Origin of the sequence: Salinivibrio sp. ML290, assembly GCF_001995695.1 — a bacterium.
GTDB classification, from domain to species: Bacteria; Pseudomonadota; Gammaproteobacteria; order Enterobacterales; family Vibrionaceae; genus Salinivibrio; species Salinivibrio siamensis.
This window is the reverse complement of record NZ_MUEY01000009.1, coordinates 1-56,784: the sequence shown is the minus strand read 5'-3', so window position 1 is coordinate 56,784 and position 56,784 is coordinate 1. Positions and strand designations below refer to the sequence as shown.

Annotated in this window: 59 protein-coding genes and 2 pseudogenes; 34 read left to right on the top strand and 27 right to left on the bottom strand. The window is 51.7% G+C overall.

Annotated features, from left to right (window positions below; genetic code table 11):
- Nucleotides 1-27: 27 nt before the first annotated feature.
- A complete protein-coding gene (locus BZG23_RS09920; RefSeq protein ID WP_077606826.1) occupies nt 28-2,469 on the bottom strand; it encodes a bifunctional aspartate kinase/homoserine dehydrogenase II in 2,442 nt (813 codons plus the stop codon).
- A 61-nt stretch (nt 2,470-2,530) separates the two neighbouring features.
- The gene (metB, locus tag BZG23_RS09915; protein ID WP_077606825.1) at nt 2,531-3,697 is read right to left on the bottom strand and encodes a cystathionine gamma-synthase; all 1,167 of its coding nucleotides are present in this window, start codon (nt 3,695-3,697) and stop codon (nt 2,531-2,533) included.
- 186 nt (nt 3,698-3,883) lie between these two features.
- On the opposite strand from metB, the gene metJ reads away from it, so the two are divergent.
- Nucleotides 3,884-4,201 (top strand): met regulon transcriptional regulator MetJ, encoded by a 318-nt coding sequence (gene metJ, locus BZG23_RS09910; protein WP_046074738.1) that lies wholly within the window; start codon nt 3,884-3,886, stop codon nt 4,199-4,201.
- Nucleotides 4,202-4,296: 95 nt separating this feature from the next.
- On the opposite strand, the gene BZG23_RS09905 is transcribed toward metJ, so the two are convergent.
- Nucleotides 4,297-5,550 (bottom strand): malic enzyme-like NAD(P)-binding protein, encoded by a 1,254-nt coding sequence (locus tag BZG23_RS09905; protein ID WP_046074737.1) that lies wholly within the window; start codon nt 5,548-5,550, stop codon nt 4,297-4,299.
- A 254-nt stretch (nt 5,551-5,804) separates the two neighbouring features.
- A complete protein-coding gene (gene rpmE / locus BZG23_RS09900; RefSeq protein ID WP_046074736.1) occupies nt 5,805-6,020 on the bottom strand; it encodes a 50S ribosomal protein L31 in 216 nt (71 codons plus the stop codon).
- A 216-nt stretch (nt 6,021-6,236) separates the two neighbouring features.
- On the opposite strand from rpmE, the gene priA reads away from it, so the two are divergent.
- The 7 genes and pseudogenes from priA (at nt 6,237) to rraA (ending at nt 13,973) form a co-directional block, all read left to right on the top strand.
- Nucleotides 6,237-8,438, top strand: coding sequence for a primosomal protein N' (gene priA, locus BZG23_RS09895; RefSeq protein WP_077606824.1), 2,202 nt, complete (start codon nt 6,237-6,239; stop codon nt 8,436-8,438).
- A 169-nt stretch (nt 8,439-8,607) separates the two neighbouring features.
- Nucleotides 8,608-9,618, top strand: a pseudogene (cytR, locus tag BZG23_RS09890) (DNA-binding transcriptional regulator CytR); the annotation flags it as partial.
- Between the two features lie 72 nt (nt 9,619-9,690).
- On the top strand, nt 9,691-10,248 hold the full coding sequence (locus BZG23_RS09885; RefSeq protein ID WP_077606823.1) for an SPOR domain-containing protein: 558 nt from the start codon (nt 9,691-9,693) through the stop codon (nt 10,246-10,248).
- Nucleotides 10,249-10,398: 150 nt separating this feature from the next.
- Nucleotides 10,399-10,935: an ATP-dependent protease subunit HslV gene (gene hslV, locus BZG23_RS09880; protein WP_069361883.1), complete on the top strand. Its 537-nt coding sequence runs from the start codon at nt 10,399-10,401 to the stop codon at nt 10,933-10,935.
- Nucleotides 10,936-10,937: 2 nt separating this feature from the next.
- Complete coding sequence (gene hslU / locus BZG23_RS09875; protein WP_077606822.1) at nt 10,938-12,269, top strand: HslU--HslV peptidase ATPase subunit; 1,332 nt, start codon at nt 10,938-10,940, stop codon at nt 12,267-12,269.
- Between the two features lie 160 nt (nt 12,270-12,429).
- Nucleotides 12,430-13,335, top strand: coding sequence for a 1,4-dihydroxy-2-naphthoate polyprenyltransferase (locus tag BZG23_RS09870; RefSeq protein ID WP_077606821.1), 906 nt, complete (start codon nt 12,430-12,432; stop codon nt 13,333-13,335).
- 119 nt (nt 13,336-13,454) lie between these two features.
- A complete protein-coding gene (rraA, locus tag BZG23_RS09865; protein ID WP_046074729.1) occupies nt 13,455-13,973 on the top strand; it encodes a ribonuclease E activity regulator RraA in 519 nt (172 codons plus the stop codon).
- 52 nt (nt 13,974-14,025) lie between these two features.
- Here rraA and zapB read toward each other — a convergent pair whose 3' ends face one another.
- Entirely contained in the window at nt 14,026-14,268 is a 243-nt protein-coding gene (gene zapB / locus BZG23_RS09860; RefSeq protein ID WP_046074728.1) for a cell division protein ZapB, read from the bottom strand.
- Between the two features lie 291 nt (nt 14,269-14,559).
- On the opposite strand from zapB, the gene glpX reads away from it, so the two are divergent.
- The 4 genes from glpX (at nt 14,560) to BZG23_RS09840 (ending at nt 17,651) form a co-directional block, all read left to right on the top strand.
- The gene (gene glpX / locus BZG23_RS09855) at nt 14,560-15,567 is read left to right on the top strand and encodes a class II fructose-bisphosphatase (protein ID WP_077606868.1); all 1,008 of its coding nucleotides are present in this window, start codon (nt 14,560-14,562) and stop codon (nt 15,565-15,567) included.
- 119 nt (nt 15,568-15,686) lie between these two features.
- Entirely contained in the window at nt 15,687-16,307 is a 621-nt protein-coding gene (locus BZG23_RS09850) for a helix-turn-helix transcriptional regulator (protein ID WP_046074727.1), read from the top strand.
- Nucleotides 16,308-16,316: 9 nt separating this feature from the next.
- Complete coding sequence (locus tag BZG23_RS09845; RefSeq protein ID WP_046074726.1) at nt 16,317-17,060, top strand: ferredoxin--NADP reductase; 744 nt, start codon at nt 16,317-16,319, stop codon at nt 17,058-17,060.
- 237 nt (nt 17,061-17,297) lie between these two features.
- The gene (locus BZG23_RS09840; RefSeq protein WP_077578243.1) at nt 17,298-17,651 is read left to right on the top strand and encodes a DUF3135 domain-containing protein; all 354 of its coding nucleotides are present in this window, start codon (nt 17,298-17,300) and stop codon (nt 17,649-17,651) included.
- Nucleotides 17,652-17,653: 2 nt separating this feature from the next.
- Here the strand turns inward: BZG23_RS09840 and BZG23_RS09835 are convergent, their stop codons facing one another.
- The gene (locus BZG23_RS09835; protein WP_077606820.1) at nt 17,654-18,016 is read right to left on the bottom strand and encodes a 5-carboxymethyl-2-hydroxymuconate Delta-isomerase; all 363 of its coding nucleotides are present in this window, start codon (nt 18,014-18,016) and stop codon (nt 17,654-17,656) included.
- Between the two features lie 264 nt (nt 18,017-18,280).
- Here BZG23_RS09835 and tpiA point away from each other — a divergent pair, with 264 nt between their 5' ends.
- Complete coding sequence (gene tpiA, locus BZG23_RS09830; RefSeq protein ID WP_077606819.1) at nt 18,281-19,048, top strand: triose-phosphate isomerase; 768 nt, start codon at nt 18,281-18,283, stop codon at nt 19,046-19,048.
- A gap of 56 nt (nt 19,049-19,104) precedes the next feature.
- Here the strand turns inward: tpiA and BZG23_RS09825 are convergent, their stop codons facing one another.
- From BZG23_RS09825 to BZG23_RS09815, 3 genes are all read right to left on the bottom strand, one after another.
- Entirely contained in the window at nt 19,105-19,569 is a 465-nt protein-coding gene (locus BZG23_RS09825; protein WP_046074722.1) for a tRNA (cytidine(34)-2'-O)-methyltransferase, read from the bottom strand.
- Between the two features lie 63 nt (nt 19,570-19,632).
- A complete protein-coding gene (gene cpxA, locus BZG23_RS09820) occupies nt 19,633-21,033 on the bottom strand; it encodes an envelope stress sensor histidine kinase CpxA (protein WP_077606818.1) in 1,401 nt (466 codons plus the stop codon).
- Complete coding sequence (locus tag BZG23_RS09815; protein ID WP_046074720.1) at nt 21,021-21,716, bottom strand: response regulator; 696 nt, start codon at nt 21,714-21,716, stop codon at nt 21,021-21,023. Before BZG23_RS09815 ends, cpxA begins: the two co-directional genes overlap by 13 nt.
- A gap of 167 nt (nt 21,717-21,883) precedes the next feature.
- Between BZG23_RS09815 and BZG23_RS09810 the strand changes: the two genes are divergently transcribed.
- The 3 genes from BZG23_RS09810 to pfkA all read left to right on the top strand — a co-directional run bounded on the left by BZG23_RS09810 (nt 21,884) and on the right by pfkA (nt 24,456).
- Nucleotides 21,884-22,339, top strand: coding sequence for a Spy/CpxP family protein refolding chaperone (locus BZG23_RS09810; RefSeq protein WP_077606817.1), 456 nt, complete (start codon nt 21,884-21,886; stop codon nt 22,337-22,339).
- Between the two features lie 77 nt (nt 22,340-22,416).
- Nucleotides 22,417-23,307 (top strand): CDF family cation-efflux transporter FieF, encoded by an 891-nt coding sequence (gene fieF, locus BZG23_RS09805; RefSeq protein ID WP_046074719.1) that lies wholly within the window; start codon nt 22,417-22,419, stop codon nt 23,305-23,307.
- A gap of 186 nt (nt 23,308-23,493) precedes the next feature.
- Complete coding sequence (gene pfkA, locus BZG23_RS09800; RefSeq protein ID WP_046074718.1) at nt 23,494-24,456, top strand: 6-phosphofructokinase; 963 nt, start codon at nt 23,494-23,496, stop codon at nt 24,454-24,456.
- Between the two features lie 114 nt (nt 24,457-24,570).
- On the opposite strand, the gene cysE is transcribed toward pfkA, so the two are convergent.
- From cysE to BZG23_RS09780, 4 genes are all read right to left on the bottom strand, one after another.
- Nucleotides 24,571-25,404 (bottom strand): serine O-acetyltransferase, encoded by an 834-nt coding sequence (gene cysE / locus BZG23_RS09795; RefSeq protein ID WP_231637427.1) that lies wholly within the window; start codon nt 25,402-25,404, stop codon nt 24,571-24,573.
- 116 nt (nt 25,405-25,520) lie between these two features.
- Entirely contained in the window at nt 25,521-26,540 is a 1,020-nt protein-coding gene (gene gpsA, locus BZG23_RS09790; protein ID WP_077606816.1) for an NAD(P)H-dependent glycerol-3-phosphate dehydrogenase, read from the bottom strand.
- A gap of 9 nt (nt 26,541-26,549) precedes the next feature.
- Nucleotides 26,550-27,029 (bottom strand): protein-export chaperone SecB, encoded by a 480-nt coding sequence (secB, locus tag BZG23_RS09785; protein WP_077459041.1) that lies wholly within the window; start codon nt 27,027-27,029, stop codon nt 26,550-26,552.
- A 97-nt stretch (nt 27,030-27,126) separates the two neighbouring features.
- A complete protein-coding gene (locus BZG23_RS09780; RefSeq protein ID WP_046074714.1) occupies nt 27,127-27,588 on the bottom strand; it encodes a rhodanese-like domain-containing protein in 462 nt (153 codons plus the stop codon).
- Nucleotides 27,589-28,066: 478 nt separating this feature from the next.
- Between BZG23_RS09780 and gpmM the strand changes: the two genes are divergently transcribed.
- Nucleotides 28,067-29,605 (top strand): 2,3-bisphosphoglycerate-independent phosphoglycerate mutase, encoded by a 1,539-nt coding sequence (gpmM, locus tag BZG23_RS09770; protein ID WP_046074712.1) that lies wholly within the window; start codon nt 28,067-28,069, stop codon nt 29,603-29,605.
- 7 nt (nt 29,606-29,612) lie between these two features.
- Nucleotides 29,613-30,746: a peptidoglycan DD-metalloendopeptidase family protein gene (locus BZG23_RS09765; RefSeq protein ID WP_046074711.1), complete on the top strand. Its 1,134-nt coding sequence runs from the start codon at nt 29,613-29,615 to the stop codon at nt 30,744-30,746.
- Between the two features lie 84 nt (nt 30,747-30,830).
- Here the strand turns inward: BZG23_RS09765 and tdh are convergent, their stop codons facing one another.
- From tdh to BZG23_RS09750, 3 genes are all read right to left on the bottom strand, one after another.
- Nucleotides 30,831-31,859 carry an L-threonine 3-dehydrogenase gene (gene tdh, locus BZG23_RS09760; RefSeq protein WP_100297960.1) on the bottom strand — a complete coding sequence of 343 codons (1,029 nt, stop codon included), beginning with the start codon at nt 31,857-31,859 and terminating at the stop codon, nt 30,831-30,833.
- 19 nt (nt 31,860-31,878) lie between these two features.
- Nucleotides 31,879-33,075 (bottom strand): glycine C-acetyltransferase, encoded by a 1,197-nt coding sequence (locus BZG23_RS09755; RefSeq protein ID WP_046074709.1) that lies wholly within the window; start codon nt 33,073-33,075, stop codon nt 31,879-31,881.
- 193 nt (nt 33,076-33,268) lie between these two features.
- Entirely contained in the window at nt 33,269-33,937 is a 669-nt protein-coding gene (locus BZG23_RS09750; RefSeq protein ID WP_046074708.1) for a TetR/AcrR family transcriptional regulator, read from the bottom strand.
- 103 nt (nt 33,938-34,040) lie between these two features.
- On the opposite strand from BZG23_RS09750, the gene rfaD reads away from it, so the two are divergent.
- From rfaD to BZG23_RS09710, 8 genes are read left to right on the top strand one after another with little or no spacing between them, the layout of a single operon-like run.
- Nucleotides 34,041-34,985: an ADP-glyceromanno-heptose 6-epimerase gene (rfaD, locus tag BZG23_RS09745; protein WP_077606814.1), complete on the top strand. Its 945-nt coding sequence runs from the start codon at nt 34,041-34,043 to the stop codon at nt 34,983-34,985.
- Nucleotides 34,986-35,030: 45 nt separating this feature from the next.
- Entirely contained in the window at nt 35,031-36,011 is a 981-nt protein-coding gene (gene lpxM, locus BZG23_RS09740; RefSeq protein WP_077606813.1) for a lauroyl-Kdo(2)-lipid IV(A) myristoyltransferase, read from the top strand.
- Nucleotides 36,008-37,033: a lipopolysaccharide heptosyltransferase II gene (gene waaF / locus BZG23_RS09735; protein WP_077606812.1), complete on the top strand. Its 1,026-nt coding sequence runs from the start codon at nt 36,008-36,010 to the stop codon at nt 37,031-37,033. The genes lpxM and waaF overlap by 4 nt, the downstream gene beginning before the upstream one ends.
- On the top strand, nt 37,030-38,340 hold the full coding sequence (locus BZG23_RS09730) for an O-antigen ligase family protein (protein ID WP_158011374.1): 1,311 nt from the start codon (nt 37,030-37,032) through the stop codon (nt 38,338-38,340). The genes waaF and BZG23_RS09730 overlap by 4 nt, the downstream gene beginning before the upstream one ends.
- Nucleotide 38,341: 1 nt before the next feature.
- Nucleotides 38,342-39,508, top strand: a complete 1,167-nt coding sequence (locus BZG23_RS09725; RefSeq protein ID WP_077606810.1) for a glycosyltransferase — start codon at nt 38,342-38,344, stop codon at nt 39,506-39,508.
- Nucleotides 39,501-40,403, top strand: a complete 903-nt coding sequence (locus tag BZG23_RS09720; RefSeq protein ID WP_158011373.1) for a glycosyltransferase family 2 protein — start codon at nt 39,501-39,503, stop codon at nt 40,401-40,403. Before BZG23_RS09725 ends, BZG23_RS09720 begins: the two co-directional genes overlap by 8 nt.
- 15 nt (nt 40,404-40,418) lie before the next feature.
- The gene (locus tag BZG23_RS09715; protein ID WP_077606808.1) at nt 40,419-41,201 is read left to right on the top strand and encodes a glycosyltransferase family 2 protein; all 783 of its coding nucleotides are present in this window, start codon (nt 40,419-40,421) and stop codon (nt 41,199-41,201) included.
- 4 nt (nt 41,202-41,205) lie between these two features.
- A complete protein-coding gene (locus tag BZG23_RS09710; protein ID WP_077606807.1) occupies nt 41,206-42,243 on the top strand; it encodes a glycosyltransferase family 4 protein in 1,038 nt (345 codons plus the stop codon).
- On the opposite strand, the gene BZG23_RS09705 is transcribed toward BZG23_RS09710, so the two are convergent.
- On the bottom strand, nt 42,233-43,147 hold the full coding sequence (locus tag BZG23_RS09705; RefSeq protein ID WP_077606806.1) for a hypothetical protein: 915 nt from the start codon (nt 43,145-43,147) through the stop codon (nt 42,233-42,235). The genes BZG23_RS09710 and BZG23_RS09705 overlap by 11 nt on opposite strands.
- A gap of 169 nt (nt 43,148-43,316) precedes the next feature.
- Between BZG23_RS09705 and waaA the strand changes: the two genes are divergently transcribed.
- The gene (waaA, locus tag BZG23_RS09700) at nt 43,317-44,576 is read left to right on the top strand and encodes a lipid IV(A) 3-deoxy-D-manno-octulosonic acid transferase (protein WP_077606805.1); all 1,260 of its coding nucleotides are present in this window, start codon (nt 43,317-43,319) and stop codon (nt 44,574-44,576) included.
- 4 nt (nt 44,577-44,580) lie between these two features.
- Here waaA and BZG23_RS09695 read toward each other — a convergent pair whose 3' ends face one another.
- Nucleotides 44,581-45,291, bottom strand: coding sequence for a 3-deoxy-D-manno-octulosonic acid kinase (locus BZG23_RS09695; RefSeq protein ID WP_235605719.1), 711 nt, complete (start codon nt 45,289-45,291; stop codon nt 44,581-44,583).
- Nucleotides 45,292-45,410: 119 nt separating this feature from the next.
- On the opposite strand from BZG23_RS09695, the gene coaD reads away from it, so the two are divergent.
- A complete protein-coding gene (coaD, locus tag BZG23_RS09690; RefSeq protein ID WP_443216285.1) occupies nt 45,411-45,956 on the top strand; it encodes a pantetheine-phosphate adenylyltransferase in 546 nt (181 codons plus the stop codon).
- On the opposite strand, the gene mutM is transcribed toward coaD, so the two are convergent.
- The 5 genes from mutM to radC all read right to left on the bottom strand — a co-directional run bounded on the left by mutM (nt 45,951) and on the right by radC (nt 48,666).
- Entirely contained in the window at nt 45,951-46,763 is an 813-nt protein-coding gene (gene mutM / locus BZG23_RS09685; RefSeq protein WP_077606802.1) for a bifunctional DNA-formamidopyrimidine glycosylase/DNA-(apurinic or apyrimidinic site) lyase, read from the bottom strand. The two genes, coaD and mutM, sit on opposite strands and share 6 nt — an antisense overlap.
- Nucleotides 46,764-46,781: 18 nt before the next feature.
- A complete protein-coding gene (locus tag BZG23_RS09680; protein ID WP_077606801.1) occupies nt 46,782-47,261 on the bottom strand; it encodes a hypothetical protein in 480 nt (159 codons plus the stop codon).
- A 115-nt stretch (nt 47,262-47,376) separates the two neighbouring features.
- Nucleotides 47,377-47,547, bottom strand: coding sequence for a 50S ribosomal protein L33 (gene rpmG, locus BZG23_RS09675; RefSeq protein ID WP_046074696.1), 171 nt, complete (start codon nt 47,545-47,547; stop codon nt 47,377-47,379).
- Nucleotides 47,548-47,560: 13 nt separating this feature from the next.
- Nucleotides 47,561-47,797 (bottom strand): 50S ribosomal protein L28, encoded by a 237-nt coding sequence (rpmB, locus tag BZG23_RS09670; RefSeq protein WP_046074695.1) that lies wholly within the window; start codon nt 47,795-47,797, stop codon nt 47,561-47,563.
- Between the two features lie 185 nt (nt 47,798-47,982).
- Nucleotides 47,983-48,666: a RadC family protein gene (radC, locus tag BZG23_RS09665; protein WP_046074694.1), complete on the bottom strand. Its 684-nt coding sequence runs from the start codon at nt 48,664-48,666 to the stop codon at nt 47,983-47,985.
- Nucleotides 48,667-48,911: 245 nt separating this feature from the next.
- Between radC and coaBC the strand changes: the two genes are divergently transcribed.
- Nucleotides 48,912-50,162 (top strand): bifunctional phosphopantothenoylcysteine decarboxylase/phosphopantothenate--cysteine ligase CoaBC, encoded by a 1,251-nt coding sequence (gene coaBC, locus BZG23_RS09660; protein ID WP_077606800.1) that lies wholly within the window; start codon nt 48,912-48,914, stop codon nt 50,160-50,162.
- Nucleotides 50,163-50,357: 195 nt separating this feature from the next.
- Nucleotides 50,358-50,948: a nucleoid occlusion factor SlmA gene (slmA, locus tag BZG23_RS09655; protein WP_069361925.1), complete on the top strand. Its 591-nt coding sequence runs from the start codon at nt 50,358-50,360 to the stop codon at nt 50,946-50,948.
- 69 nt (nt 50,949-51,017) lie between these two features.
- Here slmA and pyrE read toward each other — a convergent pair whose 3' ends face one another.
- On the bottom strand, nt 51,018-51,659 hold the full coding sequence (pyrE, locus tag BZG23_RS09650; RefSeq protein WP_077606799.1) for an orotate phosphoribosyltransferase: 642 nt from the start codon (nt 51,657-51,659) through the stop codon (nt 51,018-51,020).
- A 95-nt stretch (nt 51,660-51,754) separates the two neighbouring features.
- Nucleotides 51,755-52,474: a ribonuclease PH gene (rph, locus tag BZG23_RS09645; RefSeq protein WP_069361927.1), complete on the bottom strand. Its 720-nt coding sequence runs from the start codon at nt 52,472-52,474 to the stop codon at nt 51,755-51,757.
- Between the two features lie 160 nt (nt 52,475-52,634).
- Between rph and BZG23_RS09640 the strand changes: the two genes are divergently transcribed.
- Complete coding sequence (locus BZG23_RS09640; protein ID WP_046074689.1) at nt 52,635-53,498, top strand: YicC/YloC family endoribonuclease; 864 nt, start codon at nt 52,635-52,637, stop codon at nt 53,496-53,498.
- Nucleotides 53,499-53,684: 186 nt separating this feature from the next.
- Nucleotides 53,685-54,899, top strand: coding sequence for a tyrosine-type recombinase/integrase (locus tag BZG23_RS09635; protein WP_077606798.1), 1,215 nt, complete (start codon nt 53,685-53,687; stop codon nt 54,897-54,899).
- Nucleotides 54,900-55,014: 115 nt separating this feature from the next.
- Here the strand turns inward: BZG23_RS09635 and BZG23_RS16600 are convergent, their stop codons facing one another.
- Entirely contained in the window at nt 55,015-55,176 is a 162-nt protein-coding gene (locus BZG23_RS16600) for a hypothetical protein (protein ID WP_158011372.1), read from the bottom strand.
- Nucleotides 55,177-55,794: 618 nt separating this feature from the next.
- Between BZG23_RS16600 and BZG23_RS09630 the strand changes: the two genes are divergently transcribed.
- Both BZG23_RS09630 and BZG23_RS09625 read left to right on the top strand, forming a co-directional pair.
- Nucleotides 55,795-56,238 (top strand): hypothetical protein, encoded by a 444-nt coding sequence (locus tag BZG23_RS09630; RefSeq protein WP_077606797.1) that lies wholly within the window; start codon nt 55,795-55,797, stop codon nt 56,236-56,238.
- Nucleotides 56,239-56,367: 129 nt separating this feature from the next.
- Nucleotides 56,368-56,601 carry a hypothetical protein gene (locus BZG23_RS09625; protein WP_198532138.1) on the top strand — a complete coding sequence of 78 codons (234 nt, stop codon included), beginning with the start codon at nt 56,368-56,370 and terminating at the stop codon, nt 56,599-56,601.
- An 18-nt stretch (nt 56,602-56,619) separates the two neighbouring features.
- On the opposite strand, the pseudogene BZG23_RS16485 reads toward BZG23_RS09625, so the two are convergent.
- Nucleotides 56,620-56,784 (bottom strand): annotated as a pseudogene (locus BZG23_RS16485) (IS256 family transposase); the annotation flags it as partial.

The window sequence follows — 56,784 nt, the reverse complement described above, 5'->3', positions numbered from 1 at the left end:
GCTTGATCACGGTTATCCATTAGCGGGTTAGTGAAGGCGACTTATCAAGCGATTTAAATCGGATTGAATGGCGCCTGCGGTGACATCGCGTCCCGCCCCTGGCCCACGAATGACCAAAGGATTCTCGCGATACCATTGGCTTTCAATCGCAAACACATTGTCACACGGTAATAGATGCGCAAGTGGATGCTCGCTGGGTAGGGTTTCTAGGCTCACATGGGCGTGGCCGTTAACCTCCAAGCGCGCCACATAACGTAGCACTGACCGATTTTTATGCGCTTTGTCTAATCGCTCTTGTAGCGGTTCATCCATTTGGTGTGCATTATCAAGAAAGGCATCCAAAGATAGATCAGCCAGTGACTTAGGCACCAAGGACTCAACCTTTACCTGCTCAGGCTCGAGGGACATGCCCGCTTCACGTGCCAAAATCACCAATTTACGCACCACGTCAGCCCCAGAAAGATCATCCCGTGGGTCAGGCTCGGTTAGGCCTTGCTGCCAAGCCTGCTCAAGCAGGGCGCTAAAGGGGACCTCACCACTGAATTGCAAAAACAGCCATGACAAGGTGCCAGAAAAGATCCCAGACAGTGCAACAATCGTGTCACCACTTTCACGCAGATCTTGCACCGCGTAGTTAATCGGTAACCCGGCGCCCACGGTCGCATTGTAGAGCCAATGGCGCCCGGTTTTGCTAAACGCCTGCTGAATCGCGTGGTACTGCTCGGCGGGTGCGGCGCCCGCCTCTTTGTTGGCGGAGATTAAGTGAAAGCCATGCTCGGCAAGTCGCGGATACAAGTACGCTAATGACTCACTGGCGGTGACATCCAACACAATCACATCGTCATACGGGTGATTCAGTAGACGGGTGAGCCACTCATCATCAAAATAAGGCTCGCAACGCTCGTCAAACCCATCCAACACATGCGTGGCATCAATACCGGCAAAATCAAGCCATTGGTTGCGGCTGTCCACCACTGAAATCAGTGAGACTTCCTTACCATGACGCTTTTCCAAGTGTGCTTTTTGCTCGGCAAAAAGGCTTAGCCAACGAGTACCAATATTGCCTTTGCCCACCAACACCAAGCCGATACGGCGCTGAGCTTGAAACAAGGCATCATGCAAACTGGCAACCAGTGCCTGAGTGTGGACGTGGCGTAGGATAGCAACCAGGCTTAGCCCAGAGGCCGACTCACTGATAAATTCCACCGGCTGTGATTTGAGTTGCTGATAGAAGCCATGGCAGTGTACGGGGTTGTTCACCACGCCTGCCCCAACCGCCGCCACCATGGTAAAGCCTTCACGCAGTTTGAGTTCAGCTGGGAGGCCGGCGTCTTGAATTTGCGCCATTACCAATGCCACGACTTCCGTGGTAAACGCTAACAAAATACGGTACTGGTCGTCTTGGTAATCCGTTGCTAATGGCTGTACTTTTAGCTGTGACAAAATCCGGCTGAGCTCTTGTTTTATCGCTTGAAAATCTTGTCCTCGCGCGACATCAAACTGGAGCAAACTCACCTCATCCAACGCCGTAATGATTTTTGCCCCGCGCCCCGTGGCTAACACGCGTTCAATACGTGTTGATCCGCTATCCGGCGCTTGGGTGCAGCGCAACGTGAGATCGGTGGCACTCTGCGCGACCGGTTGTAAGGTGCGGCTATGTAGCACAGGGGCAGCAAGACGTGCCAGCTCAGCCGCCTCATCCAATCGAATCAAAGGCAGCAAACAGGCATTATCAACATGGCGTGGGTCCGCGCTATAGACCCCGGCGACATCACTCCAAATGGTCACACGGCTCACGCCTGCAAGCGCCCCCAAGACAGTGGCCGAGTAATCGGAGCCATTGCGCCCTAACAGCACTGTTTCTCCCGCTTGATTTTGTGCCATAAAGCCGGTGATCACCACATGCGTATCGCCATGCTGCGAAAGCTGATTTTGCAATAAAGGCCAAGACGCCCCGCGATCTACTTCCGGCTGAGCGGCGCGCTCGGCGCGCAAACATTGGCGTGAGTCTAACATCACCGCGGCACGTCGATGCTGCTTCAATAACTGGGCCAACAGACGCGCCGACCAGACCTCTCCAAAACCTTGCACGTACGCTTTGTCGCTCTCGTTCACGCCCTGATCGCCCAACGACGCAATGGTTGCGATATCGGCATAAAGCGCATCCACCAGCTGCTGCTTGGGTTCACCATCAATCAAGTTCTCAATCAAGTCTTGCTGAAAGGCGCGCACCGCTTGCAAGGTCTCATGCGCCACTCGCCCATCCTTGTCTAACTGTGCTAACCACATGATCAGCTGGTTAGTGGTTTTTCCTGCCGCGGACACCACGATTAAGTCTTGCTGGCTCGCATGCGCGGTCAATACATCGACCACGCGACGATAGCAATCAGGGCTCGCAAGGCTACTGCCACCAAACTTGTGCAATTGGCGTGGTGACTCGGGGGACGTTTCCGTCGGTTGCGCATGCATGGCAAGGTCTCTCTTAATGTCTATCGATCTCGGTAAAGCGGCGCGCACTGAAGCGCAGCCTCTATGGGGTGTCACCCTCTAAACGGGCAAAGGCGTTCGCCAAATCGACAACCAAATCTTGCGCATCTTCTAATCCAATGGAAAAACGCAACAAGGTCGGTGCGATGCCCGCCTCCGCTTGCGCGGCGTCACTCATGGCTCTGTGTGTCATCGAACCAGGGTGCGTCACTAAGCTTTCTACCCCCCCGAGAGACTCGGCGAGGGCAAATAACGTGAGGCCATCAATAAATCGCGCCACACCGGCTTGGTCTGTATCCAATTCTAAGCTCAGCATGCTACCAAACCCCGCTTGCTGGCGCGCAGCAATTTGGTGGCCAGGGTGAGAGGCCAACCCGGGGTAGTAGATTTTCCGCACTGCCGACACCGTTTGCAGGTAGCTGAGTACCGCTTCAGTGTTGTGTTGGTGTTGTTTAACGCGTGCACCCAATGTGCGCAACCCTCGCAGTGTCATATAACTGTCAAATGCATTGCCCGTCGCCCCTAAGCAATTTCCCCACCAAGCCAATGTCTCGGCAAGTTCACTGGTCGCGGCGATCACCGCGCCACCGACAATATCAGAATGGCCATTAATAAATTTGGTGGTCGAATGCACCACCATATCCGCGCCCAGCGCAAAAGGCGTTTGCAAAGCTGGCGATAAAAACGTGTTGTCGACCACCACCCAAGCCCCCACTTGATGGGCTTTTTGGCATATTTCTGCGATATCGACCACGCGTAAGAGTGGATTGGATGGGGTTTCCACCAGCACGAGCTTGGGCTGTTTAGCCAATGCTTGGTCCAACGCATCATGGTCCGATTGATCGACAAAACTTACCTGCCAGATCCCTTGTTTGGCACGCGATTCGAGCAAGCGATAGGTGCCGCCATAACAATCATGTGGGGCGACAATATGCTCGCCAGCCTCCAACAGAGATAGCACCAAGTTTATCGCCGACATCCCGCAGTTGGTCACCACCGCACCTGCGCCCCCTTCTAAGTCAGTCAGCGCTTGTTCGAGCTGCGCACGCGTTGGGTTGCCGCCTCGCGCGTAGTCGTAAGTAGGCACATCACCCAGTGCCGGGAAACGGTAATTGGTCGATAAGTACAGGGGAGGCACCACCGCATGGTGCTGGGTGTCAGTCCCAATTCCGGTCCGAACGGCGATAGTGTCGGTTTTTTTCTCAGTCATGATCTATCCTTGCTAGTCTGGTTTGCGCATGGTGGGCGTGATCCAGGTTTCATACTGCCACCTTACCCTGCGCTTTTTGGGACGTCAACACTTCTAGACGTCTATACCCCTTTGCATGTGGCGGTTAATATAGCTAAAATCTCCGCAGCATCATTCTGGGTATTCCATAATCAAGATAGGTGAGACATGGCGCAGTGGAACGGCGACTACATTAATCCGTATGCCGAACATGGTAAAAAGAAAGAGCAGGTAAAGAAGATCACCGTCTCTATCCCATTAAAAGTACTAAAAATTCTTACCGACGAGCGTACTCGTCGTCAGGTGCAAAACCTCCGTCATGCGACCAACAGTGAGTTGTTGTGTGAGGCATTTCTTCATGCCTACACCGGCCAACCACTACCAACCGATGACGATATCCGTAAGGATAAACCCGACAGCATTCCCGCTGAAGCACGTCGGATCATGGAAGAGCTTGGTATCGAGTTCGACGATAGCGAATACTAAAAAAACCCGCCGATTGGCGGGTTTTCTGTAATGATAGGTGCTCAGCACAGCCTTTTCGGGCTCTATTCCACCGCGCTTTTCCTCACGCTCAAGCATTACGCCTTGTCGAGCATATAGTTTTCTGGCATCTCGATACGAGCCACGCCGGTTTCCACGGCGGCCAGCGCTACCGCGCGGGCAACCTTAGGTAATAAACGCGCGTCCATTGGCTTGGGAATAATGTAATCTGGGCCAAAGCTTAGCGAAGACAAACCGGCGGCGTCTAATACCGTTTGTGGGACAGGCTCTTTGGCTAGGCTGCGAATGGCCTCTACCGCTGCCAACTTCATCGCATCGTTAATTTCACTGGCACGTACATCCAATGCGCCACGGAAAATAAACGGGAAGCAGAGCACGTTATTGACCTGATTCGGGTAATCCGAACGCCCGGTTCCCATGATCAGATCATCGCGCACTTGATGCGCCACATCCGGATGAATTTCAGGATCTGGGTTCGAGCAGGCAAATACCACGGGTTTATCTGCCATCAGCTTCAAGGCGTCGGGTGAAAGCAAGTCTGGACCGGAGACGCCAACGAACATATCCGCGCCCTCAATCACATCTTCGAGGGTACGCTTATCCGTGTTATTGGCAAACAGCTGCTTGTATTTGTTGATATCGTCACGACGCGTATGGATCACGCCTTTACGATCCAACATATAGATTTTTTCCCGCTGAGCGCCACATTTTATTAATAGCTCCATACAGGCAACAGCCGCTGCGCCTGCGCCCATGCACACCACCGTCGCCTCGCGGATATCTTTGCCTTGCAGCTCAAGCGCGTTAAGCATGCCGGCAGCGGTGACGATAGCAGTGCCGTGTTGATCATCATGAAATACAGGCACTTCGCAACGTGCAATTAATTGTTTTTCAATCTCAAAACAATCTGGGGCTTTGATATCTTCGAGATTGATACCGCCAAAGGTATCCGCGATGTTCGCCACGGTATCCACGAATTCATCGATAGTACGGTGTTTGACTTCAATGTCGATCGAGTCCAAGCCAGCAAAACGCTTGAACAATAAAGCTTTACCTTCCATGACAGGCTTAGAAGCCATGGGGCCTAAATTTCCTAGCCCCAAAATCGCGGTGCCGTTTGAGACCACCGCCACCATGTTGCCTTTACCCGTATAGCGGTAAACCGCATCCGCATCTTGCGCTATCTCACGCACAGGCTCAGCAACGCCAGGACTATACGCCAACGCGAGATCCGCGGCCGAGTCAGCAGGTTTGCTCAATTCAACAGAAATTTTTCCGGGAGTAGGGTATGCATGATAATCCAGCGCTTGCTGGCGTTTATCGTCCGACATCTAGTGTTCCTAATTATTATCGTGAAGGGGAAACTAATATCGGCAGGGAAGCGTCACCGATATTAGTCAGACACTCTACAAACCACACAGGGAAGGTTTGTATAATAAAAAAGATGGTAACGCAGGGAGCAAACGTCCACCAGTACTAACAGCGCATTCGCGATGATGCTCGGACCTGTTGTCCGATGACAGGGACGATACGATCAAAAAAGGGACGCTGATGCGTCCCTTCTCTGTATTCAGTCAATAGCGGCTTATTTTTTGCTGCTAAGGGCACCGAAACGCTTCTTAAAGCGGTCAACACGGCCACCGGTATCAAGGATACGCTGCTTACCAGTGTAGAATGGGTGACACTTGTCACACACGTCTAGGTAAATGTCTTTGCCTAGGGTTGTGCTGAACGCGAATTCGTTACCGCAAGAGCATTTTGCTGTGACGGCTTTGTACTCTGGATGGATACCAGCTTTCATAGGGATAACCTCATCTTAAAGGCCGTGTCGCTCTCCCGATCCTAAGCCGGGCACCACACGTCGTTAACAAACATTTTCTAAGGCGCGCAATTCTAATCAAGCGCCCTCTTTTTCGCAACTTTTTTGTGCAATCCGCGTGTCTCTTACGGTGCAACAAGGCTTTGCCAACGTGTGGCTAACCGTTACACTGACATTCCTTCTGGCCAATAAGATGTTGTGATGGAACAGTTTGCTCAGGTGGCTTTGCCTGTCCCTTTGCCGAAAACCTTTGATTACCGTATTGCTGACGATCAGCATCCGATCATCGGAGGGCGCGTCAAGGTGCCGTTTGGACGCCAGCATAAAGTTGGCATCGTTACCGGCTTGTCGCCAACGGCCAGTGTGGAAGCCAGCCAACTCAAAGCGATTGATACCGTACTCGACACGCAGCCGGTTTGGACCCCCGCGGTATACAATCTCCTGCAATGGGCGAGTCGTTTTTACCATCATCCGCTAGGAGATGCGATGGGGGCGGTGATGCCAACCTCGCTGCGTAAAGGACGCCCTGCGACATTGCAGCAACAAAAATGGTGGCAAATCACCGAGTCAGGACAAAACCAACCTCTATCAGGTCTGAGCCGCGCCCCCAAACAAGCCCGAGTGTTGCAGCTTCTCACGCACGGTCCAACCACTCAAGCCGACTTAATCGAACAAGACATCGGCACGCCGGTGCTAAAAACGGTGGCAGAAAAAGGCTGGATCGCGCCCTACTCGCCCCCTTCTCAGGCCAATGCTTGGGTAAAAAACTTTGCGGTGACCGAAGAAAAACCGACGTTAAACCACGAGCAAGCGATGGCGGTTGCCACCCTCAATGCTGGCGATGGTTTTGCCTGCGCGCTATTAGAGGGGATCACTGGCTCAGGCAAAACCGAGGTGTATCTCAATGTGCTTGAGCCGGTGCTCGCACGTGGCCAGCAAGCGCTCATCTTGGTGCCAGAAATTGGCCTGACACCACAAACCATTCGCCGTTTTGAGCGCCGCTTTGCTGTTCCTGTGACCGTGATGCATTCAGGGCTCAGCGATACCGACCGTCTCAACGCCTGGCTGGCCGCACGGGAGAATCAAGCCGCGATAGTGATTGGCACACGCTCAGCGCTTTTTACCCCCATGGCAAAGCTTGGCATCATCATTATCGATGAGGAGCACGACCCTTCCTATAAGCAGCAAGATAGCTTTCGCTATCACGCCCGCGATCTGGCTGTCATGCGGGGGCATGAAGAACAAGTGCCGGTGATCTTGGGCTCGGCAACGCCATCACTGGAGAGCTTACACAACGCAAAAACCGGAAAATACCAGTACCTTAAGCTCACGCAACGTCCTGGTAACGCGGTCACCGCCCGGCAAGGGATACTCGATATCAAAGGCCATCACCTCGAAGCTGGCTTGTCGGCGCCGCTGATTGCTGAAATGCGTCAGCACCTGCAACAAGGTAACCAGGTGATGCTGTTTTTAAATCGCCGCGGTTATGCGCCCGCGATGATGTGTCACGAATGCGGCTGGCTAGCGAACTGCCAACGCTGTGATGCCTACTATACCCTTCATCAACAACACCAAGAGTTGCGTTGTCATCACTGTGGCCACCAAAAACGTGTGCCTCCCCAATGTGGCGACTGTGGTTCTACCCAGCTTATTAGTGTCGGTGTCGGTACCGAGCAACTCGAATCCCAGCTTGGTGAGTTGTTTCCCGAATACAATACCGTTCGCATTGATCGCGATAATACCCGGCGAAAAGGGAGCCTTGAAGGTTACTTGGCCGACATTGAAAAGGGTGAGTATCAAATTCTATTGGGCACACAAATGCTCGCCAAAGGCCATCACTTTCCTAACGTCACCCTGGTCGCCTTAGTCGATGTTGACGGGGCTCTATTCAGTAATGACTTTCGTGCCCCTGAGCGTTTGGCCCAATTGATGGTGCAAGTCGCCGGGCGAGCGGGCCGCGCCAGTAAGCCGGGTACCGTGTTATTACAAACCCACCATCCAGGGCACACCCTGATCCAATCTTTAGTGCATAAAGGTTATCAAGCCTTTGCCGAATCTGCGTTAAATGAACGGCGTCAGGCGTGGCTGCCGCCTTACACGTTTCTTAGTCTCTTTCGCGCCGACGGGCATGAAGAAAACAGTGTCCAGCAGTTTTTACAACAGGTGCGTCAAACGCTGGCTACCTCACCGATTCAACAGGATGAATGCCATATTATGGGGCCTATGCCCGCCGCCATGGCGAAACGCGCGGGTCGCTATCGGTGGCAACTCCTCATTCAAGCGCCCAGCCGAAAAATCATGCAGCAATGGCTCCAAGTGGCGCTCCCGGCCATCCAACAGCTCCCTCTGTCGCGTAAAGTGAGGTGGTCATTAGATGTCGAGCCGCAAGACCTTTCTTAACATTCCCTTGCAGTAAAGCGACAGCAATCACACTTTCATTGCAATAAGTGTTAGCTTGTCCGTGTTTAAATCGGACAAGGCTAGGTAGAATAAGGCCGCAATTGGCTAAGAGAACAGGTCAGACGAGCTAATAACTGTCTGATCTCACAATACAGATAACAAGAGGACTGTCATTATGGCGACAATGAAGGACGTTGCCCACATTGCCGGTGTATCCACAGCAACCGTCTCTCGCGCGCTGATGAACCCTGAGAAGGTCTCGGCCACAACCCGTAAAAAGGTTGAGCAAGCGGTCGTAGAAGCTGGCTATTCCCCTAACTCACTTGCACGTAACCTACGCCGCAACGAGTCCAAAACCATCGTCGCGATTGTCCCAGACATCTGCGATCCTTACTTTAGTGAGATCATCCGCGGGATCGAAGAAGCGGCGATGGAGCACGGTTACCTGGTTTTGCTCGGAGATAGTGCCCAACAACACCACCGCGAAAACTCATTCGTCAACTTGGTTTTTACCAAACAGGCAGATGGCATGCTCCTACTGGGCTCCGATGTTCCCTTTGATGTCAGTAAGCCCGAGCAGAAAAATCTCCCTCCGCTTGTGATGGCGTGTGAGTATGCCCCGGATCTTGAATTGCCGACGGTGCATATCGACAACCTGACTGCCGCTTTTGAGGCGGTCAATTACCTCACCCAAGTCGGCCACACCCGTATTGCCAATATTACTGGGGTGCCGGAAACCGCACTGACGCAATTCCGCTCACAAGGCTATCAGCAGGCCCTGCAACGCGCGGGGATTACAGTCAACCCAGCCTACAGCGTGGTGGGAGATTTCAGTTTTGCCTCTGGGGCGCGAGCCATGACCAATCTATTGTCCCTCCCTGAGCCTCCCACCGCGGTATTCTGTCATTGTGATGTGATGGCCGTCGGTGCCATGCAACAAGCAAAGCGCCTAGGCATGCGCGTGCCGCAAGATATTTCGATTGTAGGGTTTGATGACATCCAATTCGCCGAATATTGCGATCCTCCCCTGACCACTGTCTCCCAACCTCGCTACGACATTGGTCGTCAGGCGATGTTAATGCTGCTCAACACCTTGCAAGGGCGTGAAGTGAATGCAGGATCACGACTTTTAGATGCCAAATTAGTGATCCGTGAGAGCGTTGCCCCACCGTCTCGGTAGTAAGACTGGTCAGCACGAGCCGAAGCCAGTAACATGAGCGCTTTACTGGCTTTTTGAAATTGAATATTTGCTGTGGCAACTCGTGACTACGTAAAACGTGGTAAAGCACCACGTAAAAAAAATACCCGCCGCCAACCACCCAAAGCGCGTGCTCGTTTCCCATTAAAATGGGCGTTGCTTGCCGTCTGCTTGGTTGGCGCGTTTGGTTATGGCCTGTACCTATTAAGTAATACCGACGCGCCCGTGCCTAAACCGGCAACAGACACACAGCCTCAGCCTTCCACGCAGAGCAAGAAGGCACATCTGCCTAAAAAGCCTGAAGAAAAATGGAGTTACATCGAAGAGCTGGAGAGTAAAGAGGTGGAAGTGAAGGCCAAAGCATTGCCGCAATCCACGCGTCCTTACCTGATGCAATGCGGTGCGTACCGCAGTCAAGAGCAGGCAAATGAACGTAAAGCGATCATCGCTTTTCAAGGGCTAGAAAGCCAAATCAAGATAAGCCAAGGAGAAAAAGGCACCTGGTACCGGGTGGTATTGGGTCCTTACCCACGCAAGCGTCAAGCAGAGCGTGACCGTAATATGCTCCGCCGCGCCGGGGTTGAGCCTTGTGCTATTTGGTACTGGGAATAACAGCGCCGCATTTTATCGGCTGGGTCAAGTCTATTCCTTGCCCAGCCTTGATTGAAATCCTTCCTTCTCCCCTTGAAAAGTGAGCGGCAAAGCCCAACCTCTTACATTAATCACCCACCTGGTGTACCAGACACAAAGAAAGAGGTTCCCGTGACTACAATCGTTTCCGTTCGTCGCGAAGGTAAAGTGGTTATTGCTGGCGATGGCCAAGTGTCACTCGGCAATACCGTGATGAAAGGCAATGCCCGAAAAGTCCGTCGTTTGTATAACGGCCAAGTTCTCGCCGGATTTGCTGGCGGCACTGCTGATGCCTTCACCTTATTTGAGCGCTTCGAGCGCAAGCTTGAATTACACCAAGGGCACCTAACCAAAGCGGCCGTTGAACTGGCTAAAGAATGGCGTACTGATCGCGCGCTACGTCGATTAGAGGCCCTACTGGCGGTCGCTGATGAAACCGCCTCATTGATCATTACCGGTAACGGCGATGTGGTTGAACCAGAGCGCGACTTGATCGCCATTGGCTCTGGCGGCAACTATGCCCAAGCCGCCGCCGTTGCTATGCTTGAAAACACGGCGTTAGATGCCCGCGAGATCGCAGAGAAAGCGCTAACCATCGCCGGTGATATATGTGTGTTTACTAACCAGCAGCACACCGTTGAAGAACTCGAGAGTAAGAAACAGGATTAGTGATGTCTGAAATGACTCCACGCGAAATCGTGCATGAGCTTGACCGTCACATTATCGGTCAAGACAATGCCAAACGTGCGGTGGCGATCGCACTGCGAAACCGCTGGCGCCGAATGCAGCTTGCCGAAGAGCTGCGTGCGGAAGTCACCCCGAAAAACATCTTGATGATTGGTCCAACCGGTGTGGGTAAAACGGAGATCGCTCGCCGGTTAGCACGCCTTGCCAACGCGCCTTTTATCAAGGTGGAAGCTACCAAGTTCACCGAAGTGGGTTATGTTGGGAAAGAGGTGGAAACCATTATTCGCGATCTGGCGGATGTGGCGATGAACATGACCCAGCAGCAAGCGATGGAAAAGGTAAAATTCCGCGCTGAAGAACAAGCTGAAGATCGTATCCTCGATATCTTGCTGCCACCCGCACGCGACGCATGGGGCCAAAATGAGGCCAGCCAAGAGGACTCTTCAACACGGCAAAGCTTCCGTAAAAAATTACGCGAAGGCCAGCTTGATGATAAAGAAGTGGAAGTCGATGTCGCCGCCCCACAAATGGGGGTGGAAATCATGTCGCCACCAGGCATGGAAGAGATGACCAACCAGCTTCAAAGCATGTTCCAAAACCTCGGTGGCAACAGCACCAAAAAGCGTAAGATGAAAATCAAAGACGCCATGAAAGCGCTGACCGAGGAAGAAGCCGCCAAGCTGGTTAACCAAGAAGAAATTAAAGAGCAAGCCATCCACATGGTGGAGAACAACGGCATCGTTTTCGTGGATGAAATCGATAAGATCTGTAAGTCAGGTAACACCAGTGGTGGCGAGGTGTCTCGCGAAGGGGTGCAACGCGATCTCTTGCCATTGGTTGAAGGCAGCACAGTGTCCACCAAACACGGTATGATCAAAACCGATCATATTCTGTTTATCGCCTCAGGCGCTTTCCAAGTATCACGTCCGTCTGATCTGATCCCGGAATTGCAAGGGCGCTTGCCCATCCGTGTTGAGCTTGAAGCGCTATCCACCGATGACTTTAAGCGGATCCTCACCGAGCCAAATGCGTCGCTCACTCAGCAATATACCGCACTGCTAAAAACCGAAGAGATTGATCTGGCGTTTGAGGAAAGTGGTATTGATGAGCTGGCCTCTGCCGCGTGGCGGGTGAACGAGAAAACCGAAAACATCGGCGCCCGTCGCCTGCATACCTTGATGGAACGCTTGATGGAAGAGGTCTCATACGACGCCAGCGAACGCGCCGGTCAAAGTGTCACCGTTGATGCGGATTATGTCCGCCGCCACCTCGAAGAGCTGGTTGATGACGAAGACTTGAGTCGCTTCATCCTCTAAACGAGCTCGAGACCGCAACACTAGGGCAGCAAACGCTGCCCTTTTTTGCATCAAAATTTGAGCTAGCGCAACAGCAAGTCGGATTTCAGCCGACAATGGGTTACTCCTCCCCTGGCTTGCGCAATAATGGTGACATCGTTTTTTCGTCTTGAGGATCGCTATGCGGCCTTCTACTCTCGCGATATGGCTGGATGCGGCGCGACCTAAAACGCTACCGCTGGCCGTTACCTCGATTTTGTCCGGCAGTGCGGTCGCTGCCTCGCAAGGGAGCCTGTCATGGTCAATCAGCTTGATGGCGCTCGTCACTGCCCTATTGCTGCAGATCCTGTCTAACCTCGCGAACGACTATGGTGATGCGATAAAAGGCACGGATAACGCGACGCGTATCGGTCCCATGCGCGCGATCCAATCCGGCCAAGTCAGCCTGACCACCATGCGCCGCGCGCTCATGCTTAATATTGGTTTAACCCTACTCAGTGGTGGGTCACTGATTGCGATTGCCTGCCAACAGCCGACTGACATTATTAGTTTCTTGCTGCTCGGTGTGATGGCGATTGTCGCGGCCATTACCTACACCGTGGGCAACAAGCCGTATGGCTATCGCGGTTTAGGAGATGTGTCGGTGCTGATCTTCTTTGGTTGGCTCGGGGTGGCAGGCACTTATTATTTACAGGTCGGCCACATTGATTCCTTGGTCATTTTACCCGCGACGGCGTGTGGCTTATTAGCGGTCGGCGTACTCAATATCAATAATTTACGAGATATTGATAACGATCGCGCGTGTGGTAAGCATACCTTAGTGGTGCGTTTAGGCCCGGAGCGCGGACGTCAGTATCATGTGATTTTACTGGCCGGGGCGGTTGCGTGTTATTCCTTATTTGCCGCCCTCACCTTGCAAGCCTGGTTGGGTTGGTTGTTCCTTGCCAGTGTGCCCTTACTGGTGCGCCATGGGCGTGACGTTTACCAAGCCACCAATGCCAACGCCCTGCGTCCCATGATGGGAACCATGGTGCGTTGTGCACTGATCACCAATGGCCTGTTTATGACCGGTATGCTGTTAGTCTAATCAGGCCACAGATTGTCCGCTTTAACATTGCAAACCCTTATGGGCTCGTTATACTTGGACTTGCCATGTTGGCAACACTAGCTTGCCAGCCTTTTTCTGCCTCAACAAGAAGTTAGACTATGGAATATAATACCTCGGAACTATGCGACATGTACCCCGAACACGTGGATGTCGTGGAGCCAATGTTTAGCTCTTATGGGGGCCGCAGCTCGTTTGGTGGCCAAATTACCACAGTAAAATGCTTTGAGGACAATGGGTTAATTCGTGAAATGGCCGAACAAGACGGCGAGCAGCGAATTATGCTGATTGATGGCGGCGGTTCGTTACGTCGCGCCCTTATTGACGGCGAGATTGCGCAGCTTGCCGCTGACAACGACTGGGCTGGCATGATTGTTTATGGGTGTGTCCGTGATGTCGATACCATTGATGAAATCGATATCGGCATTCAAGCACTGGCTTCAATTCCTGTGGGGGCTGACGAGCAAGGTGTCGGTGAAACGGACGTGCCAGTGAACTTTGGCGGCGTTACCTTCTTGCCTGATGATCATGTCTATGCCGACACCACCGGCGTGATCCTTTCACCTGATGCGCTGACCATGGCAGACGCGGACATCGATGAGGCGGAAGACGACGACTGACTCGTCGCCTGACACCGAATAGCAAAACAGAGCCAATTGGCTCTGTTTTTGTTTATTCGACGTTCTCAATCTTACCTAACAAGCTCCGGATGCGATCTTGCCATGCTTGCTGCTCGTCGCGCAGTTTGGCGTTTTCCTGCTCAAGCTGCTCACGGCGCTCTTTTTCCGCGACGGCATCTTGCTCGAGTGACCCGTTCTTTTCTTTGAGCTCTTCGATTTCCATTTGTAGCAGCGAAATGGTATCCACCGCCATTTGTACTTTAGCTTCGAGTTGTTCTAATACTTCCAATGACATCAAGGCCACCTTATTTCTGACGATTGATCCCGTTACTGCCTAATGTGCAGCAACCCGTGCAACTGAACGTGCACCCCGGCTTTATTGTACTCAGGTGATACCAGACTGCCACTGTTCTCGCTACCTGCCCGCGTACAAGTGCGCAAAAATGCAGCGCCTTTTGTCATCACCGTTTCAGATTCGGCAAAAACACCCGACCTGACCCAACGCAAACGTTTTCTCTTTCTGGTAGACTTGCGCGCAAATTGGGCTAAGGCCTGTCTTAATGTGGCTGACATTTCCGGAGTACTGATGAAACGTGATCTCGCATTGGCTTTCTCGCGTGTGACCGAAGGCGCAGCATTGGCTGGGTACAAATGGCTGGGACGAGGAGACAAGAACGCGGCCGATGGCGCGGCTGTTGAAGTAATGCGCACCTTACTTAACCTCACCGATATCGACGGTGAAATCGTGATAGGGGAAGGTGAAATCGATGATGCCCCGATGCTCTACATTGGCGAACACGTCGGGTTGGGTGGCGATGCGGTCGATATTGCCGTTGACCCGATAGAAGGCACACGAATGACGGCCATGGGGCAAGCCAACGCGCTCGCGGTGCTCGCCGCCGGCGAGAAAGGCAGCTTTTTGAAAGCCCCTGATATGTACATGGAAAAACTGGTTGTCGGCCCCGACGCCAAAGGCGCGATTGACCTCAGTAAACCTTTAATCGATAACCTTGAGCGCATTGCGGTGGCGCTGGATAAAACACTCGATACCTTGGTGGTGGCCACCTTGGCCAAGCCACGCCATGATGAGATCATTGCCACCATGCAGGCGAAAGGGATCCGCGTCTTTGCGTTTCCCGATGGGGATGTGGCGGCCTCCATTCTGACCTGTATGCCTGAAAGTGAAGTGGATGTGATGGTTGGCATTGGCGGTGCGCCAGAAGGCGTGGTGTCCGCAGCCGTGATCCGGGCGCTGGGCGGCGATATGCAAGGGCGATTGCTACCACGCCACGACGTGAAAGGGGATACCCCAGACAACCGCTTGCTCGGTGAACAAGAAATGACACGATGCACGCAAATGGGGATTGCCGCTCATCAGGTGTTAACGCTATCGGACATGGCCAGCAGTGATAATGTGGTATTTGCGGCGACCGGGATCACTAAAGGCGATCTGCTCGATGGCATTACCCGACACGGGGATTTAGCCACCACTGAAACCTTGGTGGTACGCGGACAGTGCCGCACCATTCGTCGGATCCGCTCGACCCATTATTTAAGCCGCAAAGATGCGGCGATCAAACCGCACATCCTGTAACCTCAGTGGCCGTGAATACGGCCCTTGACTGGTCAAGCCCGTCGATTTCGATTACCCTTTTATAAATAGTTTACTTTATTTATTTGCGACGACACGATTGGGGTAATCGAAATCGAATCATGAAGTCCACTGACCGCATTCTACACACCATCAAACGCGAAGGCAGCGTAAGTGCGAAAGCCTTGGCTGATGAGCTTGGCATGACCACCATGGGCGTACGTCAACATTTGCAAAGCTTAGAGCGCGATGGCTTGGTCGACTTTGAGGATATCCGCGCCAAAGTGGGCAGACCTTCTCGTCATTGGTCCCTAACCGCCCATGGTCACCGCCGCTTTGCCGACAGCCACCATGATTTATCGATTACCCTTATCGATTCCGTGCAAGACGTGTTTGGCGAGCAAGGTGTTGCAAAAGTCATTGCTCAACGTGAAGCCGCCACCTTTGCCCAATATCAAGACGCGCTCAAAGATTGCGATAATTTAGAGGCTAAATTGCGAACCTTGGCGTATCTTAGAGAGAGCGAGGGATATATGGCCGAGCTTCATCAAGACGGCACCGACTATATACTGATTGAACATCACTGCCCTATCTGTCATGCAGCGAAGTCCTGTCCGGCATTATGCCGCTCAGAAATCCAGTTATTCCGCCACCTACTCGGTGAGGCCTACCGGGTCGAACGCGAAGAGCATATCGTCTCTGGACAGCGCCGCTGCACATATCGTATTGGAGAGAAGACGTGAGGAGGTAATATGGCCACTTGGATCAAGGCTGAGGTAGTGGAGAACCAACATTGGACAAAGGATCTCTTCAGCCTGGTGTTATCCGCCCCTGTCGAGCCGTTTAAGGCAGGCCAATTCACAAAACTCGGCATGGAGATCGATGGTAAGTTGATCCAGCGTGCCTACTCGTTCGTGAATCCTCCACAAAGTAAATACTTAGAAGTCTATGCCACGCGTGTCGCCGACGGGATAATGTCACCCCGCCTCCATGCACTCGAGCCAGGCGACAGCGTGATGATCACGCAAGATCCGGCCGGCTACTTTACCCTCGATGAAGTGCCACAAGGCCAACACCTTTGGATGTTTGCCACTGGGACGGCAATCGGCCCTTACATCTCACTGATGGAACAAGGCGATCTGTGGTCACGTTTTCGTAAAGTGATACTGGTGCATGCGGTACGCTTCGCCGCCGATTTAACCTACCAAGCACGCATTAACGCGCTGCAAGAGCAATACCCTGACCAACTAGTGGTGCAGCCATTTGTCAGTCGTGAGCCGACCGCGGGTGCGCTCTCTGGGCGTGTGACCCACGCACTAGAGGATGGACTACTCGAACGGGTGGTTGGTCTGCCCCTCACGCCTGAACACAGCCAAGTGATGCTGTGTGGCAACCCCGCCATGGTCAAAGAAGTGAAAACACTCTTGGAAGGCAAAGGACTCAGCAAAAACCTGCGCCGTAAGCCAGGCAACGTCACCACCGAGCACTACTGGTAAGCCGCTCCCCTGCTTTGCTGACACGCATACGGTAAAGCAGGGCATTTTTATCGACGAGAATTAACCACAAAAACCAATTCGGATTCAGTCGATTGCCCCCGCCTCCGTCTGCATCTCCATTCAGGCCGTCAATATAGCCAGACACCGCTTATTTGATCCCCTCCAGCCCCCGGCTCATAGTTAGATTAACGCTTTGGTAACACGATCAGATGATCGGCGGCGTGTAAGGAGTAAGCGATGAAGACCCTACCCTCTTTTGACGAATTGGCGGCACTGGCTGAGTCAGACCCGCATGCATTAGAAGCGCTGAGACTGACAATGAGTGAAGATGTTATCGCTAATGCCTCATATGCCACCCAGCCTCAACTCCACGCGATGTTAAGCCACATCAATCGAATGATTGACCATGGTAAAAACCCGCTTCACGTTAACATGATGTTGTTCCAGGCACTCACGCGCCAGTACTCACGCTTTGCCACCGCCTTTACGGCCCCGGAAGAGTTGCGCAGTCATCAAGCAGACATTATGGACTTTCGCGTCGGCCAAGCCGCCAGAAAAGCGACAGCCGATGCACCCGAGCGTCCAAGCTAGGTTTACATCGCTTGCTTGTCGCCCACCCACTTACGATAGCTGTTAGTGTCCATATCACGCACTTCTACCGTTAGGCTGCTCACATGACCGGCGTGCTCGCGAAGCGGGCCGGTGAGTGCGTCACTAATCGCCGCTTTTTGAGTGTCACTGCGCCCGGCAAGCAAACGAAACTCAACATGGACAAATTCACTGCGGTCTGACTGGGCACCAACCCGCCACACACCACAAGGAACAGCACGTGATTTTAAGGCCTCGGGATCGAAGCTCCCCGTCGCAATCGCGGCACGATGAAGATCATCCACCAGTTGATCAATATTGACGCGCTCTGCCAGTGCGTCTGTGTATTCCATCACGAGATGGGGCATAAAACCTCCCTCCATTATCATCGTCAGCCTGCATAGTGCCGAAACGTTGCGTACTGCACGAGCGCATGGCTCACACTTTCGTCCGTCTCTCGCCGCCATTATGATGAAAATTTACTACCTTAAGGTTCCCTTTTACGCCTAAAACGGGTAAAAACGAAAGCATTCTCGCCATTCTATGATTTTAAACAGAGAAGGCCGCGCTACAATAGACTACCTTCTTTACACCTTTTGACTTCAAATCAACTAAACCGCGGAGGAATTCCTATGCGCCGTCCATTGGTAATGGGTAACTGGAAACTCAATGGCAGCAAAGCCATGGTCACTGAACTGCTTAACGGCCTGAACGCCGAACTACAAAATGTTGAAGGCGTCGACGTTGCCGTTGCACCACCGGTGATGTATTTGGCACAAGCCGAGCAACTGCTGGCTGACAGTGCCATTAAACTCGGTGCGCAAAACGTAGACATCAATAACAGCGGCGCATTCACCGGTGATATCTCTGCAGACATGCTGAAAGACTTTGGTGCCACGCACATCATTATCGGCCACTCAGAGCGTCGTGAATACCATCAAGAGTCTGACGAGTTTGTGGCAAAGAAATTTGCTTTCTTGAAAGAAAATGGCCTCACGCCTGTATTATGCATTGGTGAGTCTGACGCACAGAATGAAGCGGGTGAAACGCTGGCCGTTTGTGCTCGCCAACTGGATGCAGTGATCCAATCACAAGGTGTTGAAGCCTTGAACGATGCCGTGATCGCTTACGAGCCTATCTGGGCTATCGGTACGGGTAAAGCGGCAACCGCGCAGCAAGCACAAGATATCCATGCTGCAATCCGCAAGCACATTGCATCTTACAGTGAATATGTCGCAAGCAAAGTGGTGATTCAGTACGGTGGCTCTGTGAAAGCAGGCAACGCGGCTGAGCTATTCGCGATGCCGGATATCGACGGCGCGCTAGTTGGCGGTGCCGCACTTGACGCCGCTGGCTTTGCAGCGATTGCCAAAGCCGCGGCTGAGGCGAAAAACGCGTAAATTACGCGCCGAAGACAAAAAAGATCCACGCCCTCAGCCATCGCTGGGGGCGTTTTTTATTGCGCGCCATTAAAACCAAACTGCCGCCACGCTTCATACCCAATAATCGCCACGGCGTTAGAAAGGTTAAGGCTGCGTGCCTCTGGCTGCATCGGAATGCGTAACCGCTGCGCGTCGGGTAACGCTTGGATCAGCGCATCGGGTAACCCTCGGGTTTCGGGGCCAAATAGCAACACATCACCCGCTTGAAATTGCGCCTGAGTATGAAATTGGGTTGCTTTGGTGGTACACGCAAAGATCCGTCGGCCAGCCATTGCTTTTGCAAACGCCGCATAGTCCTGATGACGCGTCACACGCGCCAGATCGTGATAATCCAACCCCGCGCGACGGACTTTCTTTTCGTCAAGATCAAAGCCTAAGGGCTCAATCAGATGTAAGTGCGCGCCGCAATTAGCACACAGACGAATAATATTGCCCGTATTCGGTGCAATTTCAGGCTCATAGAGCGCAATATCAAACATGGCAGTGACCTGCAAAATCCAGCAAAGGCGGTATTGTCGCAACCGCTTTTCGATTGCGCAATATTAACTACATGGCCAATATAAACACACCGCCAGTCCACCTTGTGGGCGATTGGCCGCGTTAACCTGGCCACCGTGCTGTTGAATCGCTTGTGCGGTAATCGCCAGCCCAAGTCCTGAGCCGCCACTTTGGCGATCACGCGCGGCCGATACCCGATAAAACGGGCGAAAAATGTCTTTTAACATGCTGTCTGGCACCCCAGGTCCATCATCGTCAATGGAGAGGCAGAGCTGTCCCTCGTCTCGTTCCATGGTGATGCGAATTTGTTGGTCGGCATAGTGAATGGCATTGCGTAATACGTTATCTAAAGCACTACGCGCCAGGCGCACATTAACGGTCAGCATGGCATCTGGGATCCCATTGCTGGTGACCTGCTTACCTTGTTGGCCTGCTTCAAATTGGGCATCCTCTATCACTGTTTGCCACAAGGCATCGGCACTGATTCTTTCTCGCTCGAGATGCCCTTGGGATTGTAAACGTGACAAGGTCAGTAACTCGCTGATCAACGCCTCTAGTTGGCTCGCCTCTTGCTCAATCCGCGCTAACGCCTCGCTGTCCCCCAGCTCACGTACCGCCAAGGCACGCGCCATCTGCAGACGGGTGAGTGGCGAACGTAACTCATGGGAAATATCTGAGACCAATTGCTGCTGTCCGGTCACCATCTGATTAAGCGCGGTGACCATTTGGTTAAACCCCCGCCCTGCGTCGCGAAACTCCCGCGGACCTCGCTCAAGATCAGGATCGGTCACCAATTCACCGTGCGCCACCCGTTGACTTGCCGCCTGAAAGCGCCGAGCAGGGCGCGTTAAAGTATACGCTAACCACAATAATAAAGGCGTGCTCACCAACATGGTCACACCCAATAGATGCTCCGGTTTTTCCAATATTTTGAGGACAAAGGGCAGCCTAGGCTGCCAGCGTCTGGCGTGGTAAAAACGGCCTGCTTCACGTGAAGTCACAATCGGAAATGGCCCTGCCAGCATGTGACGATGATAGAGGCGTTGCATGGGCTCGGCAGTGTCTGACGTCCGTGACATAAAGTGGCGCAACTCGCGAGGAAGCGAGTCGAGCGGTGCGCTGTCAGGCACCCAGTAGAGCTTGTAGGGAGTGCGACGGTGTCCATGATGTTGATTTTGCCGTGCAACCAACACGGAAAGCGGTATATCGCGACCTTGCGCGACGGCCATCAATTTCTCAATCTGAGCTTGTATGCGCACCTTTTCTGGGGATGGGATCGCATGCAGGCTACGCGGATCACCACGCTGCGCCCACATCACCGCGGCTAATACCACCAGCAACGTAAGCCAGAAAATAATAAAAACCCGACCGTATAAGCTGCCGAGAAAAGGCACCTGCGCCCAACGTGCCCCAGCTCGTTGTCGCCACGTCGCTAATCGACCCATAAGTAACCCTTACCTCTCAAGGTCTTGATCCTTGGCTTGCCATCAAGGCGCTCAGGCAGTTTTTTGCGCAGATTGGAAATGTGTACATCGACTGCCCGATCAAACGGCATTAAGCGTTTACCGAGCACTTGTTCGCTAAGCAAGGCTTTGCTCACCACTTCGCCTGGGTGATGAAGTAAACAGGCGAGCATTTCGGTTTCCATCCCCGTTAGCTCCACGGGTCTGTCTTGACAGAGGGTTTCCAGCCGGCGTGGGTAGACCCGCACGTCATGATGGGCGAGGACAGGTTCCTCGTCCGATTGCGTCGGCTCGACACCCTCTCCCTGCGTCCGGCGTAAAATCGCTCGCATTCGGGCAAGCAGTTCACGATCACTAAAGGGTTTAGCCAAATAGTCGTCCGCGCCTAATTCTAGCCCCATCACACGATCCACTTCCTCACCTCGCGCAGTGAGCATCAAAATCGCCACGTTTGAGGTCGCGCGTAGCTGACGCAAGGTTTCCATCCCGTTGAGCACAGGCATCATCACATCCAGCAAAATGATATCGGGCGGTGACGCATTCGCCATCTCCAAACCCACTTGGCCGTTATCCGCGCAGCGCACCGAAAACCCCTCCAAGGACAGCAGTTCGCTGAGAAGGTCCGTTAACGCTGTGTCATCATCGATGATTAAAACCTGATACATGCTTTTACACTCACTCCCAAGGTGGCGTGTTTGTGACACCGAACAGGGTGTATTTTTATCATAGCGGCTCACACACATGCGTGACTTTACCCATCTTTACACCCAATAACGTCACTTTACATCCAAGTACGTAGGCTAACAGGGTAAACATTCCATTCAGGAGAAAGATGATGAAACGTATCACGATAGGTTTAGCGCTCGCAGCCATTACCCTTCCGACTTTAGCGGCTCAACATGTCGGCGCTGGCATGGATCGCAGTCTGTGGCGCGATCTGGATTTAACTGATGAGCAAAAAGCGCAAATTCAAGCGCTTCGTGATGACTATCGTGCCCAGCGTCAACAGGCACGAGGCGATTTCCATGCCAACATGCATGCTTTACTCACCCAACAGACGTTCGATGAAGCGGCAGTGCGCGATCTCTTGGCGTCTCAACCACAGCCAAATCTTGAGCGTCGCGTTAAGCACGCCCGCCATCAGCATGCGATGTTACAAGTGCTGACCGCTGAGCAACAAAGCGCCTTTTTTGATGCGATGATGGAAAAGCGGGCGCAACGCGGTCACGGTCACCGAGGTAAAGGGGAGCATCGCCAACCGGGTCAAAAAGGTGACTGTTGGCGCTAAACCTGCGCCGTGTCATACGTTTGCCGTCAATGGCATATATACTTGAGGGCAGTGTTGATTAACCGACTGCCCTCTGTATGACAAAAAAGTATGCCTTTTGGGTCGAAGCCGCGGCGTGGGCAGCCACCTGTGTGGCGACCCTCCTCCTATTAGCCAAACTCATCGCGTGGTGGCTCACCGGCTCGGTCAGTGTGCTGGCCTCGTTTGTTGACTCATTGCTCGATTTGCTCGCCTCGCTCACCAACTTACTCGTGGTGCGCTACGCGGTTCAGCCCGCGGACAGTGAACACAGCTTTGGTCATGGTAAAGCGGAATCATTGGCCGCCTTGGCGCAATCCACCTTCATTATTGGCTCCGCCTCCTTCTTGCTGCTCAGTGGACTCGAACGTTTGTTCAAGCCCGTACCGATTGCCGCCCCTGAACTTGGCATTATGGTCAGCGTCGGTGCTACCGTGATCACCTTCGGCTTGGTGCTGTTTCAAAAATGGGTGATCCGCAAAACCGCCAGTCCCGCCATCGCCGCCGATGCCCTTCACTATCAATCTGATTTGTTAATGAATGTCGCGATCATTATTGCCCTTGGACTGAGTTGGTACGGCTGGACACAGGCCGATGCCTGGTTTGCGATTGCCATCAGCCTGTTTATTTTATCGCAAGCACTTAAAATGGCTTACGAGGCCATCCAATCACTGCTCGATAGGCAGTTACCGCTTGAAGAACAAGAAAAAATAGCGGTGCTCTCGAGCTCAGTGGTAGGGGTGCATGGCATTCATCAACTGCGCACTCGTCAGGCGGGCATGACAAAGTTTATCCAATTACACATAGAGCTTGATGACGAGCTACCCTTAGTGGATGCACATACTATTGCCGATGAAGTGGAAGATAGATTGCTCGTCGCCTTTCCCGGGGCAGATGTGATCATCCATCAAGACCCCAAATCCGTGGTGCCAAAGGAGGCAAAAGCGTGAAGGGCGGCATGAACAAAAGCTCATCGGGCTGACATGTATCAACTTTTTTTCTATAGCAATTGTAATACTATTACAGAAGTAGGAAAATTACAGTTTAAGCGATCGTCATTGCGGGTTCACTGGGGCAAGCAGGTTGCCATTACCGCAATCGGCACGAATTAAGTGACGAACAGTTAGAGGGTAACCATGGTTAGAAAAATTGGTGTTTTGACCAGTGGCGGTGATGCGCCAGGTATGAACGCAGCGATTCGCGGTGTGGTTCGCAGCGCGCTCAGCGAAGGCTTAGAAGTATATGGTATTTATGATGGTTTTCTCGGCCTGCATCAAAACCGCATTGAGCGCCTCAATCGCACAAGCGTTTCTGACGTGATTAACCGCGGCGGCACCTTCCTAGGTTCAGCGCGTTTTCCTGAATTTGCCGACGAGAAAGTGCGTGAGCAAGCGATTCAGAACCTGAAAATGCACGGCATCGACGCCTTGGTCGTCATTGGTGGTGACGGCTCATTCATGGGGGCAAAGAAACTGACCGAAATGGGTTACCCCTGTATTGGCCTGCCGGGCACCATTGATAATGATGTTGCGGGGACGGACTACACCATCGGCTATATGACGGCGATGAACACGGTGATTGACGCCATTGACCGCCTGCGCGACACCTCGTCTTCTCACCAGCGTATCTCTATTGTTGAAGTCATGGGCCGTCATTGCGGCGATCTGACCCTGATGGCGTCGATTGCTGGTGGCTGTGAATACATCATCACCCCAGAGATTGGGTTGGATAAAGACAAGCTTCTCGCCAAAGTGAAAGAAGGCATCTACAAAGGTAAGAAGCACGCGATCATCGCGATTACGGAGCTGATGACCGACGCCAATGAACTCGCGAAGTTCATCGAGAGCGAAACCGGCCGCGAAACACGCGCGACCATTCTTGGCCATATTCAACGTGGCGGCCAACCCGGTGCCTTTGACCGCATTCTTGCCTCGCGCATGGGCGCTTACGCCGTTGACCTTCTGCAACAAGGTGAAGGTGGCCGTTGTGTCGGTATTCAGAATGACAAAATGGTGCATCATGACATCGTTGATGCGATTGAAAACATGAAGCGCCCATTCCGCGACGACTTGTACGAAGTTGCCGAAAAGCTGTTCTAACTCGCGGCGAAGCTTTCATCTATTGCTAAAAACGGAGCCCACGGCTCCGTTTTTTATTCTGAGATAGCTTGGGTGCAAGCCGCGCTTGTGCAAGCCGCACTTATGCAAGCCGCATTAGATCCCATCTCCCGAGATAAATGTCTTGTGCGAGCCATTAAATTCTTGATCCATATCCAGCGATGGCATGTGCGAGCTGGGGCGACCCACAATCTTGGCCGGCACGCCTGCCACCGTGGTGTGAGGTGGAACGGGGTTAAGCACCACAGAGCAGGAGCCAATTTTCGCGCCTTCACCGATATCAATATTACCCAGTATTTTTGCCCCTGCACCAATCATCACCCCAGTGCGGATCTTCGGATGGCGATCGCCGCCCTCTTTGCCTGTCCCGCCCAAGGTCACATCTTGCAGAATAGACACATTGTCCTCGATAACGGCCGTTTCACCGATCACGATACCCGTTGCATGGTCAAACATAATGCCACGACCTATACAGGCAGCGGGATGAACATCCACTTGACTGGTCACCGAGATTTGGTTTTGCAGATAGGTCGCGAGTTCTTTTCGTCCTTGACGCCATAGCCAGTTCGCGACCCGAAAACCTTGTAATGCATGAAAGCCCTTTAGGTACAAAAGTGGCGTTGAATACAGCTCAACGGCAGGATCACGTTCAACGGTGGCACAAATATCGCACGCGGCTGATTCCGCCACGCAAGCATCATTGGCATACACTTCTTCTATCACCTCTCGCACCGCCATTGAGGGCATCGAGGGCGTGGAAAGCTTATTGGCGAGAATATAGCTAAGCGCACTGGCTAAATTGTCGTGCTTAATAATGGTGGCATGGTAAAAACTCGCCAACATCGGCTCACGCTCTGAATGCTCACGCGCTTCTTTTTTCACTGCTTGCCAGACACGATCTTGTTGGCATTGTTTTTTGGCCTGATTCACTGCCTTCATCCTTATCCCAAATGATCTACCACTCAGGCGACAACACCGCCTCACGCCAGTGTATAAAAAAAACGCGCGGTTCTCACCCCGCGCGTTACTCTCTTCGATTTTTGCTGTTATTCGGACTTCTTGTCTCGTGCCAGCAAATCGCGCGCGGCATGATGGGCCAATTTACCTTGATAGAGCACTTGATAAATCTGCTCCACAATAGGCATCTCGACGCCCGCGCGCTGGGCCAGTGCCCATACTTCTTTGGTGTTGCGATACCCCTCGACCACTTGGCCAATGTTGTCTTGGGCACCTTGCACATCCTCACCTTGGCCTAATGCCAGGCCAAAGCGACGGTTACGCGACTGGTTATCGGTGCACGTCAGCACCAAATCTCCCAAACCCGCCATCCCCATAAAGGTATCACGGGACGCACCCAGCGCTTCACCTAGCCGGGTCATTTCCGCCAAGCCCCGCGTGATCAAGGCCGTCCGTGCGTTGGCGCCAAAGCCAATGCCATCGGAAATCCCTGCGCCAATGGCAATCACATTTTTCACCGCGCCGCCAAGTTGCATGCCGATAAAATCATGATTGCCATACACACGGAAGCTATGTTGGCAATGAATGATTTCTTGTAAATCACTCACGAACTCTGCGTCAGGCGAGGCCACCGAAATCGCGGTAGGCATGCCCGCGGCAAGTTCTTTAGCAAACGTAGGCCCCGATAACACCGCGAGCGGTATATCGTCGCTTAATTGTTCACGTGCCACGTCTTGCAATAGACGACCAGTTTCCGGCTCTAAGCCTTTAGTCGCCCAACACACACGAGAGTCGGCCCGTAAGTGAGGGCGCACTTGGCTCAGCACATCACCAAATACATGGCTGGGGACGACCACAAGCAAATCGCGACTGGCATTAACCGCAACAGATAGATCTGCACAGAGCACTAATGAGTCTGGAAACGCCACATCGGGAAGAAACGCTTGGTTAGCGCGATCAATTTCCAGCTGTGCGATATGACTCGGATCGTGCCCCCATAACACCACGTTGGCACCATTTCTGGCCAACGAGATTGCCAGCGCCGTCCCGTAAGAGCCGGCGCCCAGTACCGTAATGGCCGCATCTTGAGTGGGAGCAAGATCTGTCATCATCACACCTTACGCTTGCGCGTCTTCTTCGCTAGCTGTTTCGCCCGCCTGCTGCTGCAGGTAGTTCATGAACAAGGCATCAAAGTTAACCGGTGCCAGGTTCAGTTGCGGGAAGGTCCCTTTAACGACCAAGCTCGAAATCGTTTCACGCGCATAAGGGAAGAGAATGTTAGGACAGAAAGCGCCCAGGCAATGTGCCAATTGAGGCGATTCCATGCCTGACACAGAGAAAATACCACCTTGCTGCACTTCACAAAGGAAGGCATTACTTTCTTGGTTTTTCACCGTCACGGTCAAACGCAAGATCACTTCATAGATGCCTTCACCCAACTCGCGGCTTTGCGTGTCCAAATCAAGGTTAACGTCTGGCGCCCAATCTTGTTGGAACACTTCTGGCGAGTTTGGCGCTTCAAAAGACACGTCCTTGAGAAAAACGCGTTGAATGGCAAAATTTTGCTCGGCTTGTTGGTTGTTTTCGGCTTCAGCCATGATGGTTCGTCCTTATTTAAAAAATTGCAAATGCGCCTGGCACATTAAAAAATGCGAGCCACCGCGTCATGCGGTCGCTCGAGAATTGAGTGAAGGATCACTTTTTCTTTTTGCTCTTGCCCTTACCGCTTTTGGCACGGACCAGCGGCATTTTGGCATCGTTCCAAGAGGTCAAACCGTCTTTAAGAATATAAACGGACTCGAAGCCTGCTTTTGCCAGTTGATTGGCACTGTCTGCCGCCGTTTGACCGGTTTTGCATACCACAATGATGGGGTCATTTTTGTGTTTTTCAAGCTCACCAAACGACTGTGATTTGATTTCACTCGGCAACACATTAATCGCCCCCGTGATGTGGCCGGCGCGAAAATCATCATGGCCACGAATGTCGACGAACACCCCATTTTCTCGGTTGTTAAGGATCGCCGCGTCATTAGGGCCTACCACTTTATAGGCAGCCGTTTTTTGTTTAATCAGCGACATCAGTAAAGCGGCCGCCAAGCCTACCCAGACAAGGGTGAGAATCATGTTATTGGAGACAAAATCAATATATTCCTGCATAACCTTTGCTCTATACTGCTTGCTTGTCTCGCCGAGGGCGAGAGTCCATCAAGGGGTGAAAATGGTGTCGAGTATAACCTGCTCGCCATGGTTTTACAGCCTGCCGAGACGAAATCGCGCGTTTGCTCACTCATACGCACGTCCCCGCGTTTTCACCTTCCGCTCAATAACTTGAAAAGAAAGAAGGTTTCATCAATCGCAGAAATCGAGCCAAGCCATTCGCGCACAGCGGCGATCTTCGCCATAATGAGGGGAGTCAAGGGTCGAAGGCAAGTTAACCAAGGCTTGCTGGTTAACTTGTCAGCTGGGATAATTGATCTTAGCCTACATATCAGCCCGTAAAATGTTGTAAAATTACGCACACACTGAGCCCTGAAGCTAGCCATGCATCTGGCTCCATGCCTCAGTGGTTGCTCCATGACATCCAATGTCATTGGCATCCAATGTCAGTCTTTTGCTTGAATTAAGAGGACGTAACATGTCTGCGAAAAAACCACTTGCACTGGTGATTCTCGATGGCTGGGGTTATCGCGACCCACAAAGCGATAACGCGATTACCAACGCCAACACCCCTGTGATCGACAGCCTCATGGCCGAGAACAGCACACTGATTTCAGCGTCCGGTTTCGATGTGGGTCTGCCTGATGGGCAAATGGGTAACTCAGAAGTTGGCCATGTCAACATCGGCGCAGGTCGCGTGGTTTACCAAGACTTGACCCGCATTGGCAAATCCATTGCGGACGGTGAGTTTAACCAAACCCCAGCACTGACGGCCGCCGTTGATAAAGCCGTTGATAAGGGCAAAGCCGTGCATATTATGGGTCTGATGTCGCCTGGCGGTGTACACAGCCATGAAGATCATATTGCCGCCATGGTTGAACTGGCCGCAGAGCGCGGTGCCGATCAGATTTATCTACACTGCTTCCTGGATGGCCGTGATACGCCGCCACGCAGTGCAAAAGCATCGCTAGAGCGCTTCGATGCCCTGTTTGAAAAGCTGGGTAAAGGCCGTACCGCATCACTGGTTGGTCGCTACTACGCCATGGACCGTGACAACAACTGGGACCGTGTCGAGCGCGCTTATGATTTGCTCACCCAAGCGCAAGGCGAATTCACTGCGACCAGCGCTGTAGAAGGCTTGGAAGCGGCTTACGCACGTGAAGAAAATGATGAATTTGTCGCCCCAACAGAAATTTACCGTGACGGTGACAACAAAGCGACCATTAACGATGGCGATGCGGTTGTTTTCATGAATTTCCGTGCCGACCGTGCTCGTCAAATGACGCGCGCCTTTATGCCGGATTTCGATGGCTTTGCGCGTAAAAAATACGCGGAACTGTCTGACTTTGTGATGCTGACAGAATATGCAGCCGACATCGATACCACGGTGGCCTTCCCACCTGAAAGCCTCTCCAACACGCTTGGCGAGTGGCTATCAAAAAATGGTAAAACTCAGCTGCGTATCTCTGAAACCGAGAAGTACGCACACGTGACTTTCTTCTTCAACGGCGGTATCGAGACCGTGTTTGAAGGCGAAGAGCGTGCCTTGGTCGCCTCACCGAAAGTAGCTACCTATGATCTGCAACCAGAAATGAGTTCAGAAGAGCTGACCGACAAGCTCGTTGATGCGATTAAGTCTGGTAAGTTCGATATGATCATCTGTAACTATCCAAACGGCGACATGGTTGGCCACACTGGGGTGTATGACGCTGCAGTACAGGCCTGCGAAGCCGTCGATCACTGCATCGGCCGTGTCTTGGAAGCCATCAAAGAAGTCGATGGTCAGATGCTGATCACGGCCGACCATGGTAACGCTGAGATGATGGTCAACGAAGAGACCGGCGGTGCGTATACGGCACACACCAACCTGCCTGTCCCGCTGATGTATGTGGGGAGTCAGCCGGTAAGCTTGAAAGAAGGCGGTAAGCTCTCTGACCTGGCACCGACTATGCTGGCATTAACCGGTATGGAGATTCCTGAAGAGATGACTGGCAAGCCACTGTTCGATCTGAAATAATCCCCCTATGCGGGAGAAACGAACACGCTTAAGCCAAACCCTCCGCGCCAGTGCATTATGCACTGGCGTTTTTCTCTGCCTGTTGATTGGCTCAGCCAATGCCAACTCTGAGCTAGAGGGAGTGAGCGATGAAATTGCCCGCCAGCAATCGCAATTGGCGGCGCACAATAAAAAGCTCAATGCGTTACAAAGCGATCTAAAAGCACAGTCGAAACGCATTGATACCCTGTCTAAGAAAACGCGCCAAGCCCAGCAAACGCTGCAGCAGACTGATGCTCAAATCACGCGCCTAAGCAAAAAGCAAGCGCGACTCAAACAAGAGATGATTGCCCAGCAGGCACAGTTAGCCGAATTGATCGACGCCCAATATCGCCAAGGCGAGCATGATCAGCTAAAACGCCTACTTAGCCAAGAGTCACCCACCAAGCTCGACCGACTCACGAAGTATGCTGAAGTGCTAGCAAGTACCATGCAGGAGGCGATCGAATCATTAGCTGCGACCCGCACCGATTATCAACTCACGGCCCACCAGCTCAAACAACAACGTGATAAGCAGGCTAGCTTGGTGGCAGAGCTAACCGAGAAAAAACAAGCACTGGAGCGGGAGCAAGCCTCGCAAAGCCAGACCGCGAAAAAAATCCGGGCCAAGATTGCCAGCGACAATGCTTATTTAGCTGAGCTCAAGACAAACAAGCAACGGCTGCAAGAGCAAATTGCCGCGGCCGCGCGCCGTGCACAAGTAAAAATGGCGGGCATTGGAAAAGCCAAAGGCAAACTTCACTGGCCCACCCAAGGGAAGCTGCTCCACCGTTTTGGTGAGCGTCAGTCAGGTGAAGTCTCGTGGAATGGTATCGTAATTGGGGCCAAACGCGGTACCGAGGTCAAAGCGGCGCATGCGGGAAAAGTCGTGCTTTCTAGCTGGCTACGCGGCTATGGGTTATTGATTGCCGTTGACCATGGCAAAGGGGACATGACCTTGTATGGCTACAACCAAGCTTTGCTAAAAGACGTAGGCGATACGGTCACTGCCGGGGAAGCTATCGCCTTGGTCGGCGACAGTGGTGGACAATCCACCCCTTCTCTGTATTTCGAAATTCGCCGTAAAGGCAACACCACCAACCCCGTGCCGTGGCTGGATTAAACACGCCCACCTCATCGGCGGGCGCGTTTGTCATCTAACAGAGCCCATCGCCACGGTTCAACATGGACGCGGCAATCGTGGCATTTAGTTCTGCCAATCGAGGATCACCTTGCCTGATTGGCCTGAGCACATCACATCAAAGCCTTGTTGAAAGTCATCCACGCTGTAGTGATGGGTGATGATCGGGGTTAAATCCAACCCTGATTGGATTAACGACGCCATCTTGTACCAGGTTTCGAACATCTCACGGCCATAGATACCTTTGATCACCAAGCCTTTAAAAATCACTTGGTTCCAATCAATCCCCATATCACTGGGTGGGATCCCAAGCAGCGCTATGTTGCCACCGTGATTCATGGCCGTCAGCATGCTATTAAACGCCGCCGGCACACCAGACATTTCGAGGCCAACATCAAAGCCTTCACTCATCCCCAGCTCTTCCATCACTGATTCCAGCGAGGTATTGGCGACATTGACCGCACGGGTCACCCCCATTTTGCGGGCAAGCTCGAGGCGATACTCGTTCACATCGGTGATCACCACATGACGTGCCCCGACATGGCGCGCCACCGCAGCGGCCATGATCCCAATCGGACCTGCACCGGTGATCAGCACATCCTCGCCCACCAAATCAAACGAGAGCGCGGTGTGGACGGCGTTGCCAAACGGGTCAAAAATCGAGGCTAAGTCATCCGAAATCTCATCGGGGATTTTGAACGCATTATACGCAGGGATCACCAAATACTCGGCAAACGCCCCTTCGCGATTAACCCCCACCCCGACGGTATTACGACATAGGTGGGTACGACCGCCACGGCAGTTCCGGCAGTGCCCACAGGTGATATGGCCCTCACCAGAGACACGGTCCCCCAGTGAAAAGCCACGCACTTCTTGACCAATGCCGACGACTTCACCGACATATTCATGGCCGACCACCATAGGAACAGGGATGGTATTTTGTGACCACTCGTCCCACTTATAAATATGCACATCGGTGCCACAGATGGCCGTTTTACGAATTTTGATCAGCAGATCATTGTGCCCCAGCTCAGGAAGCTCGGCCTCCGTCATCCAAATGCCGGGCTCCGCCTTGAGTTTGGCCAAGGCTTTCATGGTTGTTTGTGTCATGACATTACCCAATCAATTTCATCTCTTTGCCCACTTTGATGAAGGCATCAATGGCACGGTCCAGTTGCTCACGCGTATGCGCGGCTGACATCTGGGTACGAATACGTGCTTGCCCTTTGGGCACCACTGGGTAGGAGAAGCCCACCACATAGACACCCTCTTCCATCATCCGCTCGGCAAACTCACTGGCCACTTTGGCATCACCGAGCATCACAGGAATAATGGCATGATCAGCGCCCGCTAAGGTAAAGCCAGCTTCCGTCATGCGTGCACGGAAGTGTTGGCTGTTATCCCAAAGCTGCTCACGCAAGTGATCACTTTCGGCCAGCATATCCAGTACGCGAATAGAGGCAGATACAATCGCCGGTGCCAGCGAGTTGGAGAAAAGGTAAGGGCGCGAACGTTGACGCAACCAATCAATCACCTCTTTTTTGCCTGAGGTATAGCCTCCTGACGCGCCGCCCATGGCTTTGCCCAAGGTACCAGTGATGATGTCGACACGATCCATCACTTGATGATATTCGTGGGTGCCTCGACCGTTCTGGCCCATAAAGCCGACCGCGTGAGAGTCATCCACCATCACCAACGCACCATATTGCTCCGCCAGATCGCACACAGCCGGCAAATTCGCTACCACGCCGTCCATCGAGAAGACACCATCTGTCACAATCAAGATATTCGCCACACCGGCCGCTTTCGCCGCTTTTAGCTGGGCTTCCAACTCGTCCATATCGTTGTTGGCATAACGGAAACGCTTGGCTTTACATAAGCGCACGCCATCGATAATCGACGCATGGTTTAGCGCATCAGAAATAATGGCATCGTCTGGGCCGAGAATGGTTTCGAATAATCCCGCATTGGCGTCAAAGCATGAGGAATACAGGATGGTATCTTCCATCCCGAGAAAGTCAGATAACTTGGCTTCCAGGGTTTTGTGCGCATCTTGCGTCCCACAAATAAACCGTACCGACGCCATACCAAAGCCGTGCTCATCCATGCCTGCTTTGGCAGCGTCCACCAACTCAGGATGGTTAGCGAGCCCCAAATAGTTATTGGCGCAAAAGTTCAATACCTGCTGTTCATGATTGACGGCCACACTGGCCGCTTGTGGTGAGGTGATAAGGCGTTCACTTTTGTACAAGCCATCAGCTTTAACTTGCTCAAGCTGATGACGGATTTGCTGGTAGAAGGCAGCCGTCATCGCAATCTCCGTGCTGTGATGATTACTTAGGGAAGGCCGCCGCACACATTGTGTACGACGAATGAATGCTTGCTATCATGGCACGTTCGCGCGTTTTGTGCCAATAAGGGGCGCGAGACAGTGATTCATATCGTGTAATCACTGACAAGCTGGGCGAATATCGCGCAATGCGACCATCGCCTAGAGAGATAGCTCAGTTCAATGTGTCCAGCGAGCGTGAGTCTTGGCGAACTAACTGCTGCTCGTAGTGGTCTATTAACGCAGTGATGGCCATTTGTCCCTGTGCCGATGTCAGAGGATGTAACAATGCCAGCATCTGCAAAATACCTTTGTAGATCACCCCTGCATGAATTTGCGTTTGGGGAGCTTGTGCACTTTGATAAAAAATCCAGCTCGACGCCACTTGCTTAAGCGTTTCTCCGACCGCAGACAAAGCGCTGTCATTGAGACTCAGCCAACCGGCTTGACGGTAATGATGCAAAATGGTCATCAAGTTGGTTTGTAGCTGTTGCTGCGCCCCAAGATATTTTTGTTGCAGTGCTTCATCACGACGCAAAATGTCCGGCAAATTGGCGTAAAAAAACCGATAGCGCCACATCAAGCTAAAGGTCGCGTCCAAGTAATGCTGCAGCAAGGCTTGGGTATCATCACGAGGCTGACTAGGATCAAAGGCAAGGGCAAGATCTTGCGCGTATTGGTCGAATATACTGTGTATAATCGCTTCTTTATTACGGAAGTGATAGTAAAGGTTGCCCGGGCTAATCCCGAGTTCTGCTGCGATATGGTTGGTGGTGATATTCGGTTCACCATGTTGATTGAATAAAGCCAGTGCAGCATGGATAATTCGGTCTCGGGTTTTCATGTATGGTTCAGTCCTCTGCCCGGTTGATGCTTGACCATACTATCACAGTCAACAGTGATGGCGACGGGGTCTGTCGTCAGATAGAGATGAATTAGGTAACGATATGATTTTTGTGACTGGTGGTGCTGGCATGATTGGCAGCAACTTAGTAAAAGCACTGAACGAGCAAGGCTACCGTGACATCGTGGTGGTCGATAACCTCAAAGACGGCACCAAATTCGTTAACCTGGTTGACCTCGACATCGCGGACTATATGGATAAGGAAGATTTTCTTACCCAAATCATGGCCGGAGAGAACTTCGGGCCGATCGAAGCCATTTTCCACCAAGGCGCTTGCTCAGCGACCACAGAGTGGGACGGCAAATACATGATGCTCAACAACTACGAGTACTCGAAAGAACTGTTGCATTATTGTATTGACCGCGATATCCCCTTTCTCTACGCCTCGTCAGCAGCCACCTATGGCGGCCGCGACAGTAACTTCATTGAAGCGCCAGAGTATGAAGGCGCGCTGAATGTCTATGGGTATTCCAAGCAGCAGTTCGACAACTATGTCCGTCGTGTGCAAGAAGATGCCAAGGCCCATGGCGAGACTCTGCCACCGATTACTGGCTTCCGTTATTTTAATGTGTATGGTCCGCGCGAACAGCACAAAGGCAGCATGGCGTCAGTGGCTTATCACCTCAATCAACAAATTCTAAAAGGCGAGAACCCCAAACTTTTTGAGGGCAGTGATACCTTCAAGCGTGACTTTGTCTATGTCGGTGATGTCTGCGCAATGAATATTTGGTTCTGGCAGCAACAGATCAGCGGGATCTACAACTGTGGTACCGGCCGCGCCGAGCCTTTTAGTGCGGTTGCCAATGCGGTGATTGATTTCCACGGTCAAGGAGAGATTGAAGAGATCCCCTTCCCCGAACACCTAAAAGGTCGCTACCAAGCGTACACACAAGCCGATCTGACCAAGGTACGTGAAGCGGGATACACCGCCTCCTTTAAGACCGTGGCTGAAGGTGTCGCCGCTTACCTAGCCGAAATCAATCGCTAATAAAAGCAATTCGTCCCCCTTGATAGTGGGACGCGAGAAAGAGCAATGACAAAACAGCGACACGATTACGACGCGCACGCGTATAACCCAGAGTTCTCGCGTGCTTACTTAGCGCCTAAATTCTGGGGCACGTGGCTGATGCTACTCATCGCAATGCCTTTCAGCCTTCTGGTGCCGGCGCGCGGTAAGCATCGCTTCGCACAATGGGTGGCGCGCAAACTGGTTAAAAAGAAAAAAGGCACGATCCTTAATGCCTGGCTTAATTTGGAAGCCTGCTTTCCCGAGAAATCCGCGCAAGCACGCGAAGCCATATTAGTCGACACCTTGACCACCGCAGGGGCTTTTTTGCTGAGCTTTCCGCTGATCACCTTGCGCAGTCGCCAGTGGTTTCAACACCACTGTGATGTGACAGGCATGGAACATATCACTCGGCACACTGATAACGACGAAGCGGTGATCCTCTTTGTGCCCCATACTTGGGCCATCGATGCAGCCGCGATTTTATTTGCCTCGCAAGGGCTCCCCGTGGCGGCATTCTCAAAACGACAAAAAAACCCGCTACTAGACTGGCTGATGCATCGCCAACGCGTACAATATGGCGGTAACTGTTATGAGCGCGAAGCAGGGATTAAGCCCTTTATCCGTGCAGTTAAGCGCGGATTTTTGGGATATTACTTGCCCGACGAAGATATGCGAGATGAGAGCAGCGAGTTCGTGCCGTTTTTTGCCACCACCAAAGCGACCTTGCCGAGTCTAGGCAAATTAAGCAAAGTCACCCGCTCGCATATTGTCCCTGTGCTGTCAGGCTTTGATGCCCAGACGGGTCGGTTCGTCATCGAGGTTCACCCTGCGTTTAACGACTTCCCAACGGGAGACAGTCGCACCGACGCACGCATGATGAACCAACAAATAGAAACCATGCTCGACGGTCAGCTGGATCAATACATGTGGATCTTGCAGCTACTTCGTACCCGCGAGGACGGCCGTAATATCTACCAAGAAGCAAAGAGGAAACGGGCATCATGACCAGCGTATTAATCATTGGCCCATCATGGGTCGGCGATATGGTGATGTCGCAGTCTTTGTATAAAACCCTCAAGCAACAGCACCCGGATGCCAAGATTGATGTGATGGCGCCCGCTTGGTGCGCGCCGATTCTCGCGCGCATGCCCGAGGTTAATCGCAGCATTGAAATGCCACTCGGCCATGGCGAATTGGCACTTGGTAAGCGCTACCAACTGGGGAAACGCTTAGCAAAGCACGGTTATGATCGCGCCTACGTGTTGCCTAATTCCGCTAAATCCGCACTGATCCCGTGGTTTGCGGGGATCCCGACGCGTACGGGTTGGAAAGGTGAAATGCGTTATGGCTTGCTCAACGACCTGCGTCCCAACAAGAAAGCGTTTCAATACATGGTTGAGCGTTATGTTGCCCTCGCTCACCCGCGCACCGAGATGCAAAGCTCTGCCTCGCTGGGTGGGCTCGACAACCTCCCTAAGCCGGCGCTAGACATCGACCCAGACGCCCAAGCGGCAGTCATCGCCAAACTAGGATTAAACCAAGACAAACCTGTGATTGGTTTATGCCCGGGTGCCGAGTTCGGGCCTGCCAAAAAGTGGCCAGAACAGCACTATGCTGAGGTCGCACGCCAAGCGCATCAACAAGGCTACCAAATTTGGCTTTTTGGCTCGGCGAAAGATGTTGAAACCTGTGAAAAAATTGCCGCTCTCGCAGAGCATGCGCCTAATATTCATGTATTGGCAGGCAAAACCAACTTAATCGAAGCCGTCGACCTTTTAGGCGCGTGTCAAACCGTGGTCAGCAATGACTCGGGGTTGATGCACATCGCCGCGGCAGTCAACTGCCAAGTGATAGCCATCTACGGCTCAACATCCCCCGATTATACCCCGCCGCTGACCAGTAAGGTCGATATTGTGCACACGGATATCGAGTGCCGTCCTTGCTTCCAGCGCGAATGTCCCCTAGGGCACTTAAAATGTTTAAACGATCTCGCCCCGAGCCGAGTTGTAAAAAGGATTCTACCGTGAGCACCAATAGTACGACACCATACGTATCTCGATACTTTAGTCATCAGTTGTATTACCAAATCACCCGTTTTTTCCTATTCGGTTATGCCTTGTGTGCAATCGCGTTTCCTGACGTGGGTGAAGTCTTCCGCGCAGGCTTTTTGTTATTAAGCCTACCCTTGCTTTATACCCATTGGCCTCAACTGAAAAAAGACCCCATTATGTGGGCCTTGTTCGGTGTCATTATTGTCCAATGCCTGAGTTGGGCAAATAGCTTGATACAGATCCCTGATATTGCCAATGCCTACCCACATGTCGACCGGCTAGCAAAACTGTTTTTGCTCGTCCCCATCGGCCTCGCCTTGCAAGGGCGAAAAGACGCCGTGATCGGGCTCGCCGCCTGCTTTGTTCTGGGCGTGTTCGTTGCTTGCTATACACAAAGCGACTTCTCAAACCAAATTCATAAACTACTCCACACGCACCGCGTAGACTTTGGCTTAAAGAATGCTCAATATACCTCCATGCTGGGCGGTGTGATCGCGATTATTTCGGCGTTTAGCTTTTATCTCGTCGACAAAAGTCGCTGGACGCTTCGCGCGTTTTTCGCACTTTCAGCCATCCTAGGCCTCGTATTGACACTGGTCAGTCAGTCGCGACAAGTGTGGCTTGCCCTCGCGATCGTCATCGCATTAACGCCGATCCTGCTGTTCTTTGTGGGCGTCATTGAGGGAAAGAAGAAGTTGCTCCTAGGCTACGCGTTTGTCGTCGTCACTCTGTTTGCAGTCAGTCAATCTGACTATATTCAAAAGCGAGCGCTAAAAGAGAGTGCTGTCATCTCTAGTGTTATCCAGGGCGACCTAGACAATATTCCGATGACCAGTGTTGGCGTCAGACTGAACTCTTGGTTAGCGGCTTGGGATGTATTTCAAAATACCGCCTTTGTGGGTCTGGGTGAAAATGGGATTGGGTATGTTATCTCTTCTTCCGAAAAGCTCTCAGAGCTGAAAAAAACAGTGCCTATGTATAGCAACCTATCGCATTTACATAGCAACCACGTAGAAACACTGGTCGCCTATGGATTGGCAGGTTTTGCACTGATTTTATTTACCTATTTCCAGCTTGCTAAGCGTTGCTTTGTCGCTCGCGATACGTCGGAGAGCGGTAAGATAGTCGCATTCTTCTCTATCGCCTTTTTTATCTACTGGCTAACGGTCAATGCCTTTGAAACCTTTAACAGCCGAAGCCTTGGCGTATTTGCCTTTGTAATTGTGTCAGGCTGTTTTTACTCACTGGCAAACATAAAAAACAATACACAGGATGGGCGCTGATATGCGTGTCGCGATTGTCGTCAATTGTCTGAAACTCGGTGGTATGGAGAGAGTCGCGGTTAATTTATCCGATGCATTCGCCGCCAATGGTGACGGTGCCACGTTAATCTACCTCAAAAATCGACCTCAAGATATAAAGCCGACGTCGAATGTTGACGTCCGCCTTTTTGATCTTAAACAATCAGTATTGAAAACGGGCATAGGTGCATTTTACTATCTGATTTGCAAAGTATTTAATGCGTTCATCAGCAAGACCTTCCCGCTGCTATTTGCTTATCCCAGTGCTTTTTTCTTCAAGCGAAAACTCCGGCGGCTCGAAGCAGAAAAAGGACCGTTTGATTTGGTCATTTTTCGTGGCCAAGGCACCTTTGAACAGCTCTGGCCGCTGCATGATGACCGCTTTGTTTATGTCTGTGAAAACATTATCAAGCCACAGCAATATGGCGTTTTATCCGGTGTGGTTTACCGAGCACTGTTCGATAAGAAACATATCGTCTGCGTCTCAGATGGTGCCTACAACACGTTCCAATCCCTGACTCAAACACATGCCATCACGCCGTCTCAAGCTAGAGTGATTAGCAACCCTAATAACGAGGTGTATATCCGTGAGCAGGCGGACAAGGTAGAGCCCGATATGCACCCTCGACCTTTTATTCTTGGCCTTGGGCGACTCACCCAAGTAAAGAACTTTACATTACTGGTCGAAGCATACGCGCACCTTGTTAAGACATATGATATCCATCACGATCTGGTTATCGTGGGTGAAGGTAAAGATAGAGACAATATCGAGGCGTCAGTAAAAGCACTCAATATTGAGCATCGCGTGTTTTTCAAAGGTGCACGTAAAAACCCATTCCCATGGTTTAAACACGCCAATCTTTTTGTATTGAGCTCAAGATTTGAAGGGCTCGGCATGGTATTGCTTGAAGCACTGGCCTGTGGCACGCGCATCGTCTGTACGGACTCCCCCGGCGGTGTTCGTCAAATAATGGATGGCGAACTCGAAAAATATCTCAGCGCCCAAGAGCCTGAGCCGCTCGCCGATAAAATGCACAAGTCGCTCACTTCGTCATGGTCGGACGCAGAGCAAACCTACGTTAATGAAAAGTTGGCCCAGTTCAGCTGTGAAAAAATTGTGTCTGAGTATAAAAAGGCCTCTCATGCATAACCCAAAAGTGAGTATCATTATTCCTGTCTATAATGTTGAAGCTTTTATTGCTCAGTGTTTAGAGTCAGTGATTAATCAGACATATGACAATCTTGAGATTATTTGTATCAATGATGGCTCTACTGATAGCAGCCTTCATGTATGTAAATCCTTTGCGAAGAAAGATAGAAGGCTACATATTGTAGACAGAGAGAACCAAGGGGTCTCAGCGGCACGTAATACTGGGCTTGCTCTTGCAACTGGCGAATTCATCTTTTTCATCGATGCTGACGACTGGCTAGCTCAAGACGCAATATCCATTTTGGTCTCTAATTCAGCAAAGGCTGACGTTGTTGCTGGAAGTGCGACTGTCTATCACGAGAGCACCAATCACTACACGCCTTATAAGAAAAAAAGGCATAAAGAGGTAGATTTAAAGAGGAATTTTTTTCAACTCGAGCTTGTCGTCTGGAACAAACTCTATCGACATGATTTTATTAAAGGGCTCACCTTTAAAGAAGGTATCATTCACGAGGATGAAGAGTTCTACTGGCAAGTATTCTCTCTTGAACCCAGGATACAGATAGTAGATAACAGCATTATTTATTATAGAGTAAGAAGTCACTCTATTACCAACCAACTTTCGTATGACGCAGAGCATCAGCTTAACTATATAACAATTGTCGACTCTATATATAATATTTACTCTGGCAAGCGGTGCCTCTATTACCCGTTTCAAAAGTCTTGCTTTAAGTATATACAACACCTGAAAAGGAAAGGAGCGCCTTCAGACTTGTATAAAAGACATATTAAGGCCATGTATGGTGTAGAAGACTCTTATATGTTCAAACTCAAACTCAAAGTCCTAAAACTGTTGCATTGGTTCGCGTCACGCGTGGCTCGTTCCCAGTATTAATTATTAGAGGTCATCATGATCACAGGCGTCGTCATTACGCTCAACGAAGAAAAAAACATCAAAGCTTGTATCGAGTCGCTCCAGCAGGTGTGTTCTGACATTGTGGTGGTTGACTCGCAAAGCTCAGATCGCACTACTGCCATTGCTGAGCAGCTTGATGCGACTGTTATCACGCAGCCTTACCTCGGTGATGGCCTGCAAAAAAACGTTGGCTTGGCGCACACTGACAATCAATGGATCCTCAGTATTGATGCTGACGAACGTCTTACCGAAGAGGCAGTGGAGCAAATCCAAGCGCTAGATTTGGCCAATACTGAGCATGACGCCTTTGCCTTTCGCCGTCGTAATCATATTGGTAGCCGCTGGGTGAAACAGTGCGGCTGGTATCCAGATTACTGCATTCGCTTGTATAACAAGTCAAAAACCCGTTTTGCCGAGGTTAAGCAACACGCGGCAGTACAGGCTACAAATCCTAAACAGCTTGATTGCGATCTTATCCACTACTCCTTTGAGAACATCGGACAGCTCTTTGCTAAACCTGGGCGTAACTTTAGCGGCCGTGCCGCGAAAATCATGTATCAAAAGGGCAAGCGCGCCAACGCATTCTCACCGTTTATACACGGACTCAATGCCTTTATTCGCAAATATCTGTTTCAGCGGGGCTTTTTAGGCGGTGTTGACGGTATGACAGTCGCACTGAGCTCAGCCGTTAATAGCTACCTTAAATATGCCAAGCTCTTGGAGTTTCAACGCGATCCGACAGTATTAGAAAACGAAGACTTCAATAAGGTGTGGTGACAATATGCACATTTGTCACGTCAATCTCGCATCAGGTTTTAGCGGTGGTGAACGTCAAACCCTCACCTTGATCCAGCAACAAGCCCAAATGGGCTATCAGCTCACCGCAGTGGTGAACCCCAAAAGCCCGCTGGTCAACGAACTTCGTGCGATACCTCAATGCCAGATCGTGCTTTGTCCGCACTATACTCGGCGACACGGGCGCTCAATCACCGCAACATGCGATCTGGTCCATGTCCACGAAGGCCGTGCCATTTATTGGGCGTTGCTTCAACACCTATTGCATCGTGTTCCCTACATAGTGACACGCCGTATTGATAACCCTTTAAAGAAAAAGTGGTTAAATCAGTTTGCGTACCGCAAAGCCAGTGCGCTGGTCGGCTTGAGCTCGGAGATTCTCCGTCAGCTTGAAAAACATCATCCAGCCGCTCAACGGGTTAAGATCCCAAGCTCACCAGTTAGCTACCCGGTTTCACCCTCTCGGGTTGAGGAGATTAAATCACGATTCCCGAGGCAGTTTTTGGTGATTCATGCGGCGAACATGTATGCCCACAAAGGTTTTGACGTCACTATCGAAGCGGCTCGCAAACTTGCAAAACAAGACACCAACATCCAGTTTTGTTTGCTGGGTGATGGCAAAGAGCGCGCGTCACTCGAGGCGCAAGCTCAGGGGCTCACGAATGTGCATTTTATGGGTAAACAAACCAATATGGGAGATTGGTTTTCGGCGGCAAATCTGCTCGTTCACCCGTCCTATACCGAGGGGTTGGGCTCAGTCATCTTAGAAGCGATGGCAGCAGGGCTACCGGTGATAGGCGCTCGAGCCGGCGGGATACCTGATATCATTGAACATGGGGTCACCGGACATCTCATTGAGCCAGGCAACGCCAATCAGTTAGCACAACATATCGCGGACATTGCTCAACAAGACGCGCTGCGAGCTCGCCTTATTAAAGGCAGCCACCAGCAAGCGGCTGCGTGTGATATCTCCCAAACCGCCATCACCTATCAAGATCTCTACCAACAAGTGATCACGCGCTAGCATCAGCCAATAATGCCTGTTTGACCTCAGGATAATGGTCAAGCAGCATGTTGAGTTGCTTATCATTGCCACCTTGGCGAATGTTCGCCTGCGCTAGACCAATCGCACGGTACCGTTTTAAAGCAAGCGATGGATCGCTATACGGCACTTTCATGCACAGACTGCCTTGGCGGATTGCCATGATTTTTAACCACAAGTCATCGGCGTTCGGCGCAAGCTGCATGAATAATGACTGATCGAGCACATCAGGATGAAGCGATTGCGGCGGATATAATATCCCCTCGCAGCCAGTGAGCATCAGATGATGACTGGGTGCAGAGAAGCTAGCGCAGTATTGCCAGCGTTTGTAGGGTCGCACTTCGCCACCACGGGTGGTGATTTTGTGTCCTCTATGCCCATAAATATGCCCCGGATGATGGCGGCAAGTGCGAATTAACCCTTCAATCATGCTGTGCGGATACATAACGTCGTCATCGACGGTTAAAATATAGGCCTCTGGTGCTAGTTTCAGTGTGGGAATGATCTTTTTATACGACTTGATATTGTCGCAATACCTCACCTCCAGCCCACGTTCACATTGTCTTTTTAGAGAATGAGGCAGGTTAACGTCACTGTATTCCTTCTCATCCAGCCAAAGAATGATGCGGTTTGGTGGGCACGTCTGCTGCGCCAAGGATTCGATAACCAAGTACACTTCGTGCACCTTCTCGGCGAACGAGGTTAAACTCACCACCAAGGGTGCATCAAAATAGGCTTTAGATGTCACCAGTGAGGCTGAATGAGAAAGCATCTGTTGGTGAAGTTGCTCTTGACGAAGACGCGTGGCAAAAATGCTTTCAATATCCCGTTGGTTCCGATGCCGCTGCTTCCGCTCTCTAATACTTTTCTTTATTTTTTTAAGCATTCCCATGTTATCGCTGTTGTTCTCCGCTAAATGGCGCCAACTTTAGCACAGTTTCATCATCGCTTAGCGCTCACAACATCCAAGGCGTGAGCTATTACCGACAATCAAACATCAACAAATACTCATCAAGGCGCTATCATGGCGAAGTGCCATCAATAGGAGCTAACTTGTGCGCTGGATATATACACTCTTACTCACGCTTGCCGCCCCTTTTTTGCTTATTGGGCTGTACCGTAAACGGCCTGGTAAGCCTGCTGTTGGTGAGCGATGGCGTGAGCACTTTGGCGGTACGCCCAACGTAGACGGTCAGCCTATTTGGCTCCATGCGGTGTCGGTGGGGGAAGTTCTCGCGGCAAAGCCGGTGATCAGCGCGCTGCAACAAGCCTATCCAGACGTGCCGATCTTGGTCACCACCACTACCGCCACCGGCGCAGAGCAGGCCAGGCGTCTTGATGGGATCATACACCGCTATATGCCGGTTGATTTTCCTTTTTCGGTAAAACGTTTTCTTCGCGCGGTGTCCCCACGGGTGTGCGTGATCATGGAAACTGAGCTTTGGCCAAATACCTTGCATCATGTGGGTCGAGCGGGCATTCCCATTACGGTTATCAACGCCCGGCTTTCTCAAAAAGCTTGCCAACGCTATCAGAAAATCGCACCGCTCTTTCGAGCCATGAGTAAACATATCGACTTAATCGTTTGTCAGCATCAAAACGACCAAGCGCGCTTTGCAAGCCTCGGTGTCGCTGACGACAAGCTTGCGGTGGCTGGCTCGGTGAAATTTGATATTAAAGCCGTGGATCCGGCGTTGGGTTCCACACTTCGCCAAGCGCGCGGTGATCGCCCTTGCTGGATAGGTGCCAGTACTCACGCGGGAGAAGACGCCACCTTGCTCGCCGCTCACAGTGTATTACTGCGCGACTACCCAGACGCCTTGCTGATATTGGTCCCTCGCCACCCAGAACGTTTTGATGATGTAGCCCAGCAAGTGGCCACCCAAGGGCTCAGCGTACAACGACGCACCGAGGGTGAACCGCTGGCAATCAGCACCCAAGTTTACCTTGGTGACACCATGGGAGAGATGATGACCTACTTGGCAGCCGCAGATGTGGTAGTGATGGCGGGCAGTTTTCTGGGTACCAAAGTGGGTGGACATAACCTGCTTGAGCCCGCGGCGTTAGGCAAGCCGCTTTTAACTGGCCCAAGCTATTATAACTTCCAAGTGATTGGCGACGCGCTGATTGAGGCAGGGGCGCTGCAGGTGTGTAACGACAGCCAAGATCTCGCTGCCAAAATCGGGGCCTTTTTTAGCGCCCCCGCCCTTGCCGCACAAGCGGGTAACGCTGGTCTCTCTGTGGTTGAGCAAAATCGTGGCGCGGTCGAGCGCACTTTGCAGGCACTCGCCCCCTGGCTTAATCGCCCGCGCTAGCGTCTTACTTACGGATATGATTGTAGCCTTTTAATACGGCAGCCCAATCTTCGGGTTGCCAACGGATTTGACGCTTCTCTTTTTCTTTTTTAAACGAGCGATGAAGGCGGGCAAGGTTATCCTCTTTCCACTGCTCGCCATCGCGCTGCTGGCACTTATCGAAGTCAATCAGCCACAGCTTTCCTTTTCTATCACGGAGGATGTTGTGGATATTCAGATCGGTATGACACACACCAGCGTCGTGCAGGCGGCGAACTAACCGCCCAATGGCGCGGTAATCATGGGCAAGTAAGCTATTTTCACTCAAGACAGCAACCAGATCGCGCGCACCTGGGATTTTCTCCACCAAGATATCGGCACGATAGGTACGGCCATTTTTTACTGCACGCGCGGCAACAGGACGAGGTACCGGCATTTTTTTCTCGCGAAGATAGGCCAGTAAGTTGAGCTCAGCGCCACAACGAGTCGCTTCCCACCCTTGAAACCAATACTGATCTTTCACGAATTTACCAAACAAGCCACCGCGGTAGTAATGACGTAACGCCATCTCCATTTTCGGCCCTCGGATAAAGAACGTGGTACCACGCCCTTTCGCTGAGCCGGTGACGGCCGCTTGCTGATGCCAAAAATGAATATCAAAATACTGACGAGGATCGCCCTCCACCAAGGCAGGGTCGTACCAAATACACTCGTTGTCGCGTTGCTCTACTTCTATACTCACGGTTTTTCCTGTTTGCGCACTGACGCTGGCGCACATCAGTGTACCTTGCTCGCTCATGGATTCACAGGCGAGAGGTCACGGCGCTGCAAGAACAATGCGTGATGGACAAGGATTTGATAACCTCTTCCCAGATCAACGTTTTTAAGGAAAAGCTCGTGACACACAAACAGCATACACGCGTGATTTACCCAGGCACATTTGATCCCATCACGAATGGCCATCTGGATCTGATTGAGCGGGCGGCAAGAATGTTTGATGATGTGATTGTGGGGATTGCGGCTAGCCCAAGCAAAAAGCCATTGTTCGACCTGGATGAGCGAGTGGCGCTCACGCAAGCGGTCACGGCACACCTTCCCAATGTCTCAGTGGTGGGCTTTTCAGGGTTGCTGGTCAATTTTGCCAAGCAGTACCAGGCCAATATTCTGGTGCGCGGTTTGCGCGCGGTCTCTGACTTTGAATACGAATTTCAGCTGGCCAATATGAACCGCCGATTGATGCCTGCGCTCGAGAGTGTGTTTCTCACTCCCTCAGAGGAGCACTCATTTATCTCCTCGACGTTGGTCAAAGAGGTGGCGTTACACGGCGGTGATACCAGTGAGTTTGTCGCGCCTAGCGTACTGACCGCCTTGCAAGARAAGCTGCAAGGCAAGCGTTCATAAGGGCTGGCATTGCGGGCAAAAAACGGTTGCCCGCTGGCCGATAACCATCCGCTCAAGGGTCACGCCACAAGCGGGGCACGGCGCACCCGATTTACCGTAAACGCGCAGCTCTTGAGCGAAATAACCGGCTTTACCATCTACCTGGGTAAAGTCTTTTAGCGTGGTGCCGCCTTGCGTAATTGCCGCCGCTAACACGGTTTTTATCTCATCCACAAGCTTTGTCGCCTCGGCAAAGGAAAGACTCCCTGCAGGGCGTTTGGGGTGAATACCCGCACAAAACAGCGATTCATTGGCGTAAATATTCCCCACGCCTACCACTACCGCGTTGTCCATGATAAAGCTTTTCATTGCCATTTTTTTGCCCGCCGCCTTAGCCAGCAAATAGTCTGAATTGAACGCATCAGTGAGTGGTTCGGGGCCCAGTTTGCCCAACACAGGATGCGGTAAATCCCCTTCCTGCCACAGCCAGGCGCCAAAACGACGCGGGTCGTGATAACGAATCACACGACCATTACTTAGCGTGACATCCACGTGATCGTGCTTTTCCGGTGCAAAAGAGGTGGGCAGTACTCGTAAACTACCCGACATGCCAAGATGCACAATCGCAGTACCGACGTCCGTCTCCAATAAAAGATACTTGGCGCGACGGGTCACCCGTCGGATCACCTGACCTTTCAACTGTTGTAAGGTTTCGGGGATGGGCCAACGTAGCTTGGGCTGACGAATGGTAATCTCAGTAACGGTTTGCCCTTCGACATACGGCATGATACCTAAACGGCTTACTTCTACTTCCGGTAACTCTGGCATAAAGACAGCTCTTAATATCTACGACTTTGATAGCGGAAAAAGATACCGACTATCTACCGACACCGCTAGCCATTGGCCGTGCTCGTTTTGCATCAACCAAAACTGGGGTTGTTGGTAATAGGTAATGCGGATGGGCTCTTGGTCGGGGCTACGGGTGAGCTCCAACGTACGGGGAGACGTTAATTGGGGTCGCAACGACTGCATGGTGGTGTCATCGACTTGCGTTCCAGTCAGCCCCAGCCAGCGCTGGGCAAGCTCTGTCGGGCTAATCACCAAAGGTTTATCCGATTGCCAGCCCTCTAACGTACGCGTCAGTGTTAAATGGGAAAACCGCAACGACAGCACGTCACTGCGCGACTCAACCAGCGCAATCACCCCCTCAGGCGTCGCCCGTGCTTGCCGTTGATGGCGCAAATAGTCTGGCAGCAGCATTAAGCCAAAAAAAACCACCACTGAGAGAATCAGGATGTTATTCCATGTCTGCCGCTTTAGCTTCATGTCGGTTCACCTGAGGACGTTACGCGTGTCTTTCGCAGTATACCGCAAACGTGACCAGATTTTAGTTATAAAAAAACCCAGCCTAGGCTGGGTCTTTCTCAAAGCGTTAATCAAATTACTTGATTTTGGCTTCTTTATACATAACGTGCTTGCGAACTACAGGATCAAATTTTTTGATCTCGAATTTGCTAGGCATGTTACGTTTGTTCTTATCTGTGGTGTAGAAGTGACCAGTACCTGCAGAGGATACTAGACGAATCTTCTCACGAACGCCGTTTTTAGCCATTCTCTAATTCCTCTTATACGTTCTCACCGCGGGCACGCATTTCTGTAAGTACAGAATCAATGCCTTTTTTGTCGATGATGCGCATACCTTTAGTAGATAGACGCAGTTTAACGAAGCGTTTTTCGCTTTCTACCCAGAAACGATGAGTTTGCAGGTTCGGCAGAAAACGACGCTTGGTGGCGTTATTAGCGTGAGAGCGGTTGTTACCAACTACAGGACGCTTGCCAGTTACTTGGCATACTCGTGACATGAAAGTCTCTCCAAAATCGTTTCGGCTCGATATCAACCTTGTCCGCCAGTCCTGCATCGTTAAGGTCAGGTCGAAGGTCAAGGCTATCAAAGGTGGCGCATTATACTAACTGAATTCACATTGCTCAAGTCCCGAGCAGATCCTTTTATGCGCTTTTTGATCGTTTTTTTCGCCAATGGCGATCCTTAAGGGGATAACAACCAACCTCGTTCGGCGAACGATACCACATCTCCGTCCCCAATCACTAGGTGATCAAGCACGCGAACATCCACTAATGACAAGGCATTGGCAATTCTATCGGTAATATGTCGGTCTGCCTGGCTCGGCTCTGCCACACCGGATGGGTGGTTATGGGCCAAAATCAGTGCTGCCGCATGCAACTCAAGCGCGCGACGAACAATTTCTCGTGGATAAACGCTCGCCGCATTGTGTGTGCCTTCAAAAAGCTGCTCATCGGCTATCACGCGATGCTGATTATCAAGAAACAAAACGTAAAATGCCTCGCGAGGCCGGTCGCGCAGTAAGGTCGAGAGATAACGGCGAGTATGGTCCGGGCTGGTCAGCGCGTCGGTTTTGCTTAGGGTTTCTTTTAAATAACGTCGACTTAACTCCAGTACCGCCTGCAGCTGGGCATATTTGGCGCTACCCAGTCCTTTTCGCTGACAAAACGCCCCTTGGTCCGCGCCCATCAGCGCCCGGAGCGAGCCAAAATCCTGCAAAAGGTGATCGGCCAACGCCACCGCGCTCATCCCTGTGACGCCCGTGCGTAAAAAAATCGCTAATAGCTCGGCATCCGAGAGGCTTTCCGCTCCCCGTGCTAACAAGCGTTCTCTGGGGCGACAATCTTGCGGCAAGGTTTTTAGGCTCATAGTGATTCCTCTTCAACGTTGCCGCCAGTTAAAGTAAGCGCCTTTCACGCCGCAATGACTTTTACATGTAACTGCGGCGCGTTCGCGATTTTATCATGAGCCACCGTTAACGCTTTCAGCCGTGCGCTAGCCATATCACATCCAACGCGCATCACACCCCATGCGGATTCATGCGCTCAAACAAGCTTTTTGCGCTAAGGATTATGGTATGGTTTTGTCATTCATGTTCCAACACACAGAGCATTATGGCCAATAGTTCACAGCAGCCAGCCCAGACGCTGGCCGGTAAACGTATTCTGCTTGGCATGGGCGGCGGAATTGCCGCGTATAAGTGTGCCGACCTCACCCGCCGCCTTATCGAGCGTGGCGCCACCGTCAAGGTGGTGATGACTCATGCTGCAAAAGAGTTTATTACCCCATTGACCATGCAAGCCGTTTCCGGTCATCCGGTATCGGATAGCTTACTCGACCCCGCGGCTGAGGCCTCTATGGGGCATATTGAACTGGCTAAATGGGCCGATTTGGTGCTGATTGCCCCCGCAACCGCCGATTTAATTGCCCGGATCCACGCAGGCATGGGCAATGATTTGCTCACTACCGTGTGCTTGGCCACCGATGCCCCTCTGGCGATTGCGCCGGCGATGAACCAGCAAATGTATCGCGCCCACGCCACCCAAGCCAACTTAAATGGACTGCACGCACGCGGCTGCCTGATATGGGGCCCAGACAGTGGCGCGCAAGCCTGTGGCGATGTGGGCCCCGGGCGCATGCTCGAGCCTTTGGCCTTAGTGGCTGAATGCGAACACTGGGCCGGCCCCAAACCGCTGTCAGGCAAGCGTGTGATGATTACCGCCGGCCCCACCCGAGAAGCGCTAGACCCAGTCCGATACCTGTCAAACCACAGCTCAGGGAAAATGGGCTATGCCCTCGCCGAGGCGGCAGCCCGTTTAGGGGCCGACGTCACCTTAGTCTCAGGCCCAGTCGCGTTGTCAGTGCCGACAGGTGTCACGCATATTGATGTCACTAGTGCCCAACAAATGCATGATGCGGTGCATGCGAACATCACCGACCAAGATATTTTTATCGGCTGTGCCGCGGTCGCTGACTACCGTCCACAGACCATGGCCAAGCAGAAAATGAAAAAGCAGGCCAATCAAGACACAATGACGGTCACCATGGTGAAAAATCCCGACATTATTGCTTCGGTAGCGGGCTTAACAACACATCGCCCATTTACGGTCGGCTTTGCCGCCGAAACCCAAGATGTAGCGGCCTACGCGCGTGACAAGCTGGCGCGCAAAACGCTTGATATGATTTGTGCTAACGATGTGTCCCAATCCGATCAAGGCTTTAACAGCGATCGTAATGCCTTGCACCTGTTTTGGCCTGGGGGAGACAAAGCCCTGCCTGTCGCGGAAAAGCGCACATTAGCTCACGAGGTGATGGCGCACATACATGCACGCTATTTACAGCAAACCATCCAGGATGAGCACTGAGGCGGGTGAGAGGGACAACCTCCTTATCACCAAAATACAAGTTCAAAAGCGTGCGCCATGGCCACGCTTTTTGCTTTTAATACAGAGACCTCGTCGCTAAGATAGGGGAAAAATCCACACATGGCGGCACCTCTCCATGATGCCTCCTTTACCGGTCGCCAGTGTGACAGATAAAAAGACAAAGGAATCGCATCCATGGCAGCCCCAAAAAAAAGTAATCGCCGCGAAGAGATCCTTCAAGCGCTCGCGCAAATGCTGGAATCCAACCAAGGCAGCCAACGCATCACCACGGCCAAACTCGCCGAGCAAGTCGGGGTGTCTGAGGCAGCCCTCTATCGCCACTTCCCCAGTAAAGCGCGGATGTTTGAGGGGCTCATCGAGTTTATCGAAGATTCCCTGTTATCCCGCATCAATCTGATCATTGAGGAAGAAAAGGACACCTTGGTGCGCCTCAAACTAATTTTGCAATTATTGCTGGCCTTTGGTGAGCGCAACCCAGGGCTCACGCGCATCATGACAGGTCATGCCTTGATGTTTGAACAAGATAGGTTACAAGCGCGCATCAATCAGCTTTTCGAGCGCGTCGAAGCCCAGCTTAAGCAAGTACTGCGCGAGCGTCGTTTACGCGAAGGAAAAGGGTTCCCATTGGATGAGGCAGTGCTCGCCAGCCAATTGATTAGCCAAGTGGAAGGTGGCTTTTGTCGCTACGTGCGATCGTCATTTAAGCAGTTGCCGACTGCCAATTTCGAGCAATACTGGCAACTGCTCACCAATCAACTGCAGTGAATAGCGCAGTGCAACGGGTGTCGTGCAACAGGCTCAGCTAAATGGCTCTGCCAGCTGCACGCACGCAACTTAAATCCCGTAGCTCGCCTGGTACGCTTTCACCGCCGCCAACTGAGCCGGATCGGCTTGGCTTTGCTCTAGGTAAGTGACCAAGTCCGATAAGCTAATGATAGACACCACTTGGCAACCAAAGTCACGCTCGACTTCTTGGATCGCCGACAGCTCACCTTGACCACGCTCTTGGCGGTCAATCGCCACCAACACCCCAGCAAGCTGCGCCCCTTGCGCCTGAATCAGTGTCATTGACTCACGGATAGCGGTACCTGCAGTGATCACATCATCCACCAACATCACACGGCCACTCAGCACGCTGCCGACCAAGTTGCCGCCCTCACCATGGTCTTTGGCTTCTTTACGGTTGAAGCAATAAGGCGTATCCACATTATGGTGCGCCGCAAGTGCTACCGCGGTGGTGGTCGCAATCGGGATCCCTTTGTACGCAGGACCAAACAAAACATCGTAATCAATCCCTGCATCCATCAACGCGGCCGCATAAAATTCACCCAGTTTTGCCAAGTCACGCCCGGTGTTAAACAAGCCGGCGTTAAAAAAGTACGGACTTTTCCGCCCTGATTTAAGCGTAAACTCGCCAAACTTTAATACCTCTCGCTCAAGGGCAAACTCAATAAACTGGCGCTGATAGGCTTTCATTCGTTCCTCTCTTGGTTGTCTTGGTGACACGCCACATGTCACCCGGGGTCGGATAGATAAAAAAATAGCCCCCGATGTGGGAGCTATTCAATCTGTTATGCGTCGGCGAGTGCCGATTTTTGCGCGACGACAATGTCATCAATGCCCTTACTGGCCAACGCGAGCATCGCGTTTAGCTCATCGGGGGTAAACGGCTCCGCTTCGGCGGTGCCCTGCACCTCAATCATGCGGCCATCTTCGAGCATCACCACATTCATATCGGTATCGGCCGCCGAGTCTTCCACGTATTCCAGATCGCAAATTGGCGTTTGCTGATAAATGCCCACTGATACAGCAGCCACATGCCCACGCATCGGGTTAGCTGCAAGCTTGCCCTCGCGTACCAGCGCGTTAAGCGCGTCCGCCAGTGCTACACTCGCCCCCGAAATGGACGCCGTGCGCGTGCCGCCGTCGGCTTGAATCACGTCACAGTCAACGGTAATGGTGCGCTCACCCAGTGCTTTTAAATCGACCGCGGCGCGCAAACTGCGGCCAATCAAACGTTGAATTTCGACGGTACGGCCACCTTGTTTACCGCTTGACGCTTCACGACGGTTACGGGTGTGGGTTGCACGCGGCAACATGCCATACTCGGCAGTCACCCAACCTTGGCCCTTACCTTTTAAAAAGCGCGGCACGCCCTCTTCAATCGTGGCATTACAGATCACCTTGGTATCACCAAAGCACACCAACACAGAGCCTTCTGCGTGGGCCGTAAAACCGCGGGTAAAGCTAACGGGACGAATTTGGTCGAGTGCTCTTCCACTTGGGCGCATGCAAGTTACCTTATTGACTGTAAGAATGTGGTCGCGATTATACGTGTTTCTCCGCTCGCTTGCGATCCCTGTCCACCCCACAGACCAAGACAGCTGACGGCAAGGGCATGGATGCGTATAATCTTTGCCATTGACCTACAGCACACAAGAGCAGGTACACATGATCCACAGTATGACCGCCTACGCCCGTCAAGAACTCAAGGGCGATTGGGGCAACGCGGTTTGGGAAATCCGCTCCGTTAACCAACGCTATCTCGAAACCTACATTCGCATGCCTGAGCAGCTACGTAGCCTTGAGCCTGTGGTACGCGAGCGTTTTCGCAAGCGCCTTGCTCGCGGCAAAGTGGAATGCAACCTGCGCTTTGATACCTCACAAGCCAGCCAAGATAAGCTCACCATCAATGAAGCCTTGGCCAAGCAAGTGATTCACGCGGCGAAATGGGTGAAAGAGACCGCGGGTGAAGGCAACATCAATCCGTTTCAAGTCCTGAACTGGCCAGGCGTGATGGAAGCGCCGGAGCAAGACACCGACGAGCTACACCGCGCCTTATTAGCAGGCCTTGATGACGCGCTCGATGCCTTTATCGCCGCACGTGCGAGCGAAGGCGAGAACATGAAAGCCCTGATTGAGCAGCGACTCGATGCGATTAGCGCTGAAGTGATCAAAGTACGCGAAAAGATGCCCACCGTGATTGAGTGGCAGCGTGAACGTTTGACCACGCGCTTAGAAGAAGCACAAGTGGAGCTCGACCCGGCTCGCGTTGAGCAAGAAATGGTGATGCTGGCGCAAAAAGTGGATGTTGCAGAAGAGCTTGACCGCTTGGACTCACACGTTTCAGAGGCGCGCAAAATCCTCAAAAAAGGTGGCGCCTGCGGCCGACGCTTGGACTTTATGATGCAAGAGTTCAACCGCGAAGCTAACACCCTCGCCTCCAAATCAATCAGCACCGAAATCACCGCCTCCGGCGTCGAGCTCAAAGTGCTTATCGAGCAAATGCGCGAACAGATCCAGAATATTGAATAAATTCCATATCTAAACATAAACACCTTATAAGCAACTAAAAACAGTACTTTATAGGCAAGTCAACTTCCATAGCATTACATAGCCAACCACCTTTACCCACCACTAAATGGTGGGTAATATGGTGGGTAATGAGATTATACTATCAGTAAGGTGGTGGGTAATCGTGTTGCGGGTATGGAGAATGCAATGGGAAAGCTAACGGTAAAAAAAGTTGACGCGCTGGTTAAAGCAAAAGCTGAGAAGACTCAACGCTATGCTGACGGTGATGGCTTATACCTTGTTGTGCCTGCCTCCGGTCTTCCAAGCTGGATGCTACGGTATACCTCAAACAAAAAGCGGCGAGAGATGAGTCTCGGAAAGGTACGCGATGTATCGCTCCAGGATGCTCGATTAGACGCTGCCGCCAAGATGAAACAACTGCGGGATGGGTTCGATCCGCTCTTGCAACGAAAACGAGTCCAACAAGTACAAATAAAAACAGTGAACGACCTTTTCGAAGATTGGTACCCCACTCTCGTTAAACGTCTCAAATACCCCGAGATTCCTAAACGCATCTACACAAAAGACATTGCGCCGCATATTGGTGAGATCTTACTCGACCAAGTCACAGCGCGAGATATTCGTTTTACTATTAATGCGATTACAAATTCCGGCAGGCCAACAATCGCGAATGATGCATTAGGTTACTGTAAACAACTCTTTAACCATGCCATCAAACTCGACCTTATGAACGGCAACCCAGCGGCAGCTTTTACAGTAAGAGACGCTGGTGGTGTTGAGCACAGCAAGGATAGAGCCTTGACCCCAGAGGAACTAAACCAGTTTTTTTCTACGGCAAAGGCATATCAAGCTAGTTTTGGTCGCGATAACTATCTCGCTTGTGGGTTATTGGTTTGCTTGGGGGTACGAAAATCAGAGCTCTGTGAAGCGAAGTGGCAAGAGTTTGATTTAGAAGCAGGGGTATGGATGCTCCCTAAAGAGCGCAGTAAAACCGGCGTTGCGTTAGATATTCCTTTGGCGCCAGTGGTCGTTACCTGGTTAGAAGAGTTAAAAATCCGAGGTTGTGGTTCAGACTATGTCTTTCCGAGCCGACGAGCCAGCAAGCGACCTCATATGGGCCCAGATACGCTCAATCGTGCGATTTCAAAACTATTCGGTAAAGAGCCAGGCAAAAAAAAACCTGCACCGAATGTAATGGGCGACATGCCACATTTTGCAGTACACGACTTACGCCGTACATGCCGGACATTACTGGCACGACAAGGCACACCTGGTCACATAGCAGAACGATGCCTAAACCATAAACTCAAAGGCGTTGAAGGGATCTACGATCGGTATGATTACTTTGATGAGCGGAAAGAAGCACTTTCCGCTCTAGCGAATGGCTTACACTGGATCTAGAAATGATAAAAACGAGTCTCTTGGAGACCATAGCCAGACTTTGTCCTTAATCAGCAGAGTAGCACGAGGGAACGTAAGCGGTTGATAAACCCCATATACCCATAAGACACGGGCTTTACCATAGTACCTTTTTGAGCAGAGGTACGATGAAACAAGCACAAAAGCGCGCGCACTGGGCAATTTGGTGCAGTTCGCACCGGGCGGCGATGGTGAGTTGGCTATCTTTTTGATGCTGCAGGCGCTCCTGCCAGAGTTTCATCTTGTCTTCGCGTGTCATGATATCGCTCTGATAGTGAAGGAGCTATGTCAATATCAGGTCATCGTGGTTATCTGAATATGGGGAGAAATGGTCGCTTACGTCTATGTGGCGTCAATTATTCTTCAGCTAAACATACCGACACACTTACACTGTCACGCAGGACAGAGTAAGTGTGTTAGTGGGTCAATTTTGAACTGGCGTTGATAAGCCCTCGCTCCAATCGGTCACACAGAGCCTACCTAAGTAACTCCTCTTTGTGTCCCTAGCAATATTTTTGGAGCCAGTTCACAAAACATGGAGTATCTAACACTTTGTACAATAGCGCACGAAAACCAAAACAGCTCTTGATACACTGATCCCGAAACTAACAACTCGATGGCGTGTTTGGAGCCGACGACTGATCGGCGGTAGCATGGCTAAACACTGGATAGTTAACAGCCTATCGGATAGAGAGCCGAATAGCGTGCGCATTTATCCATGGCAGGTGCGCACTATCCCATAATAAGTGATTAAAAGAGCCCATTAGTCATACGGTTACAGCTTAACACTTGGGGATAGTGTGAATACCTGAGTAGAGATAGGCGATGCGCACGAACACACAATGCTATGTGAATAGGTGAAGCTATGAGATATAACATGGAAGATGGGTATAGCCTTAAGCACCTATTCGAGAACTGTTTTGGTCGAAAAGCTTGGCATGAGCTGAAGCACTGCACTGATCTAGCAATATGGAAGAAGTATTGCACTCGGCTTCTATCTGCAATAGAGGTATCTGCAAAAGCGACCGTCGAGATCGCTGATGAAGTTTGGTTCGAAGAGCTTTCAGGGGAAGTTGGGCATGGAAAGGATATGGTCCAACTGTCTCAGGACTTTGAGCAACTATTCTCCAATCTGGCTGCGTCACTTGGAGCGATAAGTTTTTTGCAGTTGGGCTTGGTCCCCCGTCGTCTGACTGTAGATAGTGTCACCTTGCGGCACCCAAGCAACTGGAAACTAGACCGCTACCGTTCTGTTCAATATGTCCAGAACTCCGAGCAGCGGGAAAACTCATATAACAAGAAAAAGAAGTCGGAAGCATAAATGCGCCACTGTTTTTGACGTTATATGACATAAGATCGACACACCAGTTTGAATTATCCTCTTGTGCGATAAAAGATTTCAAATGAATAAGCAACCTTCGGAACTCTCATTTATTCAAGATTTATTGTGATGACAAATACTATTGAACAGAAGCGGAAAGAAGCGGTAGCTGATCTATTGAAAGATATGAAAAAAACAGCTGCAGATATGCGCACCTTAATAGTCGGCATGCCACCTGAAGAACTCCTTGGGTACATCTACGCTCAGCGTTTGATGAAAAATATGGCAGGTATTGAACAACCATCGGAAGAACACGACTCTAGTGTGCCTGACGACAGCATTAATGAAAGAGGGTGTTCATAGTTCTGTGTCACCCAACGTTTAAAGATCTACGTAGTCGTCGAGCCGCCCTTCGAAGTGGATGCTCAGTTGGGACAATGTCAGGTTCCAATTCTGCACCGGATGCGTCCACTTCTCTGACGCCTTCAACATACCTGCATACAGCAACTTGAGCAATGCGTTCTCGTTGGCAAAGCCACCCTTGGT

Coding starts and splice junctions, on each gene's coding strand:
- fieF (WP_046074719.1), top strand. CDS start 22,417: ATGACAAAAAAGTATGCCTTTTGGGTCGAAGCCGCGGCGTGGGCAGCC.
- BZG23_RS09845 (WP_046074726.1), top strand. CDS start 16,317: ATGGCCACTTGGATCAAGGCTGAGGTAGTGGAGAACCAACATTGGACA.
- pyrE (WP_077606799.1), bottom strand. CDS start 51,659: ATGAAAGCCTATCAGCGCCAGTTTATTGAGTTTGCCCTTGAGCGAGAG.
- BZG23_RS09810 (WP_077606817.1), top strand. CDS start 21,884: ATGATGAAACGTATCACGATAGGTTTAGCGCTCGCAGCCATTACCCTT.
- zapB (WP_046074728.1), bottom strand. CDS start 14,268: ATGTCATTGGAAGTATTAGAACAACTCGAAGCTAAAGTACAAATGGCG.
- BZG23_RS09710 (WP_077606807.1), top strand. CDS start 41,206: ATGCACATTTGTCACGTCAATCTCGCATCAGGTTTTAGCGGTGGTGAA.
- rpmE (WP_046074736.1), bottom strand. CDS start 6,020: ATGAAAGCTGGTATCCATCCAGAGTACAAAGCCGTCACAGCAAAATGC.
- tpiA (WP_077606819.1), top strand. CDS start 18,281: ATGCGCCGTCCATTGGTAATGGGTAACTGGAAACTCAATGGCAGCAAA.
- BZG23_RS09755 (WP_046074709.1), bottom strand. CDS start 33,075: ATGACGGCTGCCTTCTACCAGCAAATCCGTCATCAGCTTGAGCAAGTT.
- BZG23_RS09625 (WP_198532138.1), top strand. CDS start 56,368: ATGACAAATACTATTGAACAGAAGCGGAAAGAAGCGGTAGCTGATCTA.
- BZG23_RS09630 (WP_077606797.1), top strand. CDS start 55,795: ATGGAAGATGGGTATAGCCTTAAGCACCTATTCGAGAACTGTTTTGGT.
- BZG23_RS09765 (WP_046074711.1), top strand. CDS start 29,613: ATGCGGGAGAAACGAACACGCTTAAGCCAAACCCTCCGCGCCAGTGCA.
- gpsA (WP_077606816.1), bottom strand. CDS start 26,540: ATGACAGATCTTGCTCCCACTCAAGATGCGGCCATTACGGTACTGGGC.
- BZG23_RS09680 (WP_077606801.1), bottom strand. CDS start 47,261: ATGAAGCTAAAGCGGCAGACATGGAATAACATCCTGATTCTCTCAGTG.
- BZG23_RS09750 (WP_046074708.1), bottom strand. CDS start 33,937: ATGAAAACCCGAGACCGAATTATCCATGCTGCACTGGCTTTATTCAAT.
- BZG23_RS09835 (WP_077606820.1), bottom strand. CDS start 18,016: ATGCCCCATCTCGTGATGGAATACACAGACGCACTGGCAGAGCGCGTC.
- gpmM (WP_046074712.1), top strand. CDS start 28,067: ATGTCTGCGAAAAAACCACTTGCACTGGTGATTCTCGATGGCTGGGGT.
- secB (WP_077459041.1), bottom strand. CDS start 27,029: ATGGCTGAAGCCGAAAACAACCAACAAGCCGAGCAAAATTTTGCCATT.
- rph (WP_069361927.1), bottom strand. CDS start 52,474: ATGCGCCCAAGTGGAAGAGCACTCGACCAAATTCGTCCCGTTAGCTTT.
- BZG23_RS09705 (WP_077606806.1), bottom strand. CDS start 43,147: ATGCTTAAAAAAATAAAGAAAAGTATTAGAGAGCGGAAGCAGCGGCAT.
- BZG23_RS09825 (WP_046074722.1), bottom strand. CDS start 19,569: ATGTTTGATATTGCGCTCTATGAGCCTGAAATTGCACCGAATACGGGC.
- BZG23_RS09640 (WP_046074689.1), top strand. CDS start 52,635: ATGATCCACAGTATGACCGCCTACGCCCGTCAAGAACTCAAGGGCGAT.
- tdh (WP_100297960.1), bottom strand. CDS start 31,859: ATGAAAGCCTTGGCCAAACTCAAGGCGGAGCCCGGCATTTGGATGACG.
- metJ (WP_046074738.1), top strand. CDS start 3,884: ATGGCGCAGTGGAACGGCGACTACATTAATCCGTATGCCGAACATGGT.
- BZG23_RS16600 (WP_158011372.1), bottom strand. CDS start 55,176: ATGACACGCGAAGACAAGATGAAACTCTGGCAGGAGCGCCTGCAGCAT.
- hslU (WP_077606822.1), top strand. CDS start 10,938: ATGTCTGAAATGACTCCACGCGAAATCGTGCATGAGCTTGACCGTCAC.
- mutM (WP_077606802.1), bottom strand. CDS start 46,763: ATGCCAGAGTTACCGGAAGTAGAAGTAAGCCGTTTAGGTATCATGCCG.
- waaF (WP_077606812.1), top strand. CDS start 36,008: ATGACCAGCGTATTAATCATTGGCCCATCATGGGTCGGCGATATGGTG.
- rpmB (WP_046074695.1), bottom strand. CDS start 47,797: ATGTCACGAGTATGCCAAGTAACTGGCAAGCGTCCTGTAGTTGGTAAC.
- BZG23_RS09635 (WP_077606798.1), top strand. CDS start 53,685: ATGGGAAAGCTAACGGTAAAAAAAGTTGACGCGCTGGTTAAAGCAAAA.
- lpxM (WP_077606813.1), top strand. CDS start 35,031: ATGACAAAACAGCGACACGATTACGACGCGCACGCGTATAACCCAGAG.
- pfkA (WP_046074718.1), top strand. CDS start 23,494: ATGGTTAGAAAAATTGGTGTTTTGACCAGTGGCGGTGATGCGCCAGGT.
- BZG23_RS09780 (WP_046074714.1), bottom strand. CDS start 27,588: ATGCAGGAATATATTGATTTTGTCTCCAATAACATGATTCTCACCCTT.
- slmA (WP_069361925.1), top strand. CDS start 50,358: ATGGCAGCCCCAAAAAAAAGTAATCGCCGCGAAGAGATCCTTCAAGCG.
- BZG23_RS09905 (WP_046074737.1), bottom strand. CDS start 5,550: ATGTCGGACGATAAACGCCAGCAAGCGCTGGATTATCATGCATACCCT.
- rfaD (WP_077606814.1), top strand. CDS start 34,041: ATGATTTTTGTGACTGGTGGTGCTGGCATGATTGGCAGCAACTTAGTA.
- cpxA (WP_077606818.1), bottom strand. CDS start 21,033: ATGGGTCGATTAGCGACGTGGCGACAACGAGCTGGGGCACGTTGGGCG.
- BZG23_RS09870 (WP_077606821.1), top strand. CDS start 12,430: ATGCGGCCTTCTACTCTCGCGATATGGCTGGATGCGGCGCGACCTAAA.
- BZG23_RS09840 (WP_077578243.1), top strand. CDS start 17,298: ATGAAGACCCTACCCTCTTTTGACGAATTGGCGGCACTGGCTGAGTCA.
- BZG23_RS09920 (WP_077606826.1), bottom strand. CDS start 2,469: ATGCATGCGCAACCGACGGAAACGTCCCCCGAGTCACCACGCCAATTG.
- BZG23_RS09815 (WP_046074720.1), bottom strand. CDS start 21,716: ATGTATCAGGTTTTAATCATCGATGATGACACAGCGTTAACGGACCTT.
- BZG23_RS09725 (WP_077606810.1), top strand. CDS start 38,342: ATGCGTGTCGCGATTGTCGTCAATTGTCTGAAACTCGGTGGTATGGAG.
- rraA (WP_046074729.1), top strand. CDS start 13,455: ATGGAATATAATACCTCGGAACTATGCGACATGTACCCCGAACACGTG.
- coaBC (WP_077606800.1), top strand. CDS start 48,912: ATGGCCAATAGTTCACAGCAGCCAGCCCAGACGCTGGCCGGTAAACGT.
- BZG23_RS09720 (WP_158011373.1), top strand. CDS start 39,501: ATGCATAACCCAAAAGTGAGTATCATTATTCCTGTCTATAATGTTGAA.
- BZG23_RS09715 (WP_077606808.1), top strand. CDS start 40,419: ATGATCACAGGCGTCGTCATTACGCTCAACGAAGAAAAAAACATCAAA.
- glpX (WP_077606868.1), top strand. CDS start 14,560: ATGAAACGTGATCTCGCATTGGCTTTCTCGCGTGTGACCGAAGGCGCA.
- radC (WP_046074694.1), bottom strand. CDS start 48,666: ATGAGCCTAAAAACCTTGCCGCAAGATTGTCGCCCCAGAGAACGCTTG.
- metB (WP_077606825.1), bottom strand. CDS start 3,697: ATGACTGAGAAAAAAACCGACACTATCGCCGTTCGGACCGGAATTGGG.
- rpmG (WP_046074696.1), bottom strand. CDS start 47,547: ATGGCTAAAAACGGCGTTCGTGAGAAGATTCGTCTAGTATCCTCTGCA.
- BZG23_RS09850 (WP_046074727.1), top strand. CDS start 15,687: ATGAAGTCCACTGACCGCATTCTACACACCATCAAACGCGAAGGCAGC.